Here is a 47,256-nt window from a genome sequence, read left to right on the forward strand (position 1 = left end):
TGATGTTCGCGATCGACGCCACCCCACCCGTGGGGCTGATGGGCCGGCGGGGCCCCGGGCGCGCCCCCGACCGTGGGCCCCCGCCCCCCCCCCCCCGCGGGGGGGGGGCGGGGGCCGCCGCTCTTCTCCGGTCCATGGCGACCGGTGACGACCGGTCCGGTCAGCGGAAGGCGGGGGCGGTGGCGGCCGGGCGGTGGGCGCCGTAGTGGTCCTCGTCCTCCCAGCCGTCCTCCTCGCTGTTGATGGCGGCCGTGATGCCGACGGCTATCAGGACGATCACGGCGATGCCGAGGATGAGGCCGATGATGCCCGTGATCAGGCCGGCCTGGGCCTGCCCGTGGTTGTCGGCCAGGCCCTGCTCGGCCTTCTGGCGGCCCTTGACGCCGAAGACGATGGCGAGGACGCCGAGGACGACGGAGACCACGCCGTACAGGCAGAACAGGCAGCAGGCCAGGATGCCGAGCACCAGGGCGGCGACGCCCATGCCGTTCTGCCGCTGCACCGGCACGCCGGGCCAGCCGTAGCCCGGCGGGTAGCCGGGGTATCCGTAGCCGCCGGGTGCGCCGGGGCCGGTGGGTGCGACGGGCGGCGGGGGCAGCGCGGAGCCCCGGGTGTCGAACGGCGTGGGGCCGCCCGGCGGCGTGCCCCCGGCGGGCGGGACGAAGCCGGCGCCCGGCATCGAGGCGACGGTGGGCTGGTCGTGCACGGACGGCGGCCGCGGCGCGGACAGTCCGTCGGCGACGGTCGGCGTGCCCGGTGCCCCCGCCGGCGGCCGGCCGGCGCCGGACGCGCGGTCCTTGTCCTCCGGGGCCGCCCAGGGATCGCCGGCGCCCGTGTCCCCGCCCGGCTGCGTCGCGTCCGTCATCTGGAGTCCCCCCTGGCCCTCGGTCGTCCGGCCATGCTACGGCTCCGCCGCTCCCTGCCGCCCCGTGCCCCCCTCCGGCGACCGCCTACGATGACCTCGAGTCATCGATCAGCCGATCATCCGCGTCCCGCCGCCTGTGCGGCCCGGGGACGCCGCTTTGGGGAGGAACCTTGACCGACCGTCTCGTCGAGCCACGCGTCGCACGCGACCTGCACGCCTTCATCGCCGGACTGCCCAAGGCCGAACTGCACGTGCACCACGTCGGATCCGCCTCTCCCCGCATCGTCTCGGAGCTCGCCGCCCGCCACCCCGACTCCAAGGTCCCCACCGATCCCGAGGCCCTGGCCGACTACTTCACCTTCACGGACTTCGCCCACTTCATCGAGGTGTACCTGTCCGTCGTCGACCTCATCCGCACCCCCGAGGACGTGCGGCTGCTGACCTACGAGGTGGCGCGCGAGCTGGCCCGGCAGCAGGTGCGGTACGCCGAGCTGACCATCACGCCGTTCTCCTCCACCCGGCGCGGCATCGACGAGCGTGCCTTCATGGACGCGATCGAGGACGCCCGCAAGACGGCCGAGGCCGAGTTCGGGACCGTGCTGCGCTGGTGCTTCGACATCCCCGGCGAGGCCGGGCTGGAGTCCGCCGAGGAGACCGTGCGGCTCGCCACCGACGACCGGCTGCGCCCGGAGGGCCTGGTCTCCTTCGGTCTCGGCGGGCCCGAGATCGGCGTGCCCCGTCCTCCGTTCAAGCCGTACTTCGACCGTGCGATCGCCGCCGGACTGCACTCCGTGCCGCACGCCGGCGAGACCACGGGACCGGAGACGGTGTGGGACGCCCTCAACGAGCTGGGCGCCGAGCGCATCGGGCACGGCACCAGCTCCGCCCGCGATCCCGAACTGCTCCGGCACCTGGCCGAGCGGCGCATCCCGCTGGAGGTGTGCCCCACCTCCAACATCGCCACCCGCGCGGTGACCGTCCTCGACGAGCACCCCATCAAGGAGTTCACGCGGGCCGGCGTGCTCGTCACCGTCAACTCCGACGACCCGCCGATGTTCGGCACCGACCTCAACAACGAGTACGCGGTCGCCGCGCGGCTGCTGGAGCTCGACGAGCGGGGTCTGGCCGGCCTGGCGAAGAACGCGGTCGAGGCGTCGTTCATGGACCCGGCCGGCAAGGCGCGGCTGGCCGCCGAGATCGACGCCTACACCTCGTCCTGGCTCGCCTCCTGACCGTCCGCGAAGGGCCGTTATGCAGAACGTGACCGCCGTGGCCCACCGCGGCGACCCCTATCGGGTCCGCGAGAACACCCTCGCCTCGCTGCGTTCCGCGCTCCACCGGGGCGCGGACGCGGTGGAGATCGACGTACGCCTCACCCGGGACGGCGTCCCGGTGCTGCTGCACGACGAAACGCTGAAGCGGCTCTGGAAGCACGACCGTCCGCTGCGGTCGCTGTCGTGGGAGGAGGTGCGGGGGGTCACGGACGGCGGGGTGCCCACGCTCTCCGACGCGCTGGCGGCGACGGACGGCGGCCGGGTGATGATCGACCTGCCCGGCGCGCCGGACGTCCGCGCGGTGCGCCGGGTCGTGGACGCCGTGCGCGAGCGGGGCGCCCAGGACCGCGTGTACTACTGCGCGGGCGCCCCCGCCATGCTCGCCGTGCGCGCGGCGGACCCGTCCGCCGAGATCGCGCTCACGCGTACGACGCCGGCACCGGCCCGTGCCGGTCTGCTGGAGGCGATCCGTCCACGCTGGCTGAACTACCGCTTCGGCCTGGTCGACCGCGCCCTCGTGGACCGCGTCCACCAGGCCGGTCTTCTGCTCTCCGTCTGGACCCCGGACACCCGCCGCTCCATGCGACGCCTGCTGGCCCTGGGCGTCGACTCGGTCACCACCAACCGCATCGACGTCCTGTGCGCGCTGCGTGACACCGGCGGCCGGTCGCAGAGGCGGGCTCCTTAGGACTGGGATCAGAATGAGGGCTTCTTCGCTCGGGAATGACGGGTTGTCAGTTCATGTTGGTACCTGCCAGACAGGGGGGTGGGCCCGGCCGAGACACGTGGTGGGAGCGGCCGATCCCTGTGCCGCCCCCGCCGGGTCTACGCCGACCGCGGCTATGACCACGATGTCTACCGCGACAAGGTCCGCCGGCTCGAGATCACCCCGGTCATCGCCCGACGCGGCGCCGAACACGGCTCCTGTCTCGGAGTCCACCGCCGGGTCGTAGAGGGCGCCATCGCGCTGCTGCACTGGTTCCGGCGCCTGCGCATCCGCTGGGAGATCCGCGACGACATCCACCAGGCCTTCATCACCCTCGGCTGCGCCATCATCTGCCGGCGACGGCTGAAGACCTCGGTCGGTCCCTAGTGCTGGGCGTCGTTGTTGCTGCCGAAGTCGGGTGCGTCGGTGGACAGCAGGTGTTCGGCGCCGCCTTCGAGGGCCTTGGCCGTCTCGGTGGAGCGGGGGAGCATGGTCTTCTCGTAGGTGCGGATCGCGTCGGCGACGGTGGCGGCGTTCACGAGAGCGAGGGCGATTTCGCTGGCGTCGAGCATGGCGAGGTTGACGCCGACGCCGAGCGGGGGCATGAGGTGGGCGGCATCTCCGAGCAGGGTCACCGTCGGGTTGTGTTCCCACGTGTGCGGGACCGGGAGGGCGAAGATCGGACGGTCGACGTAGGGGCCGTCGTTCTCGGTGATCATCCGGCGCATGCGGGGCGACCAGTGGGCGTACTCGCCCAGGAGCAGGGCGCGGATGCCGTCGGTGTCCTCGACTGTCAGGCCGCTCGTGCTGATCCAGTCGACCGGGACGCGTTGGATGATGTAGACGCGGATGTGGTTTCCGCTGTTGCGCTGGGCGAACAGGCCGCGCTCACCGTCGGCTGCGTGGGCGCTGCCCTGGCCGACCAGCTCGGCCAGGTCCGGGTGCCGGTTCTCGACGTCTGAGAACCATGCTTCCAGGAAGCTCACCCCGGTGTATTCGGGGACGGCGGGGGACACGGCCGGGCGGACGCGGGAGAAGGCGCCGTCGGCGCCGATGACCAGATCGGTCTGGATGGTCGTGCCGTCGGTGAAGTGCAATTGCCGCGGACCGTCGTCGGGTCCACTGATCGTGTCGATGGCGTGGCCCCAGCGCACGGTTCCCGGTTGCAGGGAGTCGAGTAGCAGGTTGCGCAGCTGGCCACGGTCGATTTCCGGCTTGAAGAGTTCGTCGGGCGCCGGGACTTCATGGGACGTGAGCGTGCCGGTCGGGTCCATCTGGCGCATTTCCTGCCCTTCGGGGCGGGCGAGCTTGAAGAACTCGTCGAGCAGACCGGCTTCGCGCAGGGCGATCTGGCCGTTGTCGGCGTGCAGGTCGAGGGTGCCGCCCTGGTTGCGGGCGTCGGGGCCCCGGTCGCGGTCGTAGACGGTGACCGCTATGCCGTGCTGCTGGAGGATGCGGGCGCAGGTCAGTCCGCCGGGGCCGGCACCGATGACGCTGATGCGTGCCCGTGCGGGTTCTGGGGAGTTCATGGTTGTCCCTTTCAGTCGGCGAAGAGAGGCGAGCAGGCCGGGCATTGTCGACCTCGGCACCAACACCGGATGTGCCCCGCGGAGGGCCTCTCGGGTGAACAGGTCGGCGCGGTGCGGACGATGACCAGGCCGACGAGGATGTGCCGCCCAGGTGCTCGCGCATGTCCATGGAATCAGAGCAAGTCGAAAAGTGCAACGACTCTACTTAGCAACTGATTCGACTATCGAGTACGCTGTAGTCATGACCGTGCCCTCTGTCAGCCGCCGCGACCGCAAGAAGGCGGCCACCCGGCAGGCGATCGCCGACGCCGCACTGCGACTCTTCCTGGAGCGCGGCTACGATCAGGTGAGCATCCGTGACATCGCCGACGCCGCCGACGTGTCGACCGCCACGGTGTTCAAGCACTTCAGCGGCAAGGAAGCACTGGTATTCGACCAGGACGAAGACCGGGAATCACAGCTGATCGCCGCGGTGCGGCAGCGCCGCTCCGATCAGAGCATCCTCGATGCCCTTCGACAGCACGTCCTGGACACCTGGCCGTCGATCGAGGCACATCCTCAGGCGGCCGAGTTCACCAACCTGGTGAACTCAACGCCGGTGCTGCGCGCCTACGCCGAACGCATGTGGACCCGGTACACCGACAGCCTCAGCGCAGTCATCGCCGACGAGTTCGGCGTGGGGCGCGACAACCTCGCATGTGTGGCTCTTGCCCGATTCGTACTCGAGATCCCGGTGCTCGCTCGCGGCCGGCAGGACCGCCGGGCCGCCGTCGAGACACTCTTCGACATCCTCACCCACGGCTGGGAGCCGCCAGGCAAGCCGCCCGCGCCGTAGCACCTGGACCGTTTCCTGGGCCCGTCCTCGACCAGCCTCGGCTTGCCCCACCACACCTATCGGTCGCACTCACCCCCTGCCCGGCAAACGAGACCTGACACCCCGTCATTCCGAAACGGCAAGCACCTCATTCCGATCCCGGTCCTTAGGGGCGACCCCCGACAACTTCCCTTTCCCTCCGGGAAGTTGTCGGGGGCGCGCCAGGGCGGGTGTCCTCCCCGACGACGATCCGGAGGGGGCCCGCACGGCCGGAGGATGATCGCGTCCTTCCGCCGAACCCCCCCGAGGAGCAACCGATGCACCCCCGTCGTCGCACCACCCTGCTCGCCGCCTCCCTCGTCCTCGCCCTGGGCGCGGGCCCGCTCGCCGCGCCCGCGTTCGCCTCGCCCGCCCCGGCGGCGCCCGTGTGCAGTACCACTCCGTCCCACCGGGCGTTGTGCGAGGCGATCGAGGGGCTGCCCGACGGAGACGCGACCACCGCGCTCGTCCGGCTGGGCGGCACCGGGGGTTCCTGGCAGGGCGGTTCGGGGGTGCGGGACGTGGTGAGCGGCCGGGCGGCCGACCCGGACGCGCGGTTCAGGGCCGGTTCGACGACCAAGGTGGTGACGGCCGCCGTCGTCCTCCGGCTGGCGGCGCAGGGGAAGGTCGACCTCGACGCGTCCGTCGAGCGCTACCTGCCCGGTCTGCTCGGCCCCGGGTTCACGACACCCGTCACCGTGCGGAACCTGCTGAACCACACCAGCGGCATCCAGCCGGGCATCAGTTGGGGCGACACCTTCGAGGAGCTGTACGCGCACCGCTACGACACGCTCACCCCGCGGCGGGTCGTGGAGTCGGCGGTCGCGAAGGGCCCGGCGTTCACCGCCGGTGAGCGGCAGCAGTACCTCAACATCAACTACACGGTCCTCGGTCTGCTGATCGAGAAGGTGACCGGGCGGTCGTACGCCTCCGAGGCCACCCGGCTCGTGCTGCGCCCCGCAGGGATGCGGCACACGTACTTCCCCGGCGCCGACCCCCGCATCCGCGGACCGCACCACCGCGGCTACCAGGCGGTGCCGCGGGCGGACGGGACGACCCGGCTCGTGGACGTCACCGAGTGGAACGTGTCCGACCGCTGGGCGGCCGGGGACATGATCTCGACCACCGCAGACCTGGAGCGGCTCGTCAGGGCCCTCTTCGGCGGACGGATCGTGCCCGGACCGCAGTTGCGGGAGATGTTCACGGTCCCGGCGGGCATCGAGGGCGCCGCCCACAGCGCGGGCCTGACCCGCTGGGAGCACCGGGGCACGGTGTACTGGCTCAAAACCGGCGCCCGGCCCGGCTACAGCACGGCGATCGCCGCGACCGAGGACCTGAGCTTCACCCTCGTGTACTCGCTCTCCGACACCGACGCGAAGGACACGACCTCGAACCCGGTCGCCGACCGGATCCGGGAGGCCGCCCTCATGTAGCGAGGGCCGGCACCGTGTTCGGCGTGAGCGCCTCCAGCCGCTTGATCTTCCGGCGTACGGCGTACAGCGGGATCACGCCGAACACGCCGAACGCCATGTCGACGACGCTCCACCAGAAGGGGATGCCGCGGATCGGGCCGCAGACGAGGGCGAGCGGGACGATGCCGGCGCAGGCGATCATGCCGAACTCGACGACCCAGACGTTGCGGACGGGGTCGCGGTAGGGGCCGTAGAAGGCGACCGCGATCACGAGGTGCGCGAAGGCGAGCCAGTCGGTGCCGTAGAGGAGGAAGGGGTATGCGGCGTCGGCGGTGTCGAGCCCGTCCCGCACGCGCTCGATCCACTCCATGAGGGCGGGGAGGTGCTCCGGCGCCGACAGGGACCGCAACAGGTCCTCGGCCCAGCGCAGTTCGTGCACCAGGGGGAAGGCGGTGGCTCCGCTGAGCACCAGACAGACGACGAAGAAGACCAGCCAGGCGCGAATGCCCTTGAGCAGGGCGGCTCTGTCGCTCATGGCAGCAGCGTACGCCGAGAGTTGAACATGTTCAAAAAATGTTCCGCGCCCTGGGAACACGGCGGCCCCGGACGGTGGTCCACCGTCCGGGGCCGCCGCTTCGTCGCCTATCCGTCCAGGGACGTCATCACGTGCTTGATCCGCGTGTAGTCGTCGAAGCCGTACGCCGAGAGGTCCTTGCCGTAGCCCGACTTCTTGAAGCCGCCGTGCGGCATCTCCGCGACCAGCGGGATGTGGGTGTTGATCCACACGCAGCCGAAGTCCAGCTTCTTGGACATCCGCATCGCGCGGGAGTGGTCCCTCGTCCACACCGAGGAGGCCAGCGCGTACTCGACGCCGTTGGCGTACTCGACGGCCTGGTCCTCGTCGGTGAAGCGCTGGACGGTGATGACCGGGCCGAAGACCTCCTTCTGGATGATCTCGTCGTCCTGGTTGAGGCCGGAGACGACGGTCGGGGCGTAGAAGAAGCCCCTGTCGCCGACGCGCTTGCCGCCGGCGACCACGCGCGCGTGCGCCGGCAGCCGCTCGATGAAGCCCTCGACCTGCTTGAGCTGGTGGGGGTTGTTGAGCGGGCCGAAGAGCACGTCCTCGTCGTCCGGCATACCGGTCTTCGTGCCGGCGGCGGCCTCGGCGAGCGCGGAGACGAACTCGTCGTGGATCGACTCGTGCACGAGGACGCGCGTGGCGGCCGTGCAGTCCTGGCCGGCGTTGAAGAAGCCCGCGACGGAGATGCCCTCGACGGCCTTGGCGATGTCGGTGTCCTCGAAGACGACGACCGGGGCCTTGCCGCCCAGCTCCAGGTGGACCCGCTTGAGGTCCTTGGACGCGGACTCGGCGACCGACATGCCCGCGCGCACCGAACCGGTGATGGAGGCCATCGCCGGGGTGGGGTGCTCGACCATGAGGCGGCCGGTGTCGCGGTCGCCGCAGATGACGTTGAAGACGCCCTTGGGCAGGATCGAGCCGAGGATCCCGGCGATCAGGACCGTGGAGGCCGGGGTGGTGTCCGAGGGCTTCAGGACGACGGTGTTGCCCGCGGCGATCGCCGGGGCGAACTTCCACACGGCCATCATCATCGGGTAGTTCCAGGGCGCGACCTGCGCGCAGACGCCGACCGGCTCGCGGCGGACGATGGAGGTCAGGCCCTCCATGTACTCGCCGGCCGACCGGCCCTCGAGCATCCGCGCCGCGCCCGCGAAGAAGCGGATCTGGTCCACCATCGGCGGGATCTCCTCGGTGCGGGTCAGCCCGACGGGCTTGCCCGTGTTCTCCACCTCGGCCGCGATGAGTTCCTCGGCGCGCTCCTCGAAGGCGTCCGCGATCTTCAGCAGGGCCTTCTGGCGCTCGGCCGGGGTGGTGTCGCGCCAGCCGGGGAACGCCTCGGCGGCGGCCGCCATCGCGGCGTCCACATCCGCCTGCCCGGACAGCGGAGCGGTCGCGTACGCCTCGCCCGTCGCGGGGTTGACCACCTCGGTGGTCCGGCCGTCGGCGGCGTCCCGGAACTCACCGCCGATGTAGTTGCGCAGACGACGCAGCTCGGTGCTCACTGCAGGCCCTCCTGGTGTTCCTCGTGGGTGTCCGAGGTGTCTGGGGTGTCGAGAAATGTCGAGTGTCCAGCCTCTGAGACACCACCCTAAACCGATGACTGACGTTTTCAACACCCCCAACCGCCCCACTCCTGCGAAATCCGCAAGCAGGAACGCCACAGACAACGAATTTCATCGATCGAGCCTTGCGAAACTGTCGATACGTCGTGCACAGTGACCCCGTGGCCAGTCGAAGCGCAGACCCGAAGGACTCCCGCGAGTCCAAGAACGGCGGCGGTCCCCAGTTGGACGCCGTCTCCCTCGCCATCATCGAGCAGCTCCAGGAGGACGGCCGCCGGCCGTACGCCGCCATCGGCAAGGCCGTGGGCCTGTCGGAGGCGGCCGTGCGCCAGCGGGTGCAGAAGCTGCTGGACCAGGGCGTGATGCAGATCGTCGCCGTCACCGACCCGCTCACCGTGGGCTTCCGCCGCCAGGCGATGGTCGGGATCAACGTCGAGGGCGACGTGGAGTCCGTGGCCGACGCGCTGGCCGCCATGGACGAGTGCGAGTACGTGGTGATGACCGCGGGGTCCTTCGACCTCATGGTCGAGATCGTCTGCGAGGACGACGACCACCTCCTGGAGGTCATCAACAGGCGCATCCGTGCCGTTCCCGGAGTGCGTTCCACCGAGAGTTTCGTCTACCTCAAGCTCAAGAAGCAGACCTACATGTGGGGAACCCGATAATCGTGAGCACCGACAGCCCCAAGGACCTCAGCAGGTCCGCGTACGACCACCTGTGGATGCACTTCACCCGCATGTCCTCGTACGAGAACTCCCCCGTCCCCACCATCGTCCGGGGCGAGGGCACCCACATCTACGACGACAAGGGCAAGCGCTACCTCGACGGCCTCGCGGGCCTGTTCGTGGTGCAGGCGGGCCACGGCCGTCAGGAACTCGCGGAGACCGCCTCCAAGCAGGCGCAGGAGCTGGCCTTCTTCCCGGTCTGGTCCTACGCCCACCCCAAGGCCGTGGAGCTCGCCGAGCGGCTCGCGCACGAGGCTCCGGGCGACCTCAACAAGGTCTTCTTCACCACCGGCGGCGGCGAGGCGGTGGAGACCGCCTGGAAGCTCGCCAAGCAGTACTTCAAGCTCGTCGGCAAGCCGACCAAGTACAAGGTCATATCCCGCGCGGTCGCCTACCACGGCACCCCGCAGGGCGCCCTGTCCATCACCGGACTGCCGGCTCTGAAGGCCCCGTTCGAGCCCCTCGTCCCGGGCGCGCACAAGGTGCCGAACACCAACATCTACCGGGCGCCGATCCACGGCGACGACCCGGAGGCGTTCGGCCGCTGGGCCGCGGACCAGATCGAGCAGCAGATCCTCTTCGAGGGCCCGGACACGGTCGCGGCCGTCTTCCTGGAGCCCGTGCAGAACGCCGGCGGCTGCTTCCCGCCCCCGCCCGGCTACTTCCAGCGGGTGCGCGAGATCTGCGACCAGTACGACGTGCTGCTCGTCTCCGACGAGGTCATCTGCGCCTTCGGCCGGCTGGGCACCACCTTCGCCTGCGACAAGTTCGGCTACGTCCCGGACATGATCACCTGTGCCAAGGGCATGACCTCGGGCTACTCCCCGATCGGCGCGTGCATCGTCTCCGACCGTCTCGCCGAGCCCTTCTACCGGGGCGAGAACACCTTCCTGCACGGCTACACCTTCGGCGGCCACCCGGTCTCGGCGGCCGTGGGCATCGCCAACCTCGACCTGTTCGAGCGCGAGGGCCTCAACCAGCACGTGCTGGACAACGAGGGCGCCTTCCGCGCGACCCTGGAGAAGCTGCACGACCTGCCGATCGTCGGCGACGTCCGCGGCAACGGCTTCTTCTACGGCATCGAGCTGGTCAAGGACAAGAACACCAAGGAGTCCTTCGACGCGGACGAGACCGAGCGCGTCCTGTACGGCTTCCTGTCGAAGAAGCTCTTCGAGAACGGCCTGTACTGCCGGGCCGACGACCGCGGCGACCCGGTCGTCCAGCTCGCCCCGCCGCTGATCTCCAACCAGGAGACCTTCGACGAGATCGAGCAGATCCTGCGCGCGACCCTCTCCGAGGCCTGGACCAAGCTGTAGGCCGGAAGAGGTACCGATCTTCCTACTGGAAGATCAACACCGGCCCCGTGCCGTCCGTTCGAGTGAGAAGGGACGGCACGGGGCCGTGTTGCTGTCCGGCCACGCCCCACGGTCTGCCTAGCGTTCCCTTGGCTCCGCCCCATCGCCGGACGACGGGACTTCCCGGCCCGCGCCGCCCCGCCGCCCGGTGAACAGCGGAGCCCCATGCGACCGACACCGCCCGGGCCGGGCCCGGCCCGGGCGGCGATGACGCCAAGGAGGGCAGCACGTGCTCGGTTCCCGCGACGCGCTGTCCGCGACGCACGACGGTGCGTGGAGCCCGGACCGTGACCGGCGGGCTGCACCCTCGTTCCCCCATACGGGGGACACGGCACGGCCCTTTCCGATCTGAACCGAGGTGTACGCCCATGGTGGCCCCACCGGACAACGACGTGCTCTGGGCGCGAGCCCTGCACCACCGGTACGACGACGGCTCGCCCGGACTGAGCGGGGTCTCGCTCGGCGTCCGGGAGGGCGAGATCCTCGCCGTCGGCGGCCCGCGCGGCAGCGGAAAAACGACACTGCTGCGCTGTCTGTCCGGCCTGCTGCCCGCACGCAGCGGCGAGGTCTGGTTCAACAGCGTGCCCGTGCACACCATGAGCCCCGGCGCCCGCGAGCGGCTGCGCCGGGACCGCTTCGGCTGGATCGACCCGGCCCCGGTGCTGGTGCCCGAGCTGAACGTCTGGGAGAACGTCGCCCTGCCCCTGATGCTGCGCGGCGTCGGCCGGCGCCGGGCCAGGACGGCGGCCCTGGAGTGGCTGGAGCGCCTCGACATCGGTGACCGGGCCCGCAGGGACCCCGGGGAGCTGACACAGGCCGAGCGGCAGCGGGTCTGCGTCGCCCGCGCCCTCGCTCCGGCGCCCTCGGTGCTGTTCGCCGACGAGCCGACCGCCCCGCTGCACCGCGTCGACCGCGCCCACGTGCTGCGCACGCTCACCACGGCGGCCCGCTCGCACGGCATCACCGTGGTCCTCGCGACCCACGACGCGCAGACCTCGGCCCTCGCCGACCGCACGGTGTCGCTGCTCGACGGGCGGCGCGTGCGCACCGTACACCTGCCGCCGGTCCCCGGGGCGGCCGAGACGGAAGGCCGGACGGCGTGCTCGCTCTCCGTCTGACCCGAGGCGCCCACCTCGCCGTCCAGGTGCGCCGGCTCCTGGTCGCGGCCGCGTCCGCGGGCACGGGCTTCCTGCTGCTCAGCGCCCTCGGCCACGCGCTGGGCCACCCCGACCCGTCCTCCTCGGCGCTCCGGCTGGCCTGGTGCGCGGTCCCGATGGCGGCCACCGTGTACTTCGCGGTCGCGGTCGCTCGCACCGATCCGGGCACCCGGCCCCGGTCCGGCCTGTCGGCGCTCGGTCTCGGTCCCGTCCGGCTGATGGCGGTCTCCGCCGCCACCACGGCGCTGTCCTGCGTGCTGGGCTCGGCGCTGGCCCTGCTGGTCTTCCTCCAGCTGCGCGGCGACCTCACCGGCACGCCCCCGGCCGGCGCCGCGACGGACTTCCTCGCCGCCGGACGGCCGCTTCCGCTGCCGGCCGCCCTGACGCTGCTGGCGCTCGTGCCGCTGAGCGCGTCGGCGGCCGTGGCGGTGGCGCTGCGGCCGCGTGACCCCGCGGCGGGGGCGGCCCGCGCGGGGCGGGTGTACGGCCGGTTCGGCGCGTACCGGCGCACGGCGGCACGCGAGTCGTTCGGGGCGTACGGGCGGTTCGGCAGGCAGCTGGGGGCGGCGGCCCGCGGCCGGCGTACGGCGGGTACGGCACCGGAGCCGGACGGCACGGCGGACCGTCCCGACAGCCCTGACAGCCCTGACAGCCCTGAAAGTCCCGCCGACGCCCCGCCCGCCGGGCCGCTCACGCCGCCGTCCGGGCTGCCGTGGGGGATCGCGGTGCTGGCGATGGGGCTGGCCGTGGAGGCCTTCGCGAGCCGTACGGACGGCGGGGGCGTGCCGGCCGACCGGCCCTCCGCGCTGCTCGGTCTGGCCCTGACCGCCGTCGGTCTCGCACTGGCCGGTCCCGGCCTCGCCCATCTGTGCGGCAGGCTGCTCCAGACGGCACGGCCCGGCGCGCTGCGCCTGCTGGCCGGGCGGGTCCTGATGGCCGAGGCCACGCGCCTCGGACGCCCGCTGGGCGTGGTCTGCGCGGTGCTGTCGGCCGCGTACGCCATGGCCTCGCTGCACGACCGCGAGGACGCCTCCTCCGGTCCGCTCGTCGTGCTCGGGGTGCTGCTGGTGGCGGGCTGCACGACGGCGACGCTGCTGACGGCCGCCGTCGAGGCCAGGCAGGCCCGCGCCGGCACCACCGCCGCGCTGCGGGGCCTCGGGGCGGCCACGGGGGCGCTGCGCCGGGCCGCCGCGCTCCGCGCGGGTGCGCTGCTCGCCCTGTTCGGTCCGCTGACCCTGGTCGTGGCCGAACTGTCGGCGTGGCCGCTGGTCCGCTGAGGAGCCGTCCGGGAACCGGTCGGGAACCGGTCGGGAACCGGTCGGAAAAAACCTTCGCGGGCCGGTGAGTTCCGCGCGGGCCCCCGGTCTACCCCAGTGAACGCCACCGAACCGAACGGGAGAGGCCCCGCCATGTACCAGCAGATGATCTTCGTGAACCTGGCCGTCGACGACCTGGACGCCTCGAAGAAGTTCTTCACGGAGCTCGGCTACTCGATCAACCCGCAGTTCAGCGACGAGACCGTCGCGGCGGTCGTGATCAGCGACACGATCATCGTGATGCTGCTGACCAGGGAGAAGTACGCGCAGTTCACCAAGAAGGAGATCGTGGACGCCACGCGGAGCAGCGAGGTGCTGCTCGCGCTGAGCGCCGAGAGCCGCGAGAAGGTCGACGTGCTGGTGGAGAAGGCCGTCGCGGCGGGCGGCTCGGTCTCGGGCGAGACCCAGGAGCACGGCTTCATGTACGGCCGTGCCTTCGACGACCTGGACGGCCACACCTGGGAGGTCTCCTGGATGGACCCGGCCGTGGTGCAGGGCTGACCGTCGAGCGGCTCCGGGGCCGTCCGGATCGGACCGGCTCCGGGAAACGGCCCCGGCAGGGTCCACACGGCACCCCCTAGCATGGGCGGGTGCAGACGAGTCCCGCCCATGCCGTCCATCACGGGGACCGCGAGATAGAGACGCTCGAGGAGTTCGACGCGGTCGTCTTCTCCCGCGGCACGCTCTCCGGGTTCCGTGTCCAGTCCGTCGACCTGACCGACCGGACAAGGGAGTTGCTCACCACCGACACCGCCGGGGCCGTTTTCCTCGGCTGCCGGATGCGTCCCGAGGCGGCGGAGAAGCTCCGCACCGACGGCGCCCTGGCCCTCCCGCCCGTCCCGGGCCTGCCCTTCGACCCGCACCGGGGGCATCTCTACACGCCCGACGACCTGTTCGCGTCGCTCGACGAGGGCTACGAGGCCACCCCGGACGCGCTGTCCTACGCCTGGTTCCAGCGGACCAGGGCGGACGGCGACGTCTTCGCCTCCATGCTGCGCGCGGTCCACGACGACGCCATGTCCGACGCCCTCGACGAACTCCTGCGCGGGGCACGGGTCGTGGGTGTGATGGGCGGTCACGCGATGGCCCGCGGCACCGAGGAGTTCCGGGGCGCGGCCCGGCTCGGACGGGCGCTGACCCACGCCGGCTTCACGGTGGCGACGGGCGGCGGCCCGGGCGCGATGGAGGCGGCGAACCTCGGCGCCTACGCGGCCCCGTACGACGACGCCATGCTCGACGAGGCCTGCGAACTCCTGGCGTCCGCGCCCTCGTTCACGCCGTCGATCACCGACTGGGCGCGTGCCGCCTTCGAGGTGCGCACCCGCTGGCCGAAGGGCAACCACTCGATCGGCATCCCCACCTGGTTCTACGGCCACGAACCGCCGAACGCCTTCGCCTCGCACATCGCGAAGTACTTCGCCAACGCCACCCGCGAGGACGGACTGCTGGCCCGCTGCACCGCGGGCGTGGTCTTCCTGCCGGGCGCCGCCGGCACCGTACAGGAGGTCTTCGACAACGCGACGCCGAACTACTACGAGTCGCGCGGTGAGCCCACGCCCATGGTGCTGGTGAACCGGGCGCACTGGACGGAGAGGCTGCCGGCCTGGCCGCTGCTGCGGTCGCTCGCCCGGGAGCGCTCGATGGAGGCCCGGATCGCCCTGGTCGACCGGATCGAGGAAGCCCCGGAGGCCTTGAAACGTCTGGGTGGTTAATAAAAAAGCAAAGCCCGGTCCCACTGTAGGCATATGCGTTGACACTACTTATGCGGCGCTTATAGACCTGGGAGCTACATGGGAGTGCTGATGCTCCGTCAACACTCCCTCAACCCCCCGCATTTGCGCATTCCCGTAAAGGACAAACGTGGCAGTTCTGTCCGTATCACGCCGCACCGTCGCGCGCTCCGTGCGCGCCCTCGGTGTCGTCTCCGCGTCCGCCGCTCTCGCGATCGGTGTCGCCGGCAACGCGGTGGCCTGCAACATCAACGAGTTCTCGGCCGCCGCCAAGTGCGACGGTGACAAGGGCGTCATCACCGTCACCGACGTGGACCCGGCCGGCGTCGCCGCCACCATCACCGTGTTCCTGCAGAACAACGGCGCCGACATCAAGAAGGTCGGCGAGCAGGTGGTCAAGGGCTCCCGTGAGGGCACCACCATCACCTTCGAGGAGGACTGGAAGCCGAACGCCGAGTACCGCGTCCACGTCGACGCGAAGCCCTACGTCGACGAGGACATCAAGCCGAATCTGGTCACCCCGGGGACGGCCTGCACGACGGAGGAAGAGGAGCCCCCGGCCGAGGAGGAGCCCACCCCGACCCCGTCGGAATCCTCCTCCACCCCGGCCGAGGAGACCGGCACGCCGACCCCGTCGGCGCCGGAGAGCGAGAGCACCCCTCCGGCGGACACCGCGAGCAACGCGCCGTCCCCGGCCGGCGGTGAGTCGAACCTCGCCGAGACCGGTGCCAACTCCAACACCGGTCTGATCGCCGGCGTCGCGGCCGCCCTGGTCGTGGCCGGCGGTGGCGCGGTCTTCTTCGGCATGCGCCGTCGCGGGGCGAACAGCGAGCGCTGACGCCTCCCGCACGCAGTGGCGGCCCGTCCCCTCCCGGGGGCGGGCCGCTTCCGTCGCCGGCCCCTCAGCCGGACGTCGCCCGCTCCAGCACGGCGATCTCCGCCGCGTCGAACTCCACGCCGACCTCGTCCCCGGCGTCCGGCGCGTCCCTGAGCGCGCAGGCCGCCTCCAGGCGGGGCGCGTCCTCGGGCTGGAGGCGGACGGCGACGTGCGTGCCGCGGAAGGTGCGCCCGGCCACCGTGCAGCGCAGGCCCTCGCCGGCCGGGACCAGGCGGACACCGGCGGGCCGGACGAGTAGCGTCCGCTCGCCCTGCGGGGCGTCCTCCGGCACCGGCACCTTGCCCCACGGTGTCACGGCGACCCCGTCCGCGACCGTCGCCCCGACGACGTTCTCGAAGCCGAGGAAGCGGGCCACGAACGCGTCGGCCGGACGCCGCCACACCTCGAGTGGCGTACCGGACTGGGCGATCCGCCCGTCCCGCATCACCACCACCCGGTCCGCCAGCGCGAACGCCTCGCCCTGGTCGTGGGTCACGGCGAGCACCGTGGTGCCCAGCCGGCCGAACAGCTCGCGCAGTTCGACGACCAGCCGTTCCCGCAGCGAGCGGTCGAGCTGTCCGAGCGGCTCGTCGAGCATCAGCAGGCGGGGGCGCGGCGCGAGGGCGCGGGCGAGCGCTACGCGCTGCTGCTCACCGCCGGACAGCGCGGCCACGGCACGTCCGGCCGCCCCCGGCAGCCCCACCAGGTCCAGCAACTCCCTCACACGATCGGCTTGTTCGGTGCGTGACGCGCCGTGCATCCGCAGCCCGAAGGCCACGTTGCCGCCCACGTCCCGCTGCGGGAAGAGCTGGTGGTCCTGGAACATCAGCCCGACCCCGCGCCTGTGCGCCGGCACGCCCGCCTGGTCGTGTCCGTCGAGCCGGATCCGTCCGGAGTCGAGGGGCTGCAGTCCGGCCACCGCCCGCAGCAGCGTCGACTTTCCGCTGCCGCTGGGACCGAGCACGCACACGATCTCGTGCTCCGCGACCTCCAGGTCGACGGCGTCCAGCACCGCCCGCCCGCCGAAACGGACGGTCGCGGCCCGAAGGCTCAGCAGCATCTAGAACTCCCCGGTCCGGTCGGTCCGCAGCCGCTCCAGCACGAGCAGCGCCACCGCGCACACGATCATCAGAATCGTCGACAGGGCCATCGCCTGGCCGTAGTTGAGGTCCCCGGGCCGCCCCAGGAGCCGCGCCACCGCCACCGGCAGCGTCGGATTGTCCGGCCGCGCGATGAACACGGTCGCCCCGAACTCCCCGAGCGACACCGCGAAGGCGAACCCGGCCGCGACCAGCAGCGCCCGCCGCACCAACGGCAGGTCCACCTCCCGCCACGCCCGCCACGGCGACGCCCCGAGCACCGCCGCCGCCTCCCGCAGCCGTACGTCCACGGCCCGCAGCACCGGCAGCATGGTCCGCACCACGAAGGGGACGCCGACCAGCGCCTGGGCGAGCGGGACCAGGATCCAGGAGGCACGGAGGTCCAGCGGCGGCTCGTCGAGGGCGATCAGGAAACCGAAGCCGACGGTCACCGCGGACACCCCGAGCGGCAGCATCAGCAGCGCGTCGAACCCGCGCACCAGCCGTCCCGCGTCCCGCCGGGTCAGCGCCACGGCGGCGAGAGAGCCGATCACGACGGCGATGGCGGTGGCGGCGACGGCGTACCGCAGCGAGTTGCCGACCGCCTCGATCGGCGCGACCAGGAACACTCCCCCGTCGTCATGGGTCAGCTGCCGGTAGTAGCCGAGGCCGGCGGCGCCGAAGGAGCGTTCCACCAGCACGGCGAGCGGCAGCAGGATCAGTACGGCGACGGTCGCGACGACTCCGCCCAGCAGCGCCCACTGCCCGGCACCGCGCGGCCGGCGCGCGGTCACCGAGGCGTCCACCAGCCGCAGCGCGGTCTCCCGGCGCCGTACGGTCCAGGCGTGCAGGGCGAGGATCACGCCCACGGCGACGAACTGGATCATCGTCAGGACGGCGGCCGTGGACAGGTCGAAGATCTCGGAGGTCTGCCGGTAGATCTCCACTTCGAGGGTGGAGAAGGTGGGCCCGCCGAGGATCTGGACCACGCCGAAGGAGGTGAAGGTGAACAGGAAGACCATCAGCGCGGCGGCGGCCACGGCGGGCGCGAGCGCGGGCAGGGTGACGGACCTCCAGGCCGCGAACCGCGAGGCGCCGAGCATCCGCGCGGCCTCCTCCTGCCGCGGGTCGAGCTGGGACCAGAGTCCGCCCACGGTGCGTACGACGACGGCGTAGTTGAAGAAGACGTGCGCGAGCAGGATCGCCCACACGGTGGTGTCCAGCCGCAGGCCCCACAGCTCGTCGAGGAGTCCGCCGCGTCCGACGAGCGCCATGAACGCCGTACCGACGACGACCGTCGGCAGCACGAACGGCACGGTCGCCACGGCCCGCAGCACCTGCTTGCCGGGGAAGTCGAAGCGGGCGAAGACATACGCGCCGGGCAGGGCGGCCAGCAGGGTGAGGGCGGTGGAGACGAGGGCCTGCCAGGCGGTGAACCACAGGACCTGCCGGACGTCGGACTGCGCCAGTACGTCCCCGATCCGCCCGAGGTGCCAGGTCCCGTCGGCCTTCAGTCCGCGCGCGACGATCGCGGTGACGGGATAGGCGAAGAAGACGGCGAAGAACGCGACGGGCACGGCCATCAGGCCGAGCCGCGCCGCGCTCCCGCGCCGCCTCGCCGCGGCTCGCGTCACTTCAGTACGAGCGAGGTCCACGACTTGACCCACTGGTCACGGTTGTCGGCGATCTTCGCCGGGTCCATGGTCTCCGGGTCCTTCGCCCGCGGCCCGAACTTCGCGAAGTCCTCGGGCACCCGGGCGCCCTCCAGCACCGGGTAGACGAACATGTTGAGCGGCATGTCCTCCTGGAAGGTCTTGCTGATCAGGAAGTCGAGCAGCGCCTTGCCGCCCTCGGGGTTCCCGGCGTTGCTCAGCAGCCCCGCGTACTCGACCTGGCGGAAGCAGGTGCCCTCGGCGACGCCGGTGGGCGCGTTGTCCGGCTTCGGATCGGCGTAGATGACCTCGGCCGGCGGCGAGGAGGCGTACGACACCACCAGCGGCCGGTCGGCCTTGGCCTTCCTGCCGCCCGCCGAGCCGGAGAACTCCTCGTTGTAGGCCTGCTCCCAGCCGTCGACCACCTTGACGCCGTTGGCCCTGAGCTTCTTCCAGTAGTCCGGCCAGCCCTCGTCGCCGTACTTCGCGGCCGTCCCGAGCAGGAAGCCGAGGCCGGGCGAGGAGGTGGAGGCGTTCTCGACGACGAGGAGGTCCTTGTACGCGGGCTTGACCAGGTCGTCGAGGCTCTTGGGCGGGGTCAGCCCGTGCTCGCCGAACCACGCCTTGTCGTAGTTGACGCAGATGTCGCCGGTGTCGACGGGGGTGACCCGGTGCTTGTCCCGGTCCACGCGGAACTCGGCCGGGATCAGGTCGGAGCCCTTCGCCTCGTACGGCTGGAACAGCCCGTTGTCGAGGGCACGGGAGAGCAGGGTGTTGTCGACGCCGAAGAAGACGTCGCCCTGCGGGTTGTCCTTGGTCAGGACGGCCTTGTTCACGGCCTGCCCGGCGTCGCCGTCCTCGAGGACCTTGAGCTTGTATCCGGACTGCTTCTCGAAGGCGGCGACGACGTCCTTCGAGACGGCCCACGAGTTGTGGCTGACGAGGGTCACGGTCCTGGACCCGTCACCGCCCGCGTCGTCGCCGTCGGACGATCCGCACGCGGACAGGGCGACCAGCCCCAGCCCGACGGCCAGGACCGTGACCTTCTTGGTGATGCCCACTTGATTCCTCCTGGAGTGACCAGGAAGAGACGCGGCCCTGCCCGGGATCCCCGTGAGGGTTCCCGGGCAGGGCGCAACAGCTCGAGTGATGACCGATCTCCCTACCCAGAATGACCTGGGCGAGGTTCGGAGGGTCTGCGGCCGGTGCCGCACTCTCAGCGCTGTGGCGCTCCCCTGTCGGAATATGAAGATGTGCTTACGCGAGTCACATTACCGCTCGCTCGCGGCGAGCTGACCACACGCCCCGTCGATCTCCTGTCCACGGGTGTCCCGGATCGTCACCGGCACACCGTGCGCGGCGATCGCCTCCACGAACGCCTTCTCGTCCTCGGGGCGGGAGGCGGTCCACTGGGAGCCGGGCGTGGGGTTGAGCGGGATCAGGTTGACGTGTACCGGCCGGCCCTTGAGCATCCGTCCGAGCCGGTCACCACGCCAGGCCTGGTCGTTGATGTCCCGGATGAGGGCGTACTCGATGGACAGGCGCCGCCCGGACTTGGCCGCGTACTCGAACCCGGCGTCGAGCACCTCGCGCACCTTCCACCGCGTGTTCACGGGGACGAGGGTGTCCCGCAGTTCGTCGTCGGGGGCGTGCAGCGAGATGGCGAGGCGGCACTTGAAGCCCTCGTCGGAGAACCGGTGGATCGCCGGGACGAGACCGACGGTGGACACGGTGATCCCGCGCTGCGACAGCCCGAGCCCGTCCGGCTCGGGGTCGGTGAGGCGGCGGACGGCCCCGACGACCCGGTTGTAGTTGGCGAGCGGCTCGCCCATGCCCATGAACACGATGTTGCTCAGCCGCGCCGGGCCTCCGGGCACCTCGCCGTCCCTGAGCGCCCGCATCCCGTCCACGATCTGGTGCACGATCTCGGCGGTCGACAGGTTCCGGTCCAGCCCGGCCTGCCCGGTCGCGCAGAACGGGCAGTTCATGCCGCAGCCCGCCTGGGAGCTGATGCACATGGTCACCCGGTCCGGGTAACGCATCAGCACGGACTCGACGAGCGTCCCGTCGAACAGCTTCCACAGCGTCTTGCGGGTGGTGCCCTGGTCGGTCGACAGATGCCGTACGACCGTCATCAGCTCGGGGAGCAGCGCTTCCTGGAGCTTGCCGCGCGAGCCCGCGGGGATGTCGGTCCACTGCTCCGGGTCGTGCGCGTACCGCGCGAAGTAGTGCTGCGAGAGCTGCTTGGCGCGGAACGGCTTCTCACCGGCCGCGGCGACCGCCTCCTTGCGCTCGGCGGGCGTGAGATCGGCGAGGTGCCGCGGCGGCTTCTTGGCTCCGCGCGGCGCGACAAAGGTGAGTTCTCCGGGCTTGGGCATGGTCCTACCAGTGTCGCAGATCCACACGGGTGGCCCGGCCGGGCTCGGAACGGGCCGGCGGTCACCACGAAGAGGGGGGAGAACCGGTCCTCGTGCGGTGCCACGGGCCGCAGTGACGGTGTGGCCGGCGGCGGCCCTTCCGGTCGGGGAGTGCCCCGCACCGCCGGCAGGGCGGGCCGCCGTGGTGCCTGCCGTCGCCGCCCGGCCCCGCGTGTGCCGTGAGGATGAGAAGAGGACCGTCACCGCACCGGACAGCGGCCGGGCCCCCGTCCGGAGAGGACGGGGGCCCGGTCCGGCCACGCGGGTGCGGGTCAGCCGGAGCCGACGAAGAGCACCAGCAGCAGCCACACCACCGGTGCCGTCGGCAGCAGGGAGTCCAGGCGGTCCATGATGCCGCCGTGGCCGGGAAGCAGTGTGCCCATGTCCTTGATGCCCAGGTCGCGTTTGATCATGGACTCGCCGAGGTCGCCCAGGGTGGCGCTGGCCGCGACCGCGAGGCCCAGGAGCAGGCCCTGCCACCAGCTGCCGTCGTCGATCAGGAACTGCATGCACAGCGCGCCGACGACCATCGCGAAGGCCACCGCGCCCAGCAGGCCCTCACGGGTCTTGCCGGGACTGATGCGCGGGGCGAGCTTGGTCCTGCCGAAGCGCCAGCCGACCGCGTACGCGCCGGTGTCGCTGACGACCGTCAGCAGCAGGAAGGTCAGGACGCGCCACGGACCGTCGTCGGCGGTGAGCATCATCGCGACGAAGGTCGCCAGGAAGGGGACGTAGAACACCGCGAAGACGCCCGCCGTGACGTCCTTGAGGTAGCCCTCGGGCCGCGCCGCCATGCGCCAGAGCAGCACCGCCAGCGCGGTGAGCGCCGTGGCCACCCACGCGCCCTCGGCCCCTCGGGCGTACCCGGCGACGACCATGGCCGCACCGCCCAGCGCGAGCGGTACCAGGGGCGCCTTGATGCCCTTGCGCTCCCGCAGCCGCGACGTGAGCTCCCACAGCCCCACCATCACGGCGACGGCGACCACGCCGACGAAGACGGCCTTGACGACGAACAGCGACGCGACGATCACCACGCCGAGTCCGACGCCGACGCCTATCGCGGCGCCGAGGTCCCGCCCCGCGCTCTTCTTCTGCGGTGCGGGTGCCGGCTGCGGGGCGTCGGGCATGGGCTCCGGATTCTGCGGCACCTCCCCCGGAAGGGGTCGGACCCGCGTCGGCTCGTCTCGGAACAAGGGGCCGCTCAGCCGAGCGGCCCCCCGGTCCACATCCTGGTCTCCGCCGTGTTCGGGTACGTCGGGCACGATGGGCATGGGACGCGTCTGCTGCGCGTTGTGCGCATCGTACGCGGGGCCCGCCGGAGCGGCTCCCCAGCCTTGCCCGTGGTCGGACGGCCCCCAGTACCCGGTCTGCGGCGTCCCCCAGGAAGAGTCGTTCATCAGACCTCGAGCAGCTCCGCTTCCTTGTGCTTCAGGAGCTCGTCCACCTGGGCGACGTACTTCGCGGTGGTGTCGTCGAGCTCCTTCTCCGCACGGCGGCCCTCGTCCTCGCCGACCTCGCCGTCCTTGATCAGCTTGTCGATGGCGTCCTTGGCCTTGCGGCGCACGGAGCGGATGGAGACCTTGGCGTCCTCACCCTTGCCCTTGGCGACCTTGATGTAGTCGCGGCGGCGCTCCTCGGTGAGCTCGGGGAACACCACCCTGATGATGTTGCCGTCGTTGCTCGGGTTGACGCCCAGGTCGGAGTCGCGGATCGCCTGCTCGATGTTGCGCAGCGCGCTCTTGTCGAACGGGGTCACCACGGCCATGCGCGGCTCGGGCACGGAGAACGAGGCCAGCTGGTTGATCGGCGTCGGCGCGCCGTAGTAGTCGGCCACGATCTTGTTGAACATCGCCGGGTGCGCACGGCCGGTGCGGATCGCGGCGAAGTCCTCCTTGGCGACCACGACGGCCTTCTCCATCTTCTCCTCGGCCTCGAGGAGGGTCTCTTCGATCACCACTTGCTCCTGCGTGTCTTGAGTAGGCCCGGCCGCGGTTCCGGTGAGGGGCGGCGGCCGGCTGCGTCGCGTCTTCTTCCTGCACGGTTCCCGACCGGCAGGACATTGTCCATCCCCCGGTCAGTTGCGGCCGGCTTGGTCGCCCACCAGCGTGCCGATCTTCTCACCCTTGACGGCGCGGGCGATATTGCCCTCCTTCAGAAGCTCGAAGACGACGATCGGGAGGCTGTTGTCACGGCAGAGCGTGACGGCCGTGGCGTCGGCGACCTTCAGGTCCCGGGTGATGACCTCGCCGTAGCCGAGCGCGTCGAACTTCACGGCGTCCGGGTTGGTCTTCGGGTCGGAGTCGTAGACGCCGTCCACACCGTTCTTGCCCATGAGCAGCGCCTCGGCGTCGATCTCCAGGGCGCGCTGGGCGGCGGTGGTGTCGGTGGAGAAGTACGGCATGCCCATTCCGGCGCCGAAGATGACCACACGGCCCTTCTCCAGGTGCCGTACGGCGCGCAGCGGGATGTAGGGCTCGGCGACCTGCCCCATGGTGATGGCGGTCTGCACGCGGCAGTCGACGCCCTCCTTCTCCAGGAAGTCCTGGAGGGCGAGGCAGTTCATCACGGTGCCGAGCATGCCCATGTAGTCGGAGCGGGCGCGGTCCATGCCGCGCACCTGGAGCTCGGCGCCGCGGAAGAAGTTGCCGCCGCCGATGACGATCGCGATCTGCGCGCCGTCCCGGACGACGGCCGCGATCTCACGTGCGATGGCGTGCACCACGTCGGGGTCGACGCCCAGGCCCCCGCCGCCGGAGAAGGCCTCTCCGGACAGCTTCAGCAGAAACCGGCCGCGTACTTTGCCGTCGTCGCTCTTCTCAGCCTTGGTGGTCATCGTCGGTTCCCGCCTCTTTCACGTGTTGCACATACGAAGAAGGCCATTGCCGGTGGGGAGTGGTTCGCATCCCATGCGGCAATGGCCTCCTCGTCAGATCTGCTGTCGTCCGGCACGCGCGCGTGCGTGGACGCGTGTCCGAACGACTGCTGTCGACCCTATCGGGGTCGCGCGCCCGTCGCGGTACGGACTCAGATGCCGACCTTGATGCGCGTGAAGCGCTTCAGGGTGACACCGGCCTCGTCCAGGACCTTCTGGACGGACTTCTTGTTGTCCAGCGCGTAGGGCTGGCCGAGCAGCGTGGCGTCCTTGAAGAAGCCGTTGAGGCGACCCTCGACGATCTTCGGCAGGGCGGCCTCGGGCTTGCCCTCGGCGCGGGTGGTCTCCTCGGCGACACGGCGCTCGGACTCGACGACCTCGGCCGGCACGTCCTCCTTGGAGAGGTACTTCGGCGCGAAGGCGGCGATGTGCTGGGCGACGCCCTTGGCGATCTCGGCATTCGGCTTGTCGAACTCGACCAGGACACCGATCTGCGGGGGCAGGTCGGGCATGGTGCGGTGCATGTACGCCGTCACGTAGCCGTCGGCGAACTGGGCGAAGCGGTCCAGGACGATCTTCTCGCCCAGGTTGGCGTTGGCCTCGTCCACGAACGCCTGGACGGTCTTGCCGGCCTCGATCTCGGAGGCGAGCAGCGCCTCGATGTCGGCCGGGGAGGTCTTGACGACGTGCTCGGCGATGGCGGTGGCCACGGCCTGGAACTTGTCGCCCTTGGCGACGAAGTCCGTCTCGCACTTCAGCTCGACGAGGACGCCGGAGGAGTTGTCGTCGGCGATGATCGAGACCACGGCGCCGTTCTCGGCGGAGCGGCCCTCACGCTTGGCGACGCCCTTCTGGCCCTTGATGCGGAGCGCCTCGACGGCCTTCTCCACGTTGCCCTCGGCCTCGTCCAGCGCCTTCTTGCAGTCCATCATGCCGGCGCCGGTGAGCTCCCGGAGCTTCTTGACGTCGGCGGCGGTGTAGTTCGCCATGAGTCTGTGAATCTTTCTCGAAGTCTGGAGGTTCGGAGATCCGCGGGGTCAGGGACCTGCGCGGGAGCAGGTGCCCGGCACGCCGCCGACCTACGGGTGAACGGCGGGAGCGGAGGTGATGTCACCGCTCCCGCCGTCATCGGCTCTGACGGGGCGGTCAGGCCTGCTCGGCCTCGGCGGCCGGGGCGGCCTCGGCGGCCTGCTCGGCCTCGGCGGCGGGGGCCTCAGCCGGCTTCTCGGCCTCGTCGGCGGCCGGAGCGGCCTCCTCGGCCTTCTTCTCGCCCGCGAGCAGGTCGCGCTCCCACTCGGCCAGCGGCTCGCCGGCGGCCTTCTCGCCCTTGCCGGCCTCGGCGACGCCGGAGCGGGACATCAGGCCCTCGGCGACGGCGTCGGCGATCACGCGGGTGAGCAGGGTGACGGAGCGGATCGCGTCGTCGTTGCCCGGGATCTTGTAGTCGACCTCGTCGGGGTCGCAGTTGGTGTCGAGGATGGCGACGACCGGGATGTTGAGCTTCCGGGCCTCGCCGACCGCGATGTGCTCCTTCTTGGTGTCCACGATCCAGACGGCGCTGGGCACCTTCTGCATCTCGCGGATACCGCCGAGGGTCTTCTCCAGCTTGGCCTTCTCGCGGGAGAGGACCAGCAGCTCCTTCTTGGTGAGGCCGGAGGCGGCCACGTCCTCGAAGTCGATCTGCTCGAGCTCCTTGAGGCGCTGCAGACGCTTGTAGACGGTCGAGAAGTTGGTGAGCATGCCGCCCAGCCAGCGCTGGTTGACGTAGGGCATGCCGACACGGGAGGCCTGCTCGGCGATGGCCTCCTGCGCCTGCTTCTTCGTGCCGACGAACATGACCGTGCCGCCGTGGGCGACGGTCTCCTTGACGAACTCGTAGGCGCGGTCGATGTACGACAGCGACTGGAGCAGGTCGATGATGTAGATGCCGTTGCGCTCGGTGAAGATGAAGCGCTTCATCTTCGGGTTCCAGCGACGGGTCTGGTGACCGAAGTGGACGCCGCTCTCCAGCAGCTCCCGCATCGTGACGACGGCCATGGCCGTATCTCCTTGAATTTCTCGGTTGTGCCGCGGATGCCGGACGGCTCCCGCGCCTGACGCCCGCGACGCGCCGTTGCCACGAAGGACCGAGGGGCGCTGACATCCGGGTTCCGGCCGTGACCGGTCCTGATGTCGGGGCGTGCGAAGTCGACCCGGTGGCCCGGGTCGCCACCAGAAGTGTACGGGACCCGCGGGGCCCCGGGTGACGCCGCTGTCCACAAACGGCCGGCGGTCCACAGGTCCGGGCGGTGATCACGGATCTCCGGAAGGCTCTGCGGCATGCGAAAGAGTGCCTTCACGAGGGCGTGTACGCGACTGGTCCTTCTGGTGGTCCTGACCCTGGCGGCGCTGTCGGCCCCGCCTCCGCCGGGCCTGTCGACGGCGGGGGCGAGGACGCCGGCGGGCGGGGACCCCGGGACGCCGGCCGTCGGGCGGGCGTGGCCGGTGGGGGTACGGCCGCGGGTGCCGCGCGGCTGGGAGCCGCCGGCCACGGTGTACGGGCGCGGGCACCGGGGCGTGGACCTGGCGGCCCCGCCGGGGACACCGGTACGGGCCGTGGCGGCGGGCCGGATCTCCTTCGCGGGCCGGGTGGCCGGAAAGGGCGTCGTCTCGGTGCGCCTCACCGGCACGGGCGACCCCCCGTTGCGCACCACCTACGAACCGGTCCGCGCATCGGTGTCCGAGGGCGACGAGGTGACGGCGGGCGAGGTGATCGGCACGGTGGCCCCCACGGGCTCCCACTGCACGGCCCCGTGCGTCCACTGGGGCCTGCTGAGGGGGGACACCTACCTGGATCCGCTCACCCTGCTGCCCCCGTGGCTCCTGCGCGGGGGCCCGTCGAGACTGCTGCCGGTGCTGGGGGTGCCGGTGCCGGAGCGAGGCCCCGGGACCGGGAACGCGCCCGTCAGCCCCGTACGCCGCGGAGTGCCATGGAGACCGCCGCCTCCGTGACCGCGTCCGGGTGTTCCGCCGCGCCCAGCTCGATACGGCGTACGGCCGCGTCGACCACGCCCTGGAGGAGCATCGCCGCGAGGCGGGGCTCGGCGTGACCGAGGTCGGCCAGGGCCTCGACGACCATCGCGACGAGTCCGCCGTGGGCCGCGCGGATCTTCTCCCGGGCGCCGGCGTCGAGCTCGCTCGCCGAGATCGCGACCACGGCGCGGTGCCGCCGGTCCCCGACCAGTTCCAGCTGCTTGCGGACGTACGCCTCGATCCTGGCATCGGCCCCGCCGGCCGTCGCCATCGCCGCCTCGACCTCCGCCGCCCAGACCGGGAAGTCGACCTCGCACAGCTCCTCGACGACGGCCGCGCGCGAGCGGAAGTACTCGTACACGGACGAGCGCGCGAGGCCGGTGCGCTCGGCGAGGGCCGGGAAGGTCAGCGCCTCCGTACCGCCCTCGGACAGCAGGGAGCGTGCCGCGTCCAGCAGGGCGGCTCGCTGCATCGACCGGTGCTCGGCCACGGAGGCCGCTCGAATCCTTGGCACGGCACCCACTTTACGGACGCCCCGCCCACGGCGGCCAGGGGACGGACCGGCTGCCCGCCGGAAGGGCTCAGCGGCCGAAACCCGCCAGCTTCGCGCGCAGCTGCAGCACGGACTTGGTGTGGATCTGGCTGACCCGGCTCTCGGTCACGCCCAGCACATTGCCGATCTCGGCGAGGGTGAGCCCTTCGTAGTAGTACAGGGTGACCACCGTCTTCTCCCGCTCCGGCAGTGTGTTGATGGCCCGCGCCAGGAACCTCCGCAGCTCCCGGTCCTCGGCCACCTCCACCGGGTCGTCGGCGGTGGTGTCCTCCAGCTTGTCCACCAGGCTCAGCCGGTCGCCGCCCTCGCCCCCGACGTGCAGCAGCTCTTCCAGGGCGACGACGTTCGCGAGCGACAGCTGGCTGAAAATCGCGTGCAGCTCGTCCACGGCGATGCCCATTTCACCGGCGACCTCGCTCTCCGACGGCGTGCGCCGCAGCCGCGCCTCCAGCGCGGCGTAGGCGCGCTCCACGTTGCGTGCCTTCTGGCGCACCGAGCGAGGGATCCAGTCCAGCGCCCGCAGCTCGTCGATCATCGCGCCCCGGATACGGGTGATCGCGTAGGTCTCGAACTTGATCTCCCGGTCGACGTCGAACTTCTCGATCGCGTCGATCAGCCCGAAGACCCCGGAGGAGACGAAGTCCGCCTGCTCGACGTTGGGCGGCAGTCCCACGCTGACCCGGCCGGCGACGTATTTCACCAGCGGCGAGTAGTGCAGGATCAGCTGTTCCCGCAGCCGTTCGTCCCCCGTCGCCTTGTACGACCGCCACAGCTCGTCGAGCGTCGAGGGAGCGGGCGGCCGTACGCTGCCACCGTCGCGGGCGGCTGGGGGGATCGCCGCCCGGTCGGACCCGGAGGTGTGCTGGGGCATTCGTCGCCTTGTGCCGTTCTGCCGTGGACCGGTGCTGTCTGGGTGTGCTGTCTGTCCGATGTCTGGATGCCTGTTCTCGCCCGTCCTTGTCGGGATCCTCGTGAGCGTAGCGTGACTGAGGCGTCGCGGTGTGCGAAGAAGGGAGGCGGGACCGTGCGCGGATTCGTTCCGGGCACTGTCCCGCCGGAGCGCACCCGTCGCTCTGAGTGATCGACGGAGTAGCCCAACTGACGTAAATTCCAAGGCGTGTCGGGGTTCCCCCGGACGGCCGAACACGCTGTGTCAGCGAGGCTCGGGACCGCCCAGGACCGGGATCGTCGCCCGGCGCGTCAACTTCCAGCCGTCGCCGTGTCGTTCGACGTGACCAAGTGCTCGTAGTTCGTACAGTCTCGCGATCGCGTCGTCCGGGGTGGTCTGCGCGGCGAGCGCGATCTCCTCCGGCCGGGCCGTTCCGTGCCCCGGCAGCGCGGCGAGGACCTGCCGTGCTGCCGGGTCGAGCAGGTCCCGGGGCAGCACCGGCCCCCGGCGTTCCGGCGCGAGTTCGCCCATGTCGCCGACGAGTTCGACGACCTCGTCGGCGTCGGTGACCAGCACCGCGTCCTGCCGCAGCAGTTCGTGCACCCCGGCGGAGAGCCCGCTGGTGGCCGGCCCCGGTACCCCCATCGTGTGGCGTCCCAGACGGCGGGCCGCCCGGGCGGTCACCAGGGAGCCGCTGCGGTGGGCGGCCTCGACGACGACGGTGCCCCGGGTGAGCGCGGCGATCACCCTGTTGCGGAGGATGAATCTGCTCGGTGTCGGATGATCTCCGGGGGGCAACTCGCCGACGACCAGGCCCTGTTCCGCGATCCTGCCGATCAGCCCGGTGTGGCCGCGCGGGTAGGGCCGGTCGACTCCGCAGGCGAGTACGGCGATGGTGGCGCCGTTCGCCCCGAGGGCGCCGCGGTGGGCGGCGCCGTCGACCCCGTAGGCACCGCCGGAGACCACGATCCAGCCGCGTTCGGCGAGGCCTGCGGAGAGGGTGGCGGCCATGTGCGCGCCGTACTCGGTGCAGGCGCGGGCGCCGACGACGGCGACCGAGCGCAGCGCCCACATCCGCAGGTCGGCTCCCCCGCGCACCCACAGCCCGAGTGGCCGGGCGTCGCCCAGGTCGTCGAGCTGCCCGGGCCACTGCGGGGCGCCGGGACCCACGAAGCGCACCCCGGCGTCCCGCGCGACGGCGAGGTCCCTGCACGGTTCGGCCCGCTCCGCCCGGGCCAGCATCCCGGCCCACCGCTTGCCGCTCGCCCCCGGCAGCGGATCCCCCCGTTCCCGCAGCCGTCGCACCACGGCGTCCACGCCGAACTCCCGCACCCAGCGCCCGCCGGTCTCGTCACCGGGTTCGACGACCCGGGTGAGGAGGACCCGGCCGAGCAGTTCGCCGTCGGATCCGTCCACGGCGCTCACACCCCCGCCCCGATGACCATGGGCACACCGCGCGGGACGCCGGTGCGCAGCTGCAGGGCGAGGGCGACGTCCGCGGCGTCGGGCCGCTCGTGGCCGGCCAGGTCGGCGACGGTCCAGGCGACCCGCAGGACCCGGTCGAGTCCCCGGGCGGTGAGCATGCCCCGCTCCAGGCTCCGCTCGGCGTCGTCCATGGCGCCGGGGGCGGCGTGCCAGCGGCTGCGCAGCTCCCGCCCGGGGACCTCACCGTTGGTGCGCCACGGGGTGCCGGTGAGCCGCGCAGCGGCGCGGTCCCGGGCCGTCCGCACCCGGTCGGCGACCGTGGCGGTGGTGTCGCCCCGGGCGCCGCCCGCCGTCAGCTCGGTGCGCGTGACGCGGTCGACCTCGACCCGCAGGTCGACCCGGTCGAGCAGCGGCCCGGACAGCCTGGCCTGGTAGCGGCGGATCGCCGAGGGCGGGCACTCGCACTGCTCGTTCGTCCGCGAGAAGCGCCCGCAGGGGCAGGGGTTGGCGGCGAGCACCATCAGGAAGCGCGCCGGGAAGCGCACGACACCGGCGCTGCGCGCGATGATCACGTGCCCGGCCTCCAGCGGCTGCCGCAGGGCGTCCAGGGACCGGCTGCCGAACTCCGGTGTCTCGTCGTCTTTAGCGACCGCGCATCTGACTGGATCGGCCGTGACCTGCACCGATGCCTCGCGTAGGTGACCGCAACGTTCCACTGTAAGGCGACCAGGCTCAGCATGCTGAGTCGGCCGCCTCGCCCAATGTGCAGCTCTCAGTCTGTGATCGTCACCGACGTGGAGGAGAACTCGGCTTCGATGACGTCGCCGCTCTCGTCCTGCACGACCAACGCTGTTATGTCCGCGGTGATGCGCAGGTGGTACTCGCCCTTGATCGTGGACGGACTCAGGCCATCAGGCCTGTTGCGGGTAAAGATGCCCGACGACCATGTCCCGCTCAACATGGACAAGGTCAGCCCGCCTCCCTTGCACTGGTGCGCTTTGCCCAGCCTTCGAAGCCGAGGCGGGCGGGTCCGAACCCATTCGGGGAAGGCCTCGCGGGGCGCCGGCGAGAGCATGCCCAGCGTCTCGCGCGTGACGGCCTCACGGAGCATGCCGCGAAAATCATCTCGCTCAGTGATGCTCTTGGCATCGACCCACTGGCTCGGGTAGCCGATCTCGGCGAGTGCCGAGACGACGTCGAGGCGGAGAGTCAGCGGCGCGTCGGCGATCTCCTCGCGCAGTTCCGGCGCGAAGGCTGTGCGGTTCTTCGGATCCGAGAAACCCTTATCTTCGGTCACGAAGATCACGGGGAGAGGGCGGGTGCCTCCACTGGCCTTGCCCGCGATCCTGGCTTGCACCGATTCCAAGTCGTCGTTCTTGCGTGCCGCACGAAGCGCGGTCAGGTAGATCGCGGTGTCTCGACCGCCTTCGCCATTCGCTTTGCAGGGCGGCCGCCGGTCAGCCTCACGCTCCAGAGCCTCGAGCGCGTCTTCCGGATCGGTGTGCAAGACGGTGAAGGCTTGCCGCAACTCAGCTTCGAAGAAGTCTGTCTCCAGCTCCGTTGGGCGATCCGACCACGTGGTGGAGACGATTCGAGATGCCGGCCGCACGTACTTGTTCACCTCGCGCTGGGCAGCTTCGAGCGCCTTGCGTGCTTGGGTGAGGCCCTCGCGGCGCTGCCGGACCATCTCACGCAGGACTATGTCGGTGATAGCCAGGGTGTGTCCGCACCGGTTAGCCGCAGCGGTCAACAGCGTCAGTGTCGGGTTGCCGGGAAGGGCCCGATGCAGCTGATTGGTGTCGAGGATGATCACACGAACAGAGTACGGACGCCTGCGTTCAAGGCTGGTCCCGTTCAAGAAGTTGGGCTTCGAGGGCGGCGATGCGCTTGTCTGAGAATCGGAGGTTGGAGCGCGCGCCTTCGAGTCTTTCCTGGAGTTTGCGGTGCTCTTGGGTCAGTTGCTGGACTCGATGCTTGAGGGTGGTGTTCTCGCTGATCAGGTGCTGGACGGACTCGCCGGGGACCATCTGGTCGAAGTCTCGGATCTGTCCCATGAGCTCGCCGATCCGCTGGCGCTGGACCAGGATCTCTTTCTGGGTGCGTGTGAGCTCGGCTTCGGCGTTCAGCGCGCGCTCGCGCCAGGTCGCTTCGATGCGGTGGTGTTCTGCCTGGCTGGCGGCATGACGGCGGGTGTGGCTGTCGGTGACAGCGTTCTGGACGAGTGCGCGAGCGTCCGCGTTCTCATAGAGGAAGGTGGAGGACACATCGGCGCGTTCGGCGATGGCGCGGACGGTGAGACGACCGCGGTCGCGGCGGAGCTGACTGATGGCCGTGGTGACGCGGTCCAGCTTGTCCTTGGTCTGCGTGCGGCGGGCGGCGATGGCGGCCGCGGTGTTGGAGGGTCTCATGCAGCCTCTCCTTCCTCTTCGTGGCGGGCAAGTTCTTGGGCCCGGAAGGCGGTGGCCCAGACCCGGCCGAAGTAGTCTTGGGGTCGGCGGAGGTCAAGTTCGAGGGCCTCGTCGAGGAGACCGACGGCGGCCAGGGCCTTCTCCAACCCGTCGATCGCGCGGGCGGTGGGCTCGAACAGATCGTGGAAGTAGTCCGCGATTTCCGGGGTGGGGGCCCGTTCGGCGCGCATGCGCCATTGCTCGCGCTTGCGGTGCCAGTAGACGAGGTCGGCGCCGGAGAGTACGAACTTGTCGCAGTTGTGGCAGTCCATGTTCCAGGGGCAGGCGTTGCCGTCGACGACGGGCTGGAAGGTGCAGAAGCCTCCTTCGGCCGGCGTGGATCGTCGGGTGAGGTCGATGGCCAGCGCCTCGGCCTGTTCGCGGGACATGGGCTCGCCGGACGATAGAAGGAGCCCGGGTTCCGCGGCGCCGGGCCCGGCGACCCAGAGGGTGTTGAGGGCCTCGTTCAACCTGGGGTCGGTGTTGGCGATGTGGGCGTAGTGCTCGGCCATGGCTTCGGAGACCTGGCCGAGGTAGCGCTTGACGTGCGAGAGGTTCGCGCCGGCCTTGAGCAATTTGGTGGCCAGAGTGTGACGCGCTTGGTGGGGGACGCCTCGGATGTCGAGCTCGTTGATCCAGGTGGAGAAGCCGGTCTGGAAGAAGCCGTAGCTGACGCTCTGCAGTCCGGCTCGGTTTCTCGAGCGGCGGGGAAAGAGCGCGATGAGGGTTCGTTCCTCCGGCGTGGGCTTGCGCCCGTGCCGTTCGACGAACCGGTCGATGGTCTTGTCCTGGCGGACCTTGAGCCGGTCGACGAGCCGTTCAGGGATGCGGATTCCCTCGTCGAGATTCCCGACTTTGGTCTGGTCGTGCCAGAGCACGGGTAGGTCGTTGATCCGGCCGACGCACTCGAGCCGGAGCTTGATCACCTCGTTCGCGCGGCGGCCGGTGAAGACCAAGGTCTCCCAGATGTCCCTCAGGCCGCGGTCTTCAGCATCGTGCTGCTCGAGGAGGACGAGGTTGTCATCGGTGGCGAGTGCCCGGGCGACATCGTCGGAGAAGGGCTGGCGCCGGCCGCCGCGCGGGGACCCGCCGGTGGGGACGGCGGTGACAAAGCGACGGTCGACGCCGGCTGCGGTGGTGAGGCCCTCGTCCATGCCGAACCTGAGCAGTCGCCGGACGCCCGTGAAGGTCCGGCCGACCGCGTCCGGTGTCGCGCGGGGTTGCTTGCGGCCTCGGCCTCCGGGGTCTTTGTGCAGGCCGAGGGGCGGCAGGCCGTTGCGGCCCCGGTGTCGCTGGTCGGTGACGAAGTCCAGCATGTGTTGTTCCGTCAGCCGGTGCGGATCGTTGCCGCCTGCTGGCGCCTGGGCCAGCAGGTAGGCGCTGAGTTCGCTGCAGGCCCGGCGGATGGCCTTGAACGTGGTCTGGGAGCGAGGCGGGTTGTTCCGCATCAGGTCGTCGTAGAAGTCCCAGAGGATGTCCCGCAGCCAGGTCTGGGAGATGCAGGTCAGGTCGAAGTGGCTGCTGCAGTTGGGGAACCGGATGCCGTAGTGCTCGGTCTCGAAGAACCCGGACTGCTTGGTGTCCTGGCGGGTGAAATAGACGAGCCGCAGTTCGCAGAGCATCGCCTTGACGATCTTCTGGCAGTGGTCGGTGAGGCCCTCGAGGTCGAGATCGGTGAGCGAGGCCGCTTCTTGATCACGGCAGTGCTGGGCGATGCTTTGGATGAACCGCAGCGGCCAGTAGGCGCCTTCGATCGAGGTGCTGGCGTGGTGGGACAAGGTCCACTGAAGCTCGGCCTTCACCAGCGGTCGCAGGCCAAGCAGGGAGAGGGTGCCCGTCATGCGGACGATGACGGGCGCGGTGCGGCACCAGTGGTTGAACGCGGCCTCGTTGCCGTAGGTGATCACCCCGTGGCCGTCCGCCCCAGCACGCTGGGCCCGCTGCCGACGGTCCGGGACCCGGGCGTCGCCCGGCTTCCCTTGGCGGTTGTAGAGAGTGCGGTGCCGCGAGCACAGACGGATCGGGTGAGGGTCGGCGAGCTCGCTGCAGGCAAGCACCTGGCACTTGCCCATGCCGGGTAGCGGGCGCTGCCGAGGCAGCCAGTCATCGAAGCGCGGGACCTCTCCCTTCTTCCGCGTCCAGCGTTCCCAGCCGGTCCAGCGTTTCGCGTGGACGGTGCAGAGTCCCATGTGGCCGACTGCCGGCAGTTCCGGGCAGATCAGGCAAGGTTTCGGCTCGGACCAACTCCGGGTCTGGAGCGGCTCCGCGATGTCCAGGAACGAGGTGTAGGTGGCGCCGTTCGCCCGCAGGGCCATCCACTGGTCTTGGTGGCGGTGGCAGAGGTCCCAGTGGCCTTCCTTGCTCCGCTGGCAGTCTTCGACCTTGCACCGCCATCCGTAAGCGTGGTGCTCGGCGGGAATGTGGAGCACATCCCCGCCGAAGATCGGATCGGCGTTGGGGGCTGCGATGAGCGCGTGGAGGATCTCCAGACGGTCGGTGACCGTGCGGGTGGCCGCGTGTCGGTTGACCAACAGCGAGATCGACGGGTGGGGAGTGCTCACTCGGTGTCCCCCCAGACCTCGTGCAGGGCGGAGGAGAAGTCCGGGGAGTGCAGGTCCGGGTGGCCGTAGACCTCGTCGACCATGGCGGCGGAGGCCCAGTTCCCGGCGGCCTTGGCCACCAAAGGGTCGCCGTTCGCCGCGTCCAGGACCTTCGACGTTGTCGTGTGCCGGAAGGCGTGCGGCTTGATGCGGCCGGGTAGTTCCGCCCGTCGGCCCGCCCGTCGCAGCATCCCGCGGGCCGCGTCCGCGGTCCACGGCTCGCCGGTGCTCGGGCCGGAGAGCTGGATGAGAAGCATGCCGTGCCCGGTGGCGTGCTTCGCGTACTCGGTCGTCATGTACTTGAAGTAGGAGCTGATCATGGCCGGGCTCACCCGGTAGATCTCACCACCAGTGATCACACCGTCGACCAGGTGCCAGTCCTCCTTCTTCTTCGCCCTGGCTCGGTTGGGGTTGTTCTGCCGGTGACAGACGTGGATGTGCGGGCTCTTGCACTCGCCGCAGGCCGCGTCCTCCCGCAGGTGCAGGTCGACCAGGTGCAGCCCGGTCAGACCGCCGATCCTCAAGGTCGAGTCGGACAACCAGGTCACGACCATCTCGTCACGAGCGGTGTTCACCGAACCCATCAGATCCGAGCGGGCCCCGTCGGGCAGCATCTTCGGATGCCGGCGGCGCGCGCCCTTCCGCGGAGCCAGCGGATTCGACGGCATCGAGGTCTTCACGTGCCCCAGGAAGGCCCGCCTGCGGTCCGCCATCGTGGGCAACCGCGTGACGTCCAGAGCGTCGCGCAGTTCGTCGTTGACACCTCGTCGCCCGCACTGGTGCAGATAGAAGTTCTTCAGGACCGTCGCCGAGACCGACAGGGCCGAGTTGCCGTACGGACGTTTCGGCGGCATCCGCCACGGCTGCCCGTACGGCATCGGCACCTGTGCACCCACCGCCCCCTGATAGCGCTGGAGGTCCCGGAGCGTGATCGTCTCCGTCGTCAGACCCTCGCGGATGCGCCACCGAAGGTGATCGACGAGGTAGTAGGCGTACGTCTCCTGGGAGCCTGAGCCCTCGTAGGTGCGCAGGTAGCTTTCGGCTTCTTCGTCGGTCGTGTAGTCCGGCCAGAGGATCGAGAACGACCAGCTGCCGTCGGCTCGTCTGATCTTCTGTACGCGCAGGTCTTCCAGCACCAGAGTGCTTCTCACCAGAGGTTCCCTCCAAGTCGTCCCATACGAGGCGAATGGAAACAAACCGTTAGCTAATGACCTAAGTGACGCGGCCGAACTGCATCTCAACGAGTGACACGGACACGTAGCGGGTGGTCGCTAAAGTCCAGGAAGAGGATGCCCCGGTGCGAGAGGGACACCGCTCCCGGCCGGGCCGTACCGGGGCCGCCGCCGACGAGCGCCTGCATGGTGGCCGAGTGGTGCGGGGCGCAGTAGGGGGCCGTGTCGATCAGGGGTTTTCCCGGGGGGAGCAGTCCCGCCACCGAGTGCACGGCCGTCACCTCGAGCGAGGCCTGCCGGTCCAGCGGCGGCAGGATCGACGGCAACCGCTCCGCGAGCATGGTCTTGCCGGCCCCCGGCGGTCCTTCCAGGAAGAGGTGGTGCCCGCCCGCCGCGGCCACCTCCACGGCCGTCCGCGCCGAGAGCTGGCCGACGACGTCCGCGAGGTCGTGGCCCTGGTCGTGCGATGCCGCGCCGACGCCGTGCATCCCGGTGTCGGCTCCGGTGCCCGGGGCGCGCAGTCCCGCCAGCAGCGGGTCGGGCCGCGTCCGCTCCGCGGGGTCCTCCTCCGGCACGGGCTCGTCGGTGAGCACCGCGATCAGCTGGCGCAGGCTGCGGACGCCCAGGACGGACACGCCCGGCACCAGCGAGGCCTCGGCGGCGGCGCACTCGGGCACCACCACCTGTTCGTATCCCGCGTCGGCCGCGGCCAGTACGGCCGGCAGGATGCCGCGCACCGGCCGCACCCGGCCGTCCAGCCCCAGCTCGCCGATCATGACGATGTCGCCGAGCACCCGCGGATCGATCCGTTCGGCGGCGCCGAGCACCGCGCAGGCGACCGCCAGGTCGAAACCGCTGCCGGCCTTCGGGACCGACGCCGGGCTGAGTCCCACGGTGAGCTTCCTCTGCGGCCACTCGGCGCCGGAGTTGACCACGGCCGCCCTGACCCGGTCCCGGCTCTCCGTCAGGCTCTTGTCCGGCAGCCCCACCAGCGTGAAGGCCGCGATCCCGGGCTCCAGGTCGGCCTGGACCTCCACGACCACGCCCTCGACGCCCACCAGCGTCACCGAGCACGTACGCGCGAACCCCATGTCAGGCCACCCCCCGGACGTGCTCGACCACGGGTGCGCCGCGGGCCGGCAGCAGCACGCCGACCAGGTCGATGCGGACCCCGCCGGGCGGCGCTCCCCCGTGTTCCTGGAGCCAGCGTTCGGCGAGGGACCGCAGGCGGTCGGCCTTGGCCGACGTGACCGCCTCCATGGGGTGCTGGAAAGGCCCTGCCCTGCGGGTCTTCACCTCGCAGACGACCAGGGCGTCCCCGTCCCGGGCCACGATGTCGATCTCGCCGGTCCTGCCGCAGCGCCAGTTGCGCTGCAGGACCGTCATCCCGGACTGGGTCAGCCGCCGTGCGGCCAGTGTCTCGCCGTACCTGCCGAGTGCGCTGCGCGCACGCTGTGCGTTCATGTCGGCACCACCTCCGGCGCCCACGGTCACGCATCCCGCCCGACGGAGTGGATCTTGGTGCAGAACTCGGCGGCTGTGGACAACTCCCTCACCCGCACGAGTGCGCCGGTCACCCGCCCGGCAGCTCGAGATCGCTCTTGTTGAGCTCCTCGATGTTCACGTCCTTGAACGTCAGTACCCGGACCTGCTTCACGAACCGGGCGGGCCGGTACATGTCCCAGACCCAGGCGTCCGCCATCGACACCTCGAAGAACACCTCGCCCTGAACCGAGTGCACCTGCATCTCGTAGTCGTTGGTGAGATAGAAACGCCGCTCGGTCTCGATCACGTATTTGAACAGACCGACGACATCGCGGTACTCCCGGTAGAGCTTCAGCTCCATCTCGGTCTCGTACTTCTCGAGGTCCTCGGCGCTCATGGCATGTTCCCCTTCAGCCGTGCGATCCCACCATTGTGCGCCAGTCCCGCCGGCCCCTAGACGATTTCGGTGTCCAGGGTCACGGGTCCGGCCGGGGGGCCCTCGTCGAGCAGCCTGCGCAGCAGCTCGGCGAGTCTGGTCGGATACACCGTCTCATGCGCCCGAGCGAGTTCCGGGCACGTCCACCAGCGTGCTCCGGCGACACTGCGCCGCTCCAGCTCGGTCAGCGCCGTGGCCGCGACCGCGGTCTGGGCGGTGCGGGCGAGGTAGTACCACTCGTCCTGGTCCCAGCGGCGGCCGGCAAACGGGAAGGAGCACCTCCGCCGCCACAGCACGGGGCCGAGCTCGACCTCGGTGATGCCGGTCTCCTCGGCGAGTTCCCGCAGGGCGGCCTGCTCACGGGTCTCGTCGCCCTCCACGCCGCCGCCGGGCGTGAACCACCAGTCGTCGGCCGGATCGTCCGGCTCGTGGCCGTGCAGCAGCAGGATGCGGTCCTGCGGATCGAGCAGCACGACCCGGGCGACCCTGCGCAGCCCGTCGGCACAGGAGTCCTCGGCCTCCGGGACCGGTTCAGCGGACACCGGCGGTCCCCGCGTTCGCCCCGGCCCGGGACGCGTCCGCCCGCTTGGCGAAGGGACCGTACGCGGCCCCGCCGAGAACGAGCACGGCACCGGCGATCACCAGCGCGACGACGGTCCGCAGCGGGCCAGGCGAGGAGAGCGCACCGAGCTGTTCGAAGCCGGTGGGTGTCTCGAGCATGCCGTTCACCGGCCAGACCACGGCGTCGACCCGGGCCTGGACCGCGCCGCGGGAGACGGTGCCGCCGGCGGCGTCGGTCAGATGGGCCGTGGAGTCCAGTGACCCGGAGCGTTCGTCACCGAGCAGGAACAGCCGCCCCTTCGGCACGGTCACCTCGGGGATGGAGCCGGACCCGGCCGCCGTGCCCTCGGCGAGATACGGCTCGTCGATCTCCTTGCCGTTGACCTTCAGCCTGCCGTCCTGGCAGCAGGAGACCGTGTCACCGCCGACGGCGACCACCCGCTTCACCATGGGGGCGTTCGACCAGGTCGCGTCCGTGAAGACGATGACGTCACCGCGGCGGACGGCGTCACCGTCGATGCGCTCGGCCAGCACCCGGTCACCGGCGCCGATCGTCGGCTCCATCGAGGGGGTGGGCACGGTGTACGGCCGGTACAGCACCGCTCCCCAGACGAATCCGCCGAGGAACAGCACCATGCCCAGAGCCACGGCCAGCCCGGACAGCCGCTGCCCGGTCCGGCCGCCCGCCCGGGCGGTGCCCGAGCCGCTGCCGCCGGGAACCGTGCGCGTCGTGCTCCGACCACTCATGGGCGGCACCCTACCCGTCGGTACCGGACGGGGTCAGCCCTCCCGGCGGCCCTCTCCGGAGCCGTGCCGCCGACGCCGCCAGAGCACCAGCGGCACCGCGGACGCGAGCGCGAGTCCCTGGGGCGCGGCCGTCAGGACCGCCGCGGAGGACGGTCCGGCGGCCAGACCGGGCTGGTCGAAGGTGTCCGGGACGGGCAGGTTGGTCCAGCGGTTGACCGGCCAGGCGATGACGACGGCACGGCCGACGACCTTGTCCACGGGGACGAACCCGTTGTTCCTGTCGGCCTGGTTGTACCGCGAGTCCCGGGAGTTCTGGCGGTGGTCGCCCATGACCCAGATGTGGCCCTCGGGTACCTTCACCTTGAACTGGCCGCCCTGGTCGTCCTGGCTGCACGGGGTGTTGCCGGGATACACGTACGGCTCGTTCAGCGCCGTGCCGTTGACCTTCAGCGGGCCGGTGCCCTTGCACTCGATCGTGTCACCGCCGACCCCGACGACCCGCTTGATCAGGTCCTTCTCCTCCGCGGACGGCATCAGACCGATCCAGCTGAGGACCTTCTGCAGCGGGTTCGGATCGGGGGTCGGCTCGCCCGCCAGCCAGTTGTCGGGGTCGTGGAAGACGACGACCTCGCCGCGCTCGGGCTCGGAGCCGAACCAGGGGGTGAGCTTGTCGACGAGCACCCGGTCGCCCTGCTGGAGGGTGTTCTGCATCGAGTCGGAGGGGATGGAGAACGCCTGCACCAGGAACGTCTTGATCAGCAGCGCCAGCACCAGCGCGATACCGATCAGGATCGGCAGCTCCTTCCAGAAGGAACGGGGCTGCTTCGCCTGGGGGGTGCCGTCGCCCGAACCGCCCCGCGCCGTGGGGGGCTGCTCGCCCCCGGGTCCGTCGCCGCCACCCGCCGGGGAGCCGTCCCCGGAGGTCACGAAGTCGTCAGCGGCCGGACCGGCCGCCTCCACGGGACGCCCGCGGTGTTCGTCGCCCTCGCGCCCGGACCGTGCGCCAACCGCCGCATCCCCCACGCCAACTCCTCACTCTCTGCCGCCGCCCGCGCCATGCCCGGCGCAGGCCCACCACTCCCATAACGAGCGGGAGTTCCGCAGGGCTCGGGAGCTGGACCATTCCATCGGGACCGTCCGGGGCAACCCTATGCGACGGCGGGGCGGCAGCGGCCGACCCGGGCGCCGAGTCCGACACGGACGCGTAGGTCGTCGGCTCCTCCAGTGTGCTCCAGTGGCCGAGCGGCCAGGCGATGACCATGGCCCGGCCCACCACCTCGTCCTCGGAGACCGTGCCGCCGTAGTCGGTGTCCTGGTGGGAACGGGAGTCGGCGGAGTTCGCCCGGTGGTCGCCCATCACCCACAGCCGCCCCTCGGGAACGGTGACGTCGAACGGAGTCGTGGACGGGGCGTTGCCGGGGTACAGGTAGTCCTCTTCCAGGGGAACGCCGTTGACGGTGACCCGGCCCTGCTCGTCGCAGCACTGGACGCGGTCGCCGCCGACGCCGACGACCCGTTTGATGAGGTCCTTCTCGTTCTCGGACGGCAGCAGTCCGATGAAGGTGAGCCCGTCCTTGACCTGCTTGATCCCGACGGGGTCGTCCTTCTTCGGCGTGGTCTGCTCGTCCTGGAGCCAGCCGCCGGGGTCCTTGAACACGACGACGTCCCCGCGCTGCGGCCTGGAGCCGAACCACGGGGTGAGCTTGTCGACCAGCACCCGGTCGCCGATCCGGATCGTCTGCTCCATGGAGCCGGACGGGATGACGAAGGCCTGGACGAGGAACGTCTTCAGCACCAGCGCTATCACGACGGCGACACCCACGAGGAGAGGGATCTCCTTGACGGCGCTGCGCCTGCGACGCCGCTTGACCTTGCGCTGGAGCTTGCGCCGCTCGGCCCTGCTGCGTCCGGGAGCCGGGCCGGCCGCGCGGCGGGAGCCGGTCGGCAGCAGGTTCTCCGCGGCGCTGTCCGGGACGCCGCGCGGTTTGCCGCGGTTACCCATGGAGGCCCTCCGCCGCGTCCGTCTCCGGGGCGGGCACGCGCGCGTAGGCGTCGGGCCGGTGCAGCCGGGTGGCGTGGCCGAAGGGCCAGACGATCCCGTCGGCGCGGCCGATCACGCTGTCGACCGGGATCATGCCGCCGCCGGGCGAGCCGAGGTGGTCGCGGGAGTCGCTGGAGTCGCTGCGGTGGTCCCCGAGGACGAACAGGCGTCCGTCGGGCACGGCGACGTCGAAGGGGACCGTGGAGGGACTGTCGCCGGGGAACAGGAAGCCCGACTCGTCGACCGACCGGCCGTTCACCCGGATCCTCCCCTCCCCGTCACAGCAGACCACGCGGTCCCCGCCCACCCCGACGACCCGTTTGACGTAGTGGGCGTCACCGAAGTACCCGGTGCCGTCGAACACGATCACGTCACCACGCTGCGGCCCGGCGCCGAAGCGGTACGCCAACTTATTTACGAGCACGCGGTCCCCGACCCTCAATCCCCGCTCCATCGATCCGCTGGGGATCTGGAACGGCCGCGCCACGAACGTGTTCACCGCGAGCAGGAACAGCAGGCAGAGCAGCAGGGTCAGGGTAGTCCGCCCGCCGGGCAGTCGTGGCGTGAGGCGCTGCACCAACGCGGAACGCGACCGCCCCTCCGGCCCCGCCGTCCCCGAGGTGTTCTCGGGTCCGGCCGGGGGGAGGGAGCGGTCGCGCTCCGTCGGCTGTGCTTCGGTGTCCATCGGAGCCAGATGTTATCCGGCCGCGATGTGACGCCGGTAAAGCGCTCAGTTGTCGCGCTTCTCCTTGATCTTCGCCGCCTTGCCGCGCAGCTCGCGCAGGTAGTACAGCTTGGCGCGACGGACGTCACCCCTGGTGACGAGCTCGATCTTCTCCACGATCGGGGTGTGCACCGGGAAGGTGCGCTCGACGCCGACGGAGAAGGAGACCTTGCGGACCGTGAAGGTCTCGCGCACGCCGGCGCCCTGACGGCGGATGACCACGCCCTTGAACTGCTGCACACGGGAGCGGTTGCCCTCGATGACGCGCACGTGGACGTTGACGGTGTCGCCGGGACGGAAGGCGGGGATGTCGCTGCGCAGCGACGCGGAGTCGACGGAGTCGAGCAGGTGAGACATTTCGTCTGCTTTCTTCGCTGATGCCGCAGGTCATCAACGGCAACTAGAGGCTGGGATCGATGCCGTGCGGTTCGGGACGGGCGTCGTGTCCCCCTGCGGCAGGGGCGCACGCCGGACGACGCACAGCAGCGGCCTATTCTTCCACGCCCTCGGTCCTGCGCCAAAATCGGCCGTACGGCTCTCCGGCGGGGTCCGGTTCCCAGCCCAGGATGGACAACATCTCGCGGTCCTTCTTGTCGAAGGCCCCGGGTTCGCAGCGCTCGATGAGGTCGGGCCGGTTGGCGGTGGTCCGGCGCAGCGCCTCGTCGCGCCGCCAGCGGGCGATCTTCCCGTGGTGGCCGCTGAGCAGCACCTCCGGGATGCCGCGCCCGCGCCACCGCGGCGGCTTGGTGTGGACGGGGCCCTCCAGGAGGCTCGCCATGGCCCCGGGCGCGAAGGAGTCGTCGCGGTGCGATTCGGCGTTGCCGAGGACGCCGGGGAGCAGCCGTGCGACGGCCTCCGTGACGACGAGGACCGCCGCCTCGCCACCGGCCAGCACGTAGTCGCCGATGGACACCTCGTACACGGGCATCCGGGTGGCGTACTCGTCGACGACACGGCGGTCGATGCCCTCGTAGCGGGCCGGGGTGAAGATCAGCCAGGGGCGCTCGGAGAGCCGGACGGCCAGTTCCTGGGTGAAGGGGCGGCCGCTGGGGGTGGGGACGATCAGGGCCGGCTCGCGGGAGCCGGTCTCGTACCCGTCCGCCAGGACCGAGTCGAGCGCGTCGCCCCACGGCTCGGTCTTCATGACCATGCCGGGGCCACCGCCGTACGGGGTGTCGTCGACGGTGTTGTGCCGGTCGTACGTCCAGTCACGCAGATCGTGCACGTGCACGTCCAGCTGTCCGCGGGCGCGTGCCTTGCCCACGAGGGAGACGTTCAGCGGTTCCAGGTACTCCGGGAAGATCGTGACGACGTCGAGCCGCATCACGCCTCTTCCCCGGCGTCCCGGGCGGACACACCCCGTCCGTCAGCGACTTCGTCGCGGGCCGCGCGGTCGTCGATCAGGCCGGGCGGCGGGTCGATGACCGCGCGCTGCTCCTCCAGGTCCACCTCGGTGACGATCTCCTCGACGAACGGCACGTACACCTCGGTGCCGTCGGGGCGCTCGACCACGAAGAGGTCCTGGGTGGGCAGGTGCGAGATCTCGGTGATCCGGCCGACCTGCTCGCCGTCCTTCGTGACGACGTCGAGGTCGATCAGCTGGTGGTCGTAGTACTCGTCCTCGTCCTCGGGCCGCTCGTCCGGGTCGACGTCGGCGATGAGGAGGGTGTTGCGCAGGGCCTCGGCGCCGTTGCGGTCGTGGACGCCCTCGAAGCGCAGCAGGAGGCGGCCGCTGTGGACGCGACCGGTCTCGATGGTGAGTGGCCCGACGGAGGCGGGATCGGTGGTCAGGACGGCACCGGGCCCGAGCCTCAGCTCCGGTTCGTCGGTGCGGACCTCCACGGTGACCTCGCCCTTGATGCCGTGGGCGCGGCCGATGCGAGCGACTACCAGCTGCACTGTGCTTGATCTCCTGTCGAACTGCGACGAGCCGCTCACGGCTCGTACGACTACGGGCCGGGGACGGCCCAGTGGCCTTCCCCGGCCCGAGCCGGTGCTGCGTTCGGCGTCAGCGGACGTGGTCCACGTCGACGAGGTCGACGCGGACACCGCGGCCGCCGATGGCGCCCACGACGGTACGCAGAGCGCGCGCGGTGCGGCCGTTGCGGCCGATCACCTTGCCGAGGTCGTCCGGGTGGACCCGGACCTCGAGCACACGCCCGCGGCGCAGGTCGCGCGAGGCGACCTGCACATCGTCAGGGTTGTCGACGATGCCCTTCACGAGGTGCTCGAGAGCCTCCTCGAGCATGCTCAGGCCTCGGTCGACGAGGACTCGGCGGCGGCCTCGTCCTTCTTCTCAGCCTTCTTCTTCTGGGTGATCGCCTCACCCTTGCCCTCGTCGTCGCCGCCGAGCGCCTCGAAGGACGGGCGGGCAGGCTTCTCGGCCTGCTGCAGCAGCGGAGCCGGGGCGGGCTCGCCCTTGAACTTCTGCCAGTCGCCGGTCTTCTTCAGGATGGCGAGCACGGGCTCGGTCGGCTGGGCGCCGACACCGAGCCAGTACGCCACGCGCTCGCCGTCGACCTCGATCACCGAGGGGTTGTAGGTCGGGTGGTACTTGCCGATCTCCTCGATGGCCCGGCCGTCACGGCGGGTACGGGAGTCGGCGACGACGATGCGGTAGTGAGGCGAACGGATCTTGCCCAGACGCTTCAGCTTGATCTTGACTGCCACGGGAGTGGGTTCTCCTGGATTTGACGTGGTGGGGCACGGCGGAAGTTGCCGCGTGGGGTTGCGGTACCCGAGTGCCCGATGGACGCGTCAGCCGGAGGAGAGAGGGGTCCTGTGCGGCTGTCGAGTACAGCTGGCCATTCTGCCACACCCTACGGGGCGGGGATGACCGAGGGGTGCCTGGAAGTGGGCACGCTCGAGAGGCACCCGGCGTCCTGACGGCCGTACGTCGGGAGTGCGGCCGGACCCCGCGGGGCAGCGCCGCGCACGCCCTCCCCCGCTCCCGGCTTCGGTCGAGCGGGGGGAGGCGCGGGTGGGGACGGAGCCGACCCGGCATCCACGAGATGCCGGGGACGGTCAGCTCGCCGCCGCCACCACTTCCGGGATCCGGAAGGGTTTGCCGCAGCCGCCGCAGACGATGGGGGCCTGGGCCAGGACCGAGGGGACGACGCGGACGTTGCGGCCGCAGTCGCAGACGGCCTTGACGCGGACGCCGCCCCCGGAGGAGCCGTGCCGTGCGGCCGGTCCGCGGAAGCTGCGGGCGGTGTCGCCCGCGGTCGCCGCGGAGTGGGCCTTCAGCGCGCGCTGGAGGCGTTCCGTCGTCGAACGGTAGCGGCGCTTCGCCTCGGGAGTGAGCGTGACCAGCGAGAAGCCGCTGCTGGGATGCGGTTCCTCGGGGTGGTCCAGGCCCAGTTCCTCGGCGATCGCGAGGAACCTGCGGTTGTGGTAGCGGCCGGCGCGGGATGTGTCGCGTACGCCGCGCGCGGCGGCGACGCCGTGGACTGCCTCGTGCAGCAGTCGTTCGAAGGAGAGTTCGTGACCGCACGCGGACGACGACTCCCCGATCAGGGACTCGGGCGCGGCAAGATCGGGCAGCTCGGGGTGGTACCGCTGAATGTCGGCCCACGCCTGCGCCAGCTCTGCGGCGAGAACAGGTGGTGTCTGTGTCGTGCTCACGTAATGACAACGAGCCCGGGTGCCCCTGTGTTCCGATTCCGGGGCATCCTAAATAATTTGCACGTACCCGTCAGTTGCCGCTGATGCGTCCTGACGAGCACGGGTGCGCTGATCTGCGGAGAAGCCTCGCAGCTCGCCTCAAGGTGGTGCGTAGGCTGACGTACGCCCCGGCGTGTAAGCGGTCTCCGCGCGCCGGTGCGCGTGAGGTCCGCGGATGCGCAAGAGGCGTTTCGGCCGCTCTCGCGAGGTCGCGGCGTCCGGCGCGGCGGGCACGGCACGGGCGCGACGTTACCGGGTCCGCCCCCGCGACCGCGCACCGCCCCGCCACAAGCCCCTCCCGGTTCCGTCGGCCTTGGCCGGAACCGGCGCACGAGTGCCTTCGCCGTGGCGGACCGGGCGGCCCGGGATTACCGGAATGTGAATTCTTGCCACTGGCACAGGCGACCGCCAAGCCGCCGCCGCATTCCACTGGACGACACGACGAGGGCGGAGTTTCCTGGCATACGGGGGGTGTGCGGGGCGCATTGCACGGGGGCCAGGGAACAGGGCACTGCGGCAACTCTCGGCTGATTGGGGCGCTTACCTATGACACCTACGCTCGTGCGACAGCAGCTGCCCCGCGCGGGGGCCGTCCCCCGTGCGGACCTGCGTGCCCGCGCGCGTGACTGGTCCGAGATCCAGGAGCGGATGCTCGTGCCGCTCTACGAGGCCGTCTACGAGCGACTGGGCGTGGGGCCCACGACACGACTGCTCGGCCTCGGCTGCGGCTCCGGGCTGGCCCTGCTGATGGCGGCCGCGCGCGGTGCCGCGGTCACCGGTGTCGACACCTGTGCCGACCGGCTGGCCCTCGCGCGGGAGCGGCTGCTGCCCGACGGGCGGGACGCGCGTGCGCGTGACGACACCCGGATCGTGCGGGGCTCGCCCGGAAAGGCCGCCCGCGCGGACGCGCCGGCGTACACCGTGGTGACCGCCTTCGAGCCGATCGGCTGCCTCGCGGGCGATGCGGAGGGGCTGGTCGATCTGCTCGCCGAGGCGGTGCCGCTCGCCGGGCGCGGAGCGGCCGTGGTGCTGTCCGGCTGGGGTCCGCCGGAGCGGTGCGCCACGGCGTCCGTGCTCCGGGTGGCCGCCGAACTGGCGGAGCCGCTGCGCGGCGCGGGTGCCTGGCGTCCCGCGGACCGCGACGACCTGGAGCGGGTCGCCGCGCGGGCGGGGCTGCGGCCGGACGGCTCCGGGCGGGTGGCCTGCCCGTTCGGCTACGCCGACGCGGACAGCGCGGTACGGGGCCTGAAGTCGACCGGGCTGTTCGACCCCGCGGTCACCGCCACGGACCAGGTGCAGGTCGACAAGGAGCTGGCGGAGGCCCTGCATCCGTACCAGCGGCAGGACGGGACCGTGTGGATGCCGAACGTGTTCCGGTACCTCGTCGCACGCGTTCCCTGAGACACGGCGCCGGGGGGGCCCCCCCGGGGGGGGGGGGGCCCCCCCCCCGCCCGCCGGGTTTAAAACCCACAAAAGGGGTTGCACCGAGGGCGGCGCCACCTAACAGACCCCCGCCGGGGGCGGCCCGCCGGCCCCCGCG

Annotated in this window: 47 protein-coding genes, 2 pseudogenes and 1 riboswitch; of the genes and pseudogenes, 14 read left to right on the top strand and 35 right to left on the bottom strand. The window is 71.0% G+C overall.

The window, feature by feature from the left end:
- Positions 1 to 160: 160 nt before the first annotated feature.
- The gene (locus ACFY3N_RS34070; RefSeq protein WP_390820684.1) at positions 161 to 865 is read right to left on the bottom strand and encodes a DUF4190 domain-containing protein; all 705 of its coding nucleotides are present in this window, start codon (positions 863 to 865) and stop codon (positions 161 to 163) included.
- Positions 866 to 1,035: 170 nt separating this feature from the next.
- On the opposite strand from ACFY3N_RS34070, the gene ACFY3N_RS34075 reads away from it, so the two are divergent.
- From ACFY3N_RS34075 to ACFY3N_RS34085, 3 genes are all read left to right on the top strand, one after another.
- Positions 1,036 to 2,097 (top strand): adenosine deaminase, encoded by a 1,062-nt coding sequence (locus ACFY3N_RS34075; RefSeq protein ID WP_390820685.1) that lies wholly within the window; start codon positions 1,036 to 1,038, stop codon positions 2,095 to 2,097.
- Positions 2,098 to 2,116: 19 nt separating this feature from the next.
- Positions 2,117 to 2,827 carry a glycerophosphodiester phosphodiesterase gene (locus tag ACFY3N_RS34080; protein ID WP_390820686.1) on the top strand — a complete coding sequence of 237 codons (711 nt, stop codon included), beginning with the start codon at positions 2,117 to 2,119 and terminating at the stop codon, positions 2,825 to 2,827.
- Between the two features lie 78 nt (positions 2,828 to 2,905).
- Positions 2,906 to 3,232: a hypothetical protein gene (locus ACFY3N_RS34085; RefSeq protein ID WP_390820687.1), complete on the top strand. Its 327-nt coding sequence runs from the start codon at positions 2,906 to 2,908 to the stop codon at positions 3,230 to 3,232.
- Here ACFY3N_RS34085 and ACFY3N_RS34090 read toward each other — a convergent pair.
- The gene (locus ACFY3N_RS34090; protein WP_390820688.1) at positions 3,229 to 4,374 is read right to left on the bottom strand and encodes an FAD-dependent oxidoreductase; all 1,146 of its coding nucleotides are present in this window, start codon (positions 4,372 to 4,374) and stop codon (positions 3,229 to 3,231) included. The genes ACFY3N_RS34085 and ACFY3N_RS34090 overlap by 4 nt on opposite strands.
- Positions 4,375 to 4,615: 241 nt before the next feature.
- Between ACFY3N_RS34090 and ACFY3N_RS34095 the strand changes: the two genes are divergently transcribed.
- Positions 4,616 to 5,209, top strand: coding sequence for a TetR/AcrR family transcriptional regulator (locus tag ACFY3N_RS34095; RefSeq protein WP_390820689.1), 594 nt, complete (start codon positions 4,616 to 4,618; stop codon positions 5,207 to 5,209).
- Between the two features lie 296 nt (positions 5,210 to 5,505).
- Entirely contained in the window at positions 5,506 to 6,660 is a 1,155-nt protein-coding gene (locus ACFY3N_RS34100) for a serine hydrolase domain-containing protein (RefSeq protein WP_390820690.1), read from the top strand.
- Here ACFY3N_RS34100 and ACFY3N_RS34105 read toward each other — a convergent pair.
- Both ACFY3N_RS34105 and ACFY3N_RS34110 read right to left on the bottom strand, forming a co-directional pair.
- Positions 6,653 to 7,174 (bottom strand): hypothetical protein, encoded by a 522-nt coding sequence (locus ACFY3N_RS34105; RefSeq protein WP_390820691.1) that lies wholly within the window; start codon positions 7,172 to 7,174, stop codon positions 6,653 to 6,655. The two genes, ACFY3N_RS34100 and ACFY3N_RS34105, sit on opposite strands and share 8 nt — an antisense overlap.
- A 107-nt stretch (positions 7,175 to 7,281) precedes the next feature.
- Complete coding sequence (locus ACFY3N_RS34110; RefSeq protein ID WP_390820692.1) at positions 7,282 to 8,721, bottom strand: gamma-aminobutyraldehyde dehydrogenase; 1,440 nt, start codon at positions 8,719 to 8,721, stop codon at positions 7,282 to 7,284.
- Between the two features lie 206 nt (positions 8,722 to 8,927).
- Between ACFY3N_RS34110 and ACFY3N_RS34115 the strand changes: the two genes are divergently transcribed.
- From ACFY3N_RS34115 to ACFY3N_RS34145, 7 genes are all read left to right on the top strand, one after another.
- Positions 8,928 to 9,446 (top strand): Lrp/AsnC family transcriptional regulator, encoded by a 519-nt coding sequence (locus ACFY3N_RS34115; protein ID WP_390820693.1) that lies wholly within the window; start codon positions 8,928 to 8,930, stop codon positions 9,444 to 9,446.
- A 2-nt stretch (positions 9,447 to 9,448) separates the two neighbouring features.
- Positions 9,449 to 10,822 carry an aspartate aminotransferase family protein gene (locus ACFY3N_RS34120; RefSeq protein ID WP_390820694.1) on the top strand — a complete coding sequence of 458 codons (1,374 nt, stop codon included), beginning with the start codon at positions 9,449 to 9,451 and terminating at the stop codon, positions 10,820 to 10,822.
- Positions 10,823 to 11,229: 407 nt separating this feature from the next.
- Positions 11,230 to 11,979, top strand: a complete 750-nt coding sequence (locus ACFY3N_RS34125; RefSeq protein WP_390820695.1) for an ABC transporter ATP-binding protein — start codon at positions 11,230 to 11,232, stop codon at positions 11,977 to 11,979.
- The gene (locus tag ACFY3N_RS34130) at positions 11,961 to 13,295 is read left to right on the top strand and encodes a hypothetical protein (protein WP_390820696.1); all 1,335 of its coding nucleotides are present in this window, start codon (positions 11,961 to 11,963) and stop codon (positions 13,293 to 13,295) included. The genes ACFY3N_RS34125 and ACFY3N_RS34130 overlap by 19 nt, the downstream gene beginning before the upstream one ends.
- 132 nt (positions 13,296 to 13,427) lie before the next feature.
- A complete protein-coding gene (locus tag ACFY3N_RS34135) occupies positions 13,428 to 13,835 on the top strand; it encodes a VOC family protein (protein ID WP_390820697.1) in 408 nt (135 codons plus the stop codon).
- Positions 13,836 to 13,924: 89 nt separating this feature from the next.
- The gene (locus ACFY3N_RS34140) at positions 13,925 to 15,046 is read left to right on the top strand and encodes an LOG family protein (RefSeq protein WP_390820698.1); all 1,122 of its coding nucleotides are present in this window, start codon (positions 13,925 to 13,927) and stop codon (positions 15,044 to 15,046) included.
- A 148-nt stretch (positions 15,047 to 15,194) separates the two neighbouring features.
- Positions 15,195 to 15,902 carry an LAETG motif-containing sortase-dependent surface protein gene (locus ACFY3N_RS34145; RefSeq protein ID WP_390820699.1) on the top strand — a complete coding sequence of 236 codons (708 nt, stop codon included), beginning with the start codon at positions 15,195 to 15,197 and terminating at the stop codon, positions 15,900 to 15,902.
- A 64-nt stretch (positions 15,903 to 15,966) separates the two neighbouring features.
- Here the strand turns inward: ACFY3N_RS34145 and ACFY3N_RS34150 are convergent, their stop codons facing one another.
- The 9 genes from ACFY3N_RS34150 to rpsB form a co-directional block, all read right to left on the bottom strand.
- Positions 15,967 to 17,001 carry an ABC transporter ATP-binding protein gene (locus ACFY3N_RS34150; protein WP_390820700.1) on the bottom strand — a complete coding sequence of 345 codons (1,035 nt, stop codon included), beginning with the start codon at positions 16,999 to 17,001 and terminating at the stop codon, positions 15,967 to 15,969.
- Complete coding sequence (locus ACFY3N_RS34155; RefSeq protein ID WP_390820701.1) at positions 17,002 to 18,603, bottom strand: ABC transporter permease; 1,602 nt, start codon at positions 18,601 to 18,603, stop codon at positions 17,002 to 17,004.
- A gap of 47 nt (positions 18,604 to 18,650) precedes the next feature.
- Positions 18,651 to 19,733 (bottom strand): thiamine ABC transporter substrate binding subunit, encoded by a 1,083-nt coding sequence (locus tag ACFY3N_RS34160; protein ID WP_390820702.1) that lies wholly within the window; start codon positions 19,731 to 19,733, stop codon positions 18,651 to 18,653.
- Between the two features lie 80 nt (positions 19,734 to 19,813).
- Positions 19,814 to 19,919, bottom strand: a riboswitch (TPP riboswitch).
- Between the two features lie 24 nt (positions 19,920 to 19,943).
- On the bottom strand, positions 19,944 to 21,050 hold the full coding sequence (gene rlmN / locus ACFY3N_RS34165) for a 23S rRNA (adenine(2503)-C(2))-methyltransferase RlmN (protein WP_390820703.1): 1,107 nt from the start codon (positions 21,048 to 21,050) through the stop codon (positions 19,944 to 19,946).
- A 311-nt stretch (positions 21,051 to 21,361) separates the two neighbouring features.
- On the bottom strand, positions 21,362 to 22,486 hold the full coding sequence (locus ACFY3N_RS34170; protein WP_390820704.1) for a phosphatidate cytidylyltransferase: 1,125 nt from the start codon (positions 22,484 to 22,486) through the stop codon (positions 21,362 to 21,364).
- Positions 22,486 to 23,043, bottom strand: coding sequence for a ribosome recycling factor (frr, locus tag ACFY3N_RS34175; protein WP_145867003.1), 558 nt, complete (start codon positions 23,041 to 23,043; stop codon positions 22,486 to 22,488). The genes ACFY3N_RS34170 and frr overlap by 1 nt, the downstream gene beginning before the upstream one ends.
- A 120-nt stretch (positions 23,044 to 23,163) precedes the next feature.
- Complete coding sequence (gene pyrH / locus ACFY3N_RS34180; RefSeq protein ID WP_030824848.1) at positions 23,164 to 23,922, bottom strand: UMP kinase; 759 nt, start codon at positions 23,920 to 23,922, stop codon at positions 23,164 to 23,166.
- A gap of 191 nt (positions 23,923 to 24,113) precedes the next feature.
- Complete coding sequence (gene tsf / locus ACFY3N_RS34185) at positions 24,114 to 24,950, bottom strand: translation elongation factor Ts (protein WP_217128878.1); 837 nt, start codon at positions 24,948 to 24,950, stop codon at positions 24,114 to 24,116.
- A gap of 157 nt (positions 24,951 to 25,107) precedes the next feature.
- A complete protein-coding gene (gene rpsB / locus ACFY3N_RS34190) occupies positions 25,108 to 25,998 on the bottom strand; it encodes a 30S ribosomal protein S2 (RefSeq protein WP_390820705.1) in 891 nt (296 codons plus the stop codon).
- Positions 25,999 to 26,280: 282 nt separating this feature from the next.
- Here rpsB and ACFY3N_RS34195 point away from each other — a divergent pair, with 282 nt between their 5' ends.
- On the top strand, positions 26,281 to 26,952 hold the full coding sequence (locus tag ACFY3N_RS34195) for a M23 family metallopeptidase (protein WP_390820706.1): 672 nt from the start codon (positions 26,281 to 26,283) through the stop codon (positions 26,950 to 26,952).
- Here the strand turns inward: ACFY3N_RS34195 and ACFY3N_RS34200 are convergent.
- From ACFY3N_RS34200 to ACFY3N_RS34305, 22 genes and pseudogenes are all read right to left on the bottom strand, one after another.
- The gene (locus ACFY3N_RS34200; protein ID WP_390820723.1) at positions 26,906 to 27,463 is read right to left on the bottom strand and encodes a TetR/AcrR family transcriptional regulator; all 558 of its coding nucleotides are present in this window, start codon (positions 27,461 to 27,463) and stop codon (positions 26,906 to 26,908) included. The genes ACFY3N_RS34195 and ACFY3N_RS34200 overlap by 47 nt on opposite strands.
- Positions 27,464 to 27,554: 91 nt before the next feature.
- The gene (gene whiG / locus ACFY3N_RS34205; protein ID WP_390820707.1) at positions 27,555 to 28,397 is read right to left on the bottom strand and encodes an RNA polymerase sigma factor WhiG; all 843 of its coding nucleotides are present in this window, start codon (positions 28,395 to 28,397) and stop codon (positions 27,555 to 27,557) included.
- Between the two features lie 282 nt (positions 28,398 to 28,679).
- Entirely contained in the window at positions 28,680 to 29,840 is a 1,161-nt protein-coding gene (gene dprA / locus ACFY3N_RS34210) for a DNA-processing protein DprA (protein WP_390820708.1), read from the bottom strand.
- Positions 29,837 to 30,478: pseudogene (locus tag ACFY3N_RS34215) on the bottom strand (ATP-binding protein); the annotation flags it as partial. The gene dprA and the pseudogene ACFY3N_RS34215, both read right to left, overlap by 4 nt.
- A 134-nt stretch (positions 30,479 to 30,612) precedes the next feature.
- The gene (locus ACFY3N_RS34220; protein ID WP_390820709.1) at positions 30,613 to 31,653 is read right to left on the bottom strand and encodes a PIN domain-containing protein; all 1,041 of its coding nucleotides are present in this window, start codon (positions 31,651 to 31,653) and stop codon (positions 30,613 to 30,615) included.
- Between the two features lie 25 nt (positions 31,654 to 31,678).
- Positions 31,679 to 32,248 carry a DUF6262 family protein gene (locus ACFY3N_RS34225; protein WP_390820710.1) on the bottom strand — a complete coding sequence of 190 codons (570 nt, stop codon included), beginning with the start codon at positions 32,246 to 32,248 and terminating at the stop codon, positions 31,679 to 31,681.
- Complete coding sequence (locus ACFY3N_RS34230; RefSeq protein ID WP_390820711.1) at positions 32,245 to 34,848, bottom strand: tyrosine-type recombinase/integrase; 2,604 nt, start codon at positions 34,846 to 34,848, stop codon at positions 32,245 to 32,247. The genes ACFY3N_RS34225 and ACFY3N_RS34230 overlap by 4 nt, the downstream gene beginning before the upstream one ends.
- The gene (locus ACFY3N_RS34235; RefSeq protein WP_390820712.1) at positions 34,845 to 36,038 is read right to left on the bottom strand and encodes a tyrosine-type recombinase/integrase; all 1,194 of its coding nucleotides are present in this window, start codon (positions 36,036 to 36,038) and stop codon (positions 34,845 to 34,847) included. Before ACFY3N_RS34235 ends, ACFY3N_RS34230 begins: the two co-directional genes overlap by 4 nt.
- 125 nt (positions 36,039 to 36,163) lie before the next feature.
- Positions 36,164 to 37,150: pseudogene (locus ACFY3N_RS34240) on the bottom strand (YifB family Mg chelatase-like AAA ATPase); the annotation flags it as partial.
- 1 nt (position 37,151) lies between these two features.
- The gene (locus ACFY3N_RS34245) at positions 37,152 to 37,553 is read right to left on the bottom strand and encodes a YraN family protein (protein WP_390820713.1); all 402 of its coding nucleotides are present in this window, start codon (positions 37,551 to 37,553) and stop codon (positions 37,152 to 37,154) included.
- Between the two features lie 79 nt (positions 37,554 to 37,632).
- Positions 37,633 to 37,941 (bottom strand): DUF2469 domain-containing protein, encoded by a 309-nt coding sequence (locus ACFY3N_RS34250; RefSeq protein ID WP_003965949.1) that lies wholly within the window; start codon positions 37,939 to 37,941, stop codon positions 37,633 to 37,635.
- Positions 37,942 to 37,997: 56 nt separating this feature from the next.
- Positions 37,998 to 38,522: an NUDIX hydrolase gene (locus ACFY3N_RS34255; protein ID WP_390820714.1), complete on the bottom strand. Its 525-nt coding sequence runs from the start codon at positions 38,520 to 38,522 to the stop codon at positions 37,998 to 38,000.
- On the bottom strand, positions 38,512 to 39,288 hold the full coding sequence (lepB, locus tag ACFY3N_RS34260) for a signal peptidase I (protein WP_390820715.1): 777 nt from the start codon (positions 39,286 to 39,288) through the stop codon (positions 38,512 to 38,514). The genes ACFY3N_RS34255 and lepB (ACFY3N_RS34260) overlap by 11 nt, the downstream gene beginning before the upstream one ends.
- A gap of 33 nt (positions 39,289 to 39,321) precedes the next feature.
- Positions 39,322 to 40,311, bottom strand: coding sequence for a signal peptidase I (gene lepB, locus ACFY3N_RS34265; RefSeq protein ID WP_390820716.1), 990 nt, complete (start codon positions 40,309 to 40,311; stop codon positions 39,322 to 39,324).
- Positions 40,223 to 41,290 (bottom strand): signal peptidase I, encoded by a 1,068-nt coding sequence (gene lepB, locus ACFY3N_RS34270; RefSeq protein ID WP_390820717.1) that lies wholly within the window; start codon positions 41,288 to 41,290, stop codon positions 40,223 to 40,225. The genes lepB (ACFY3N_RS34265) and lepB (ACFY3N_RS34270) overlap by 89 nt, the downstream gene beginning before the upstream one ends.
- Positions 41,283 to 42,014: a signal peptidase I gene (lepB, locus tag ACFY3N_RS34275; protein WP_390820718.1), complete on the bottom strand. Its 732-nt coding sequence runs from the start codon at positions 42,012 to 42,014 to the stop codon at positions 41,283 to 41,285. The genes lepB (ACFY3N_RS34270) and lepB (ACFY3N_RS34275) overlap by 8 nt, the downstream gene beginning before the upstream one ends.
- A 45-nt stretch (positions 42,015 to 42,059) precedes the next feature.
- A complete protein-coding gene (rplS, locus tag ACFY3N_RS34280) occupies positions 42,060 to 42,410 on the bottom strand; it encodes a 50S ribosomal protein L19 (RefSeq protein ID WP_013000407.1) in 351 nt (116 codons plus the stop codon).
- 133 nt (positions 42,411 to 42,543) lie between these two features.
- Entirely contained in the window at positions 42,544 to 43,377 is an 834-nt protein-coding gene (gene trmD / locus ACFY3N_RS34285) for a tRNA (guanosine(37)-N1)-methyltransferase TrmD (protein WP_390820724.1), read from the bottom strand.
- On the bottom strand, positions 43,377 to 43,952 hold the full coding sequence (gene rimM / locus ACFY3N_RS34290; RefSeq protein ID WP_390820719.1) for a ribosome maturation factor RimM: 576 nt from the start codon (positions 43,950 to 43,952) through the stop codon (positions 43,377 to 43,379). Before rimM ends, trmD begins: the two co-directional genes overlap by 1 nt.
- Positions 43,953 to 44,061: 109 nt before the next feature.
- Complete coding sequence (locus tag ACFY3N_RS34295; protein ID WP_005479813.1) at positions 44,062 to 44,301, bottom strand: RNA-binding protein; 240 nt, start codon at positions 44,299 to 44,301, stop codon at positions 44,062 to 44,064.
- 2 nt (positions 44,302 to 44,303) lie between these two features.
- Entirely contained in the window at positions 44,304 to 44,723 is a 420-nt protein-coding gene (gene rpsP / locus ACFY3N_RS34300; protein WP_390820720.1) for a 30S ribosomal protein S16, read from the bottom strand.
- Positions 44,724 to 45,077: 354 nt separating this feature from the next.
- Positions 45,078 to 45,677, bottom strand: coding sequence for a hypothetical protein (locus ACFY3N_RS34305; protein ID WP_390820721.1), 600 nt, complete (start codon positions 45,675 to 45,677; stop codon positions 45,078 to 45,080).
- Between the two features lie 585 nt (positions 45,678 to 46,262).
- On the opposite strand from ACFY3N_RS34305, the gene ACFY3N_RS34310 reads away from it, so the two are divergent.
- On the top strand, positions 46,263 to 47,117 hold the full coding sequence (locus tag ACFY3N_RS34310; protein ID WP_390820722.1) for a methyltransferase domain-containing protein: 855 nt from the start codon (positions 46,263 to 46,265) through the stop codon (positions 47,115 to 47,117).
- Positions 47,118 to 47,256 lie beyond the last annotated feature (139 nt).

Source organism: Streptomyces sp. NPDC000348, assembly GCF_042898795.1.
GTDB lineage: Bacteria > Actinomycetota > Actinomycetes > Streptomycetales > Streptomycetaceae > Streptomyces.

What these genes read in the sequence shown, in the direction of transcription:
- ACFY3N_RS34310 (WP_390820722.1), top strand. Translation starts at nt 46,263, where the DNA reads ATGACACCTACGCTCGTGCGACAGCAGCTGCCCCGCGCGGGGGCCGTC.
- ACFY3N_RS34080 (WP_390820686.1), top strand. Translation starts at nt 2,117, where the DNA reads ATGCAGAACGTGACCGCCGTGGCCCACCGCGGCGACCCCTATCGGGTC.
- ACFY3N_RS34225 (WP_390820710.1), bottom strand. Translation starts at nt 32,248, where the DNA reads ATGAGACCCTCCAACACCGCGGCCGCCATCGCCGCCCGCCGCACGCAG.
- trmD (WP_390820724.1), bottom strand. Translation starts at nt 43,377, where the DNA reads ATGCGGCTCGACGTCGTCACGATCTTCCCGGAGTACCTGGAACCGCTG.
- ACFY3N_RS34170 (WP_390820704.1), bottom strand. Translation starts at nt 22,486, where the DNA reads ATGAACGACTCTTCCTGGGGGACGCCGCAGACCGGGTACTGGGGGCCG.
- rplS (WP_013000407.1), bottom strand. Translation starts at nt 42,410, where the DNA reads ATGTCTCACCTGCTCGACTCCGTCGACTCCGCGTCGCTGCGCAGCGAC.
- ACFY3N_RS34195 (WP_390820706.1), top strand. Translation starts at nt 26,281, where the DNA reads ATGCGAAAGAGTGCCTTCACGAGGGCGTGTACGCGACTGGTCCTTCTG.
- ACFY3N_RS34070 (WP_390820684.1), bottom strand. Translation starts at nt 865, where the DNA reads ATGACGGACGCGACGCAGCCGGGCGGGGACACGGGCGCCGGCGATCCC.
- ACFY3N_RS34105 (WP_390820691.1), bottom strand. Translation starts at nt 7,174, where the DNA reads ATGAGCGACAGAGCCGCCCTGCTCAAGGGCATTCGCGCCTGGCTGGTC.
- ACFY3N_RS34295 (WP_005479813.1), bottom strand. Translation starts at nt 44,301, where the DNA reads ATGCTCGAGGAGGCTCTCGAGCACCTCGTGAAGGGCATCGTCGACAAC.
- tsf (WP_217128878.1), bottom strand. Translation starts at nt 24,950, where the DNA reads ATGGCGAACTACACCGCCGCCGACGTCAAGAAGCTCCGGGAGCTCACC.
- ACFY3N_RS34095 (WP_390820689.1), top strand. Translation starts at nt 4,616, where the DNA reads ATGACCGTGCCCTCTGTCAGCCGCCGCGACCGCAAGAAGGCGGCCACC.
- ACFY3N_RS34250 (WP_003965949.1), bottom strand. Translation starts at nt 37,941, where the DNA reads ATGAGCGCCGAGGACCTCGAGAAGTACGAGACCGAGATGGAGCTGAAG.
- rlmN (WP_390820703.1), bottom strand. Translation starts at nt 21,050, where the DNA reads ATGCCCAAGCCCGGAGAACTCACCTTTGTCGCGCCGCGCGGAGCCAAG.
- lepB (WP_390820717.1), bottom strand. Translation starts at nt 41,290, where the DNA reads ATGGGTAACCGCGGCAAACCGCGCGGCGTCCCGGACAGCGCCGCGGAG.
- ACFY3N_RS34150 (WP_390820700.1), bottom strand. Translation starts at nt 17,001, where the DNA reads ATGCTGCTGAGCCTTCGGGCCGCGACCGTCCGTTTCGGCGGGCGGGCG.
- ACFY3N_RS34100 (WP_390820690.1), top strand. Translation starts at nt 5,506, where the DNA reads ATGCACCCCCGTCGTCGCACCACCCTGCTCGCCGCCTCCCTCGTCCTC.
- pyrH (WP_030824848.1), bottom strand. Translation starts at nt 23,922, where the DNA reads ATGACCACCAAGGCTGAGAAGAGCGACGACGGCAAAGTACGCGGCCGG.
- rpsB (WP_390820705.1), bottom strand. Translation starts at nt 25,998, where the DNA reads ATGGCCGTCGTCACGATGCGGGAGCTGCTGGAGAGCGGCGTCCACTTC.
- lepB (WP_390820715.1), bottom strand. Translation starts at nt 39,288, where the DNA reads ATGAGTGGTCGGAGCACGACGCGCACGGTTCCCGGCGGCAGCGGCTCG.
- ACFY3N_RS34135 (WP_390820697.1), top strand. Translation starts at nt 13,428, where the DNA reads ATGTACCAGCAGATGATCTTCGTGAACCTGGCCGTCGACGACCTGGAC.
- ACFY3N_RS34125 (WP_390820695.1), top strand. Translation starts at nt 11,230, where the DNA reads ATGGTGGCCCCACCGGACAACGACGTGCTCTGGGCGCGAGCCCTGCAC.
- ACFY3N_RS34155 (WP_390820701.1), bottom strand. Translation starts at nt 18,603, where the DNA reads ATGGCCGTGCCCGTCGCGTTCTTCGCCGTCTTCTTCGCCTATCCCGTC.
- whiG (WP_390820707.1), bottom strand. Translation starts at nt 28,397, where the DNA reads ATGCCCCAGCACACCTCCGGGTCCGACCGGGCGGCGATCCCCCCAGCC.
- lepB (WP_390820718.1), bottom strand. Translation starts at nt 42,014, where the DNA reads ATGGACACCGAAGCACAGCCGACGGAGCGCGACCGCTCCCTCCCCCCG.
- ACFY3N_RS34090 (WP_390820688.1), bottom strand. Translation starts at nt 4,374, where the DNA reads ATGAACTCCCCAGAACCCGCACGGGCACGCATCAGCGTCATCGGTGCC.